This is a genomic window from Reyranella sp. CPCC 100927 (assembly GCF_007859315.1).
Classification (GTDB): Bacteria; Pseudomonadota; Alphaproteobacteria; order Reyranellales; family Reyranellaceae; genus Vineibacter.
Map to the genome: position 1 here is coordinate 286,992 of NZ_VOHA01000008.1, position 50,942 is coordinate 337,933.

The following is a 50,942-nucleotide window of genomic DNA, read 5'->3' on the forward strand; positions in this document are numbered from 1 at the left end:
GCTTTTACTATCTCGCCAAGTACGAGACCACCGACCTGCAGATGAAGGCGCTGGCCGGCAACTGCGTGGCGGCCGATCGCGCCGGCCTGCGGCCGGCCACCGGCACCACCTGGTTCGATGCCGTGCAGGCCGCCCAGCTCTACACCGAATGGCTGCTGAAGAACGCCAAGGACAAGCTGCCGGTCGAGGACGGGCTGCCCGGCTTCCTGCGCCTGCCGACCGAGGCCGAATGGGAATACGCGGCGCGTGGCGGCGTTGCCGTATCAGCCTCGGTGTTCGAGGAAAAGGCGTTCCCGATGCCGGACGGCATGGAGAAGTACGTCTGGTATCGCAGCCAGCGGTCGTCGAACGGCGAACTGCAGGCCGTCGGCGCGCTGAAACCCAATCCGCTGGGCCTGCACGACATGCTGGGCAATGTCGACGAGATCGTGCTGGATCCTTTCCGCCTCAACAAGCTGGCACGCCTGCATGGCCAGGCCGGCGGCTTCGTGATCAAGGGCGGCAACTATCAGACCTCGGAGGCCGACATCCGCTCGGCCTATCGCAACGAACTGTTGCCGTTCGACGCCAACGGCCCACGCCGCGTGCCCACGGTCGGTTTCCGCCTGGCGCTGGTGGCGCCAGTGATTCCGTCACCGGCGCGCCTGGAAGCCGCCAAGAAGGCGTGGGAGGCGCTGCCCAAGGCGGAAGCGCTGCGCAGCGGTGACGTGGCGCAGAACGATCCGCTGGCCGAGTTGCAGACGATCATCATGGCGACCACGGATGCCGATATCCGCTCGCGTCTGACCGCGCTGCAGCGGGAATATGCCAAGCGCATCGACGAGGAAGGCACCTTGCGCGGCCGTGCCGCCCGCAGCCTGCTGCGCCTGGCCGCGTTCCTGGGCGACAAGCTGCGCGTCGACCAGCGTTTTCTCGACCAGGTGCAGAAAAGCCGCGATACCCAAAAGCAGGCCGGCCGCGACGTGACGGCACTCGACGCGCGGCTGAAGGAACTCCATGTAACGCTGCAGGGCAACCTGCGTTACTACGCCGACACCATCGTGCAGATCGCGCAGGACTACAACGATTCGACCGTCAATCAGCAGCTGGGGACCTTGAAGCTGGAATTCGAGAAAGGCGGTACGGCGCACCTGGATCCGCTGGCCAGGCAGGTTGCGGCGCACGTCTCGGCCTACCGCAAATCGTCCGGCGTGAAGCCGGATGCCTGGTTCAAAGACATTCTTGCCTTGCCTTGAAGGAGGCCCGCCATGTACGCCCTCTTCCGCCCTCGCGCCGTACGCTCGGCGATCGCCGCCGCGTTGTGCGCCGCCACGCTGGGCGGCTGTGTGACCGGCGGCTCGTACGCCAATGATCCCTATCTGACGCCGGAACAGCGTCGCCTGCGCGCGCAGGACCAGGAGTTCAACCGCACCGTCGGCGAGGGCGCCGTGGTCGGCGCGCTGGGTGGCGCGCTGATCGGCGCATTGGCCGGCGGCAAGCGCAATCGGGCTGCCGGTGCGCTGATCGGCGCCGGTGCCGGCGCGTTGCTGGGCGGTGCGACGGGCTACTACGTGGCCAAGAAGAAGCAGGGATACGTCGACGAGAACCAGCGGCTGGACTCGATGACGTCCGATGTGCGCAGCGACAATGCGCGGCTCGAGGCCTACATCGCCAACACGCGCACGGTCGTCGCCCAGAACAAGGCTGAACTCGCCCGACTGCGGGCGTCCTACAACACCAACCAGGCGACCAGGGCCGATCTCAACCGCCGCGTCGCCACCGCCGAGGAGGATGCCTCCCACATCCGGCAGACCATCTCGCGCCTGCGCGAGCGGCAGAGCGACTACATCCAGGCGCGCAACGCGAGCCGCTCCGAGAGCCCGGGCGCCAGCACGGCGTCGATGGATGCCGAGATCGCGCGGTTGAACCAGCAGATCGCGGCACTGGAAGCGCAGCTCAACGAGCTCAACAGCGCCATCTCGATCACCAAGACCAGCTGAGCCGCGTCGGGAGTGAACTCATGCGCAAGCCGATTCTCGCCATCATCGCCGTGCTCGGGCTGGCCGCGTGCACCGATGACGACCCCAGCCGTGGTGGCTTCTTCGGGGGCGTCAGCGGACTGAGCAGCGGCAAGTACGAGCGCCAGACACAGGCCCGCCGCGATACGCTCGGTGCCGAGCAGCAACGCAATCAGCAACTGCAGTCCGATGCGGCGCGCGCCAATGCCCAACGCCAGCAGGTGGCGTCCGAACGTGCCGCCCTGCAGCGCCAGAACGCGGCACTCGGCAGCGAGATCACGCGCCTGCGCGGCAAGCTCTCCACGGCCGAGGCCAGCCGCGGCCAGAACGTCGCCGAGCTGCGCCGCCTGAGCGGCGATCTCGACGCCCTGCAGGCGTCAGGCAACCAGATCAACAATGACCCGACGTTGGCCGACGCCGAGAAGCGGCGGCGGATGGAAGAACTCAACCACCGCAAGCAGCTGCTGGAACGCGCCATCGATCAGGCGACCGGGACAAGGTCTTAGCGTTTTCACCTCTCCCGCAAGCGGGAGAGGTCGACGAGCGCCCAGCGCTCGGCGGGTGAGGGCTTCACACGAGGCGTCGAGTCCTTGGTCCCTCACCTTCCCATCGCTCACGCGATGGCCCCTTCCTCTCCCGCCGGCGGGAGAGGAGCGACTACTTCGTGCAGGCAGCCTCGATCCAGTCGAACCCTACGTCATTGGCGCGCAAGAATTTGGAGATGCCGGTGGCGCCAATGGCGAAGCCGCCGCCAGCCCCCGCCTCGGCCCGCGTCACGAAGGTGTTGATACCCACGACGCGACCACAGCGATCAACCAGCGGGCCGCCCGAGTTGCCGGAGGAAATGGACGCCGTGTGGGCGATCGAGGGCAGACCGCGATCGCGGTTCTGCACGGCGCTGACCTCGCCCTTGGTCAGTACCAGCTCCGGGGCCTTGCTGGGGTCGCCTTTCAACAGCTCCAGAAAATTCCGGTCGTTGCGCAGGATGGCACCCGGATAACCGGCGGCCACGACCTCTTTCAACGAGGCCGGCTCGACACCCAATCCCAGGGGCTTGATGTGCGATGGCAAGGTTCCGTTGACCCGCACCACGGCGAAGTCAGCACCGCCGGCACTGCCACCGCCAACGGCGCCGATCACCTCACCCTCCAGCACCGTGCCCAGCTTGCGGCTGGTAATGAAGACCGTGCTGTCCGACAGATCGTTCACGACGTGGTTGTTGGTCAACACGATGTCGCGGCTAACAAAAAAGCCCGTCCCCGTCCCCAGGCCCTGGGTCTTTTGCGCCAGGATCAGGACAGTCGCGTTCTCCAGTACCGGCACCAAATCGGCGATCGTGCCAGTCGGCGCCGGCGGTGTCTCCGGTTTGCCGGTGCTGGCATCCGGGTTGCCGGCCTTGATATCCGGTTTGACGGGGACCTTGGGCTCGGCCGCGGTGCTCTTGGGCGTCCCCGGCGCATTGCCGCCACCCGGCGCCGGCGTCTGCGGTCCCGGAGCGCCGCCCGGACCTGGCGGCGTAATGCCCAGCCCGCGCGGGTCGGTGATCGTGCAGACGTTGCCCTGCAAGGCATCGCGCAGCTTGGCGATCTGGTCTTCGAGCGCCTTGTTGCCGGCCTTCTGCTTTTCCAGGGCGTCTTCCAGCGCCCTCACCGCCGCCGGATCGGGCTTGGGCGCGGGCGGGGCCGGCGGCGGGGGTGGCGCCTGCACGGTGACGTTCACCTGGACGCGATAGAAGAAATACCAGCCCAGCCCCAGGCCGATCAGCAGCAACAGGATACCACCGGCGACAAAGCCGACCGCTTTCAGCCCGGTGTTGCTCTTGCGGTCGTCATTGCCACCCTGGTTGCCGCTGCTCATGTTGACCGGATCGGCCATGGCATGTCCCGTAGTAGAACCCTCGGACACTACAATAACGCGTCCGGAACGGCTGAATTATGGCCGAGTTGCGCTGCGGATGCGAGAGCCGTCAACCCGTGGTGACCCGTACCGTGGCATCAGCACGTGTCACGATGCCCGGCAACAGGTCCAGACCAAAGCCCGGTGCGTCCGACAGTGAGATCATGCCGTCCTGCACGCTCGGCAGGGCCGTCACCAGTTCACGGTACCAGCCGGTGTAGAATGCCCGCACCGACTCCTGGATCAGCGTGTTGGGTGCCGCCAGAGCCAGATGCGTCGAAGCGGTCCACACCACCGGTCCGGTGCAGTCGTGTGGTGCGATCGGCAGCTTGTAGGCCTCGGCCATGCCCGCGATCTTGCGCGCCTCGGTGAGCCCGCCGCACCAGCTCAAATCGAGCATGACGATGCCGACGGATCCCGCCTCCATCAGTTCGCGGAAAGCGAAAGCACCGTTGAGGGTCTCCGAGGCGCAGACTGGCGCCGGGCTGACCGCCGCGTAGCGTTTCAGATCGGCGAGCGCATCCATGCGCACGGGATCCTCATGCCAGTACGTCCGATACGGCGCGAGCACGCGGGCGATGGTCTCCGCCGCCGGAAACCGCCACAGCGAGTGGAACTCGACCATGATATCCATGCGATCGCCCACGGCGCGACGGATCTTCTCGAACGGTTCCAGCGCCGTGCGCAATTCGGCGGCCGAGATATGCCAGCCGTCGTTGGCCTCCGCCGGCGGGTCGAACGGCCAGATCTTCATCGCCGTGATGCCCTGCGCCAGCAGCGACTGCGCCAACTCGTCGGCGTGGTGCAGAAAGGCGTCGAGATCTTCGTAGGGCCCCTCGGCGTCGCCGATACCGCGATCGAGACCCCAGTTGTCGACCTGCTGCAGCTTGGTGTCGCGGATGTAGCGATAGCCGGCGCAGGTGTTGTAGACGCGAACACGCTCGCGGTACGGGCCGCCCAGCAGGCGATAGACCGGCTGTCCCCACGCCTTGCCCTTGAGATCCCACAGCGCCAGGTCGAGCGCCGAATTGCCCCGCGTCTCGGCGCCGGCCCCACGCCAACCGAGGTAGCCCACCAGATGCCGCGCCAGCCACTCGTTGCGCAGCGGATCCTGTCCCAGCAATCGCGGGCCGGCATATTCATGGATGTAGGCCTCGACCGCGGCGGCGCCCATGAATGTCTCGCCCAGACCATACAGCCCCTCATCGGTCCGCACCCGCACCCACAGCAGGTTGGGGAACTCGCCCAGGCGGATGGTCTCGACGGCGGTGATTTTCATGCCTCATCCTCCCGCGCCCAGGCTGTCGCCTACCCACGGCCGTCATGAGACGGCCCACCCGACCTTACTTTTCAGGCCAGTAGTGATCGGCGGCAATCCGATAGGCCGGGAAGTAGAGCCGTTTCGCCGGCACGACGGACGACGCCCATGCCTTCTGATGATCCATCACCTTTTTGAAAAACGGATTGCGCTCGGCCTCCCTGGCGGCGACGCGATCCCATGCTTTGAGGAATTCGGTGTGAATCTCGTTGGGCGTTTGCAGGACATGAACCTTGTGTTTCTCCTGCAGTTCCCTGACGGCGTCGGCATTCTGTTTCTGCCAGCCCACCCACCATTTGATCAGCACCTCCGTCGCCGCAGCCCTGATGATCTCCTGATGTTGCCGGCCGAGGTCCTTCCATACGTCGCCGTTGATCAGCACGTCGCCGATGGACACTGACTCATGCAACGACGGCGCATAGTGAAATTTCCAGATCGTCTGGAAGCCGAAACGCAGATCCTCGACACCGCCGATCCACTCGGCGCAATCGATGGTGCCGCGCTCCGCCGCGGGCATGATCTCGTCGCCGGGTATGTTGACGGTACGCATACCCATCTCGTTGAAGATCCGGCCGGCGACACCGGTCTGGCGACACTTCATGCCTTTGAAGTCGGCGAGCGTCTCGATCCGCTTCTTGAACCAGCCCAACGCCTGCGGACTCGAGATCAGCACCGGTATCGACACCACGTTCAGCTTCAGATGCTCGCGGTAGAATTCCTCCACAAGCTGCTGGCCGCCGCCCCACCACATCCAGCCGAGAAAATCCTGGTGGTCCATGCCCCACGGCCCACCCGGTCCGCCGGTGAACAGGATTGCGGCGCTGTTCTTGCCTTGCCAATAACCCGCCCAGGTATGGGCACCATCGATCACTTTCCTGTGCGTCGCTTCCAGCACCTCGAAGGCACTGATGGCCCGGCCTGCCGGCATGATCTCGATCTTGACCTGCCCATCCGTCAGCTCTTCGACGCGCCTGGCAAACATCGTGAAGTTTTCAAAGAGCGTTCGCGAGGCGGGCCAGGTCGCCTGCATCTTCAGGACTTTCTGCGCCTGGGCCGGTGCCATGGAAAAACTTAGTCCCGCGCATGCAGCAACGCACGCCGCGAACGCGGTTCCAAGGAACCGTGCTTTCATGATGCCGTCCTCCCAAACGCAGCATTGCGCCCGCTACGGAGCGTTCGTTTTTTTGCGCTGCGCACGAAGCCTAGGCCGCGCGTCGGATATGTGTCAACGTTGCGGCCTGCCAAACCGACTCGCGACTGCAACCGCCGGATCATGACGCCATGAATTTCGTCAACCCCAACGCTTTCACCACGCGGCCCGAGATCGTCGGCACGTTTGGTGTGGTGACGTCGACGCACTGGATCGCCACCGCCGTCGGCATGTCGATTCTCGAGAAGGGCGGCAACGCCTTCGATGCAGCCGTCGCCACGGCCTTCACCTTGCAGGTGGTCGAACCGCATCTGTGCGGACCGGGCGGCGATGTGCCGATCATCCTGCACGATGTACGCCGCGGCCGTCCCGAGGTGATCTGCGGTCAGGGACCAGCGCCAGCCGGCGCCACCATCGCCCACTATCGTGCCCAGGGCTTGGACATGGTGCCCGGCACCGGGCTGCTGGCAGCCTGCATCCCCGGCACGTTCGACGCCTGGATGCTGTTGCTGCGCGACTACGGGACCTTGCGCCCAGCGGACGTGCTGGCGCCGGCCATCGCCTATGCCCGCGACGGCCATCCCATCGTTGAGCGCGCCTGCGCCACGATCGCCACCGTGCGCCAGCAGTTCGAGACGCACTGGAAGACATCCGCCGCCGTCTTCCTGCCCGGCGGCGACGTGCCCAAGCCGGGTTCGCTGTTCCGCAATCCGGCGCTCGCCGATGCGTACAGCCGCATCGTGCGCGAGGCCGACAGCGCCGGCGGCAGCCGCGACGCCCAGATCGAGCGGGCGCGCCACAGCTGGTCGCAAGGCTTTGTCGCCGAGGCGATCGATCGCTTCTGCCGTACGCAGGACGTCATGGACGTCAGCGGCCGACCGCACAAGGGCGTGCTGACCGGCGACGACATGGCCCGGTGGCAGGCCACCGTCGAGGCGCCGCTGACGTATCGCTACGGCCGCTACACCGTCTGCAAGACCGGTCCGTGGGGCCAGGGTCCGGCCATGCTGCAGCAGCTGGCGCTGCTGAAAGGTTTCGATCTCGACGGCCTGGATCCCACCAGCGCCCAGTTCATCCATCTCCAGATCGAATGCGCCAAGCTCGCCTATGCCGATCGCGAAGCGTTCTACGGCGATCCGGCGTTCGTCGAGGTGCCGATGGCGACCTTGCTGTCGGACGCCTACAACGCCGAGCGGCGCACGCTGATCACGGATCAGGCCTCACGCGAGCTGCGCCCCGGCCGCATCGATGGTTTCGGCGGTGTCGTGACCTTGCGCCGCCCCGAGGGCGGACGCGCGGCGGCGGGCGCCGGCGAGCCGACGGTCGGACGGCTGGGCCAGGTCAGCGGCGATACCGTGCATTTCGACATCGTCGATCGCGACGGCAACATGGTGAGCGCGACGCCCAGCGGCGGCTGGCTGCAAAGCTCGCCGGTGATCCCGGAACTCGGCTTCCCGCTCGGCACGCGGGCGCAGATGTTCTGGCTCGAGGAAGGCCTGCCGGGCTCGCTGGCCCCCGGCAAGCGACCCCGCACGACGCTGACACCGACGCTGGCGCTGCGCGACGAACAGCCTTATCTCGCCTGGGGCTCGCCGGGCGGCGATCAGCAGGACCAATGGATCACGCAATTCTTCCTGCGCCATGTCCATTGCGGCATGAACCTGCAGGAGGCGATCGACGCGCCGGCCTGGCACAGCGAGCATTTCCCCAGTTCATTCTGGCCGCGCACGGCCCGGCCCGGCGTGCTGGTGGTCGAGAACCGCGTGCCCTCCGCGACCGTGGCGGAGTTGCGCCGTCGTGGCCACGAGGTCGAGGTCGGCGAGGACTGGTCGGAGGGCCGCCTGACGGCGGCATCGCGCGCCGATCCCTGGCGCCGCGCCGCCGCCAACCCGCGCGGCATGCAGGGCTACGCTGCCGGGCGCTGAGCGGGAGCCGCATCGTGACCTGGTCGATCATCGCGCGTGATCCGGTGGATGGGGCGATCGGCATCGCTGTCGCCACCCGGTTCTTCGCCGTCGGCGCACGCGTGCCGCACATTCTGAGTGGCATTGGCGCCGTCGCGACCCAGGCGCTGGTCAACCCGTTCTACGGCACGCGCGGCCTGCAGCTGCTGCGTGAAGGCGTGCCCGCGCCCGACGTCGTTCGGCTGCTGACCGAGGCCGATCCCGGACAGGCGCACCGCCAGGTGCATGTCCTGGACAGCGGCGGCCGGATGGCTGCGCACACAGGTGACGCCTGCATCGATTGGTGCGGTCACCGCACGGAGGATACCTTCTCCGTGGCCGGCAACATGCTGGCCGGGCCGCAGGTGATCGACGAGACGGCGGCGGCGTTCAAGGCCAACGCGACACTGCCCTTCGTGCGCCGCCTGATCGCGGCGCTGAAGGCAGGGGAGGCTGCCGGCGGCGACAAGCGCGGCAAACAATCGGCAGCGCTGCTGATCCACGGCAGGGAGACCTATTCCGACCTGGATCTGCGGGTCGACGACCATCCCGATCCGCTGGTCGAGCTGGAGCGGCTCGAGACCGTCAGCCGCGTCCACTGGGTTCACTTCCGCCAATTCCTGCCGACCGAGAGCAATCCGGCCGGCACCACCGACCGCATGACGATCGAGGCCGGCATCGCCGCCGGCCAGGCAGCCGACCCGGCATGAGCGAACCGCTGCTGGCCGTCGACGATCTGCGCGTCGCCTTTGCCGGCGACGACGGGCGCTCGACGTTGGCGGTCGACGGCGTGAGCTTCGCTCTTGGGCGCGGCCATACGCTGGGGATCGTGGGCGAATCGGGCTGCGGCAAGAGCGTGACGTCGCTGTCGATCATGGGCCTGCTGCCCAAGCACACGGCACGGGTGTCAGGCTCCGTACGCTTCGAGGGCACCGATCTGCTGCACACATCGGACCGCACCTTGCGCGACCTGCGCGGCGATCGACTGGCGATGATCTTCCAGGAGCCGATGACGTCACTCAATCCGTCCTACACGGTGGGTGACCAGATCGCAGAGGCTGTCATCCGCCACCGTGGCGTCTCACCGCGCGAAGCGCGGGCGCATGCGATCGAGATGCTGCGGCATGTGCGCATCCCGTCACCCGAGCAGCGGGTCGACGACTATCCGCACCGGCTGTCCGGCGGCATGCGCCAGCGCGCCATGATCGCCATGGCATTGGCCTGCGATCCGCAGCTGCTGATTGCCGACGAGCCGACGACGGCGCTCGACGTCACCATCCAGGCGCAGATCCTCGACCTGATGCGCCGGCTGAGGGCCGAGACCGGCACCGCGATCATCCTGATCACACACGACCTGGGCGTGGTGGCCGAGCTCTGCGATGATGTCGTGGTGATGTATGCCGGCCAGGTCGTCGAGCGGGCGCCGGTTGCGTCGTTGTTCGCTCAGCCTCAGCATCCCTACACCGTCGGCCTGCTGGGCTCGATCCCGCGGCTCGATCACCGCCGCGATCGCCTGGCCGCCATCGACGGCACGGTGCCCAACATGACGGCACCGCCGCCGGGATGCCGCTTCGCCCGGCGCTGTCCTTTCGCCGACGAGCGCTGCCGCCGCGACGCGCCGCCGCCGATCGAGGTTGCGGCCGGCCACATCTCGCGCTGCTGGAAGGCGCCGCTGGAACAGCTTGTGCAATGAACATCGCGCCATGAGCGTTGCGAACGACACCACCACACCCTTGCTGCGGGTCGAAGGCCTCACCAAGCATTTCGTCGCCCGGCGGTCGTTGCTGGGACAGCCGACGGCCACCGTCAAAGCCGTCGACGGCGTCAGCTTCGATCTGCGCGCCGGCGAGACGCTGGCGCTGGTCGGCGAATCGGGATGCGGCAAGTCGACCGTCGGACGCCTGGTGCTGCGCCTGATCGAGCCAACCGAAGGCGCCGTCTATTTCGAGGGCCGCGACATCTTCGGCGACAACGAAGCCGAGGTGCGGGCGCGTCGACGAAACGCCCAGCTGATCTTCCAGGATCCCTATGCGTCACTGAACCCGCGCATGACCGTGGGCCAGATCCTCGAGGAGCCGCTTGCCCTGCACCGTGTCGTGCCGCCGGGCCGGCGCAAGGAGCGCGTCGGCGCCCTGCTGGCGACCGTCGGCCTCGACCCGGCGCACGCACGGCGCTATCCGCACGAATTCTCCGGCGGCCAACGCCAGCGCATCGGCATCGCCCGCGCGCTGGCCGTCGAGCCGAAGCTGATCATCTGCGACGAGCCGGTGTCGGCACTGGACGTCTCGATCCGCGCCCAGGTGCTCAATCTCCTGCGCGATCTGCAGCGTCGTCTGGGGCTCAGCTACATTTTCATTTCGCACGATCTCGCCGTGGTCAAGCACATCGCCGACCGCATCGCCGTGATGTATCTGGGCCGCATCGTCGAGACAGCCGATGCCGACGCGCTGTTCACCGCGCCGCGCCACCCCTATACGCGCGCGCTGCTGTCGGCGATTCCGGTGCCCTCGCCCGGCGCCCATCGCGAGCGCCAGATCCTGCAAGGCGACGTACCCAGTCCGATCGCGCCGCCGCCGGGATGCCATCTGCATACGCGCTGCCCGCACGTCATCGACCGCTGCCGGCGCGACCGGCCCGATCTGGTGCGCGACCCGACCGGGCACGCCACGGCCTGCCACCGCTGGCAGGAACTCCCGGATGCGGGGCAGCTGGTACCGCGCGAAGCAGTTACCGGGCAGACACTTGAGAAATTGCAGGCGGCATTCGTCACCGCGGCCGATTGATGCGGCGACCGCCGGGAGTAGAGTGCCGTCCGCCAGACCGGACAACGATACGTGAGGGAGGAATCACAATGCGAACGGGAATGACAGCGACCATCGCGGCGATGATGGCCATGTCGCTGGCCGGCGCGGCGCAGGCACAGACACATCTGCGCATCGGATTGGCCGAGGATCCCGATGTGCTCGACCCCAGCCTGGCGCGCACCTATGTCGGGCGCATCGTCTTCTCGTCGATCTGCGACAAGCTGTTCGACATCGACGACAAGCTCAACATCGTGCCGCAGCTGGCGCTGTCGCATGAGACCTCGGCGGACGGCAAGATCGTCACCATCAAGCTGCGCCCGGGTGTGACGTTCCATGACGGCGAAAAGTTCGACGCCGAGGCCGCGAAGTACAGCCTGGAGCGCCACCTGACGATGACCGGCTCGTTCCGCAAGCCGGAGATTGCGCAGATCGACAAGATCGAGGTTGTCGATCCGCTGACCATCCGCCTGCTGTTGAAAGCGCCGTTCTCGCCACTGCTGGCACAGCTCACCGACCGCGCCGGCATGATGGTCTCGCCCAAGGCGGCCAAGGAGGCGGGCGACAAGTTCGGGAACAAGCCGGTGTGTGCCGGGCCCTACAAGTTCGTCGAGCGCGTGCAGCAGGATCGCATCGTGGTCGAGAAGTTCGCCGACTACTGGAACAAGGCGAACGTACACATCGATAAGATCACCTACCTGCCGATCGTCGACTCCACGGTGCGCCTGGCCAACGTGCGGTCCGGCGGACTCGAGTTGATCGAGCGCCCGCTGGCGACCGACATCAAGACCATTCGCGACACGCCCAAGCTGAAGCTGGTGAGCGCCGTTGAGATCGGCTACCAGGGCCTCACTCTCAACATCGCCAACGGCCCCAAGGCCGACACGCCGCTGGCCAAGAGCGCCAAGGTGCGCAAGGCTTTCGAGCTGGCGCTCGACCGCGATGCCCTGAACCAGGTCGTGTTCAACGGCGAGTTCGTGCCCGGTAACCAGTGGATCAGCCCGCAGCACCCGTACTACCAGCAGAGCGTGCCGATCCCGAAGCGCGACCTCGCCAAGGCCAAGGCGCTGCTGAAGGAGGCCGGCGTCAGCGGTCAGATCGCCATCGACTTCATGGTGCCCAACAACCCCGAAACGCGCCAGGTCGCCGAACTGATCCAGTCGATGGTCGCCGAGGCCGGCTTCGACATGAAGATTCGCGTGACCGAGTTCGCAACCTCGCTCAAGCAATCGGAGCTCGGCGAGTACCAGGCCTATCTGATCGGCTGGTCGGGCCGCACTGATCCCGACGGCAACATCTACTCTTTTGCAGCCTGCAAGCAGCCGCAGAACGTGAGCGGCTATTGCGATCCCGGTACTGACGAGGCCCTGAACCAGGCGCGCACCCTGTCCGAGCCCGAGGCTCGCAAGCACGCTTACGAAAAGGTGGCCAAGCGGATGATCGGCGAGAACGAAGGCCACATCGTCTACCTCTACCATCGCCGCGTGCTGATGGCGCACACCGAGCGCCTTGAAGGTTTCAAGCCGATGCCCGACGGACTGATCCGCGTCGTCGGGCTGAAGCTGAAGTAGGCGGCCACGCCATGATGCGGGACGCGATCACACATCTCTCACCTCTCTGCTCCCCTCTCCGCCCACGGAGCGGGGGGAGAGGGAGGGGCCCATCGCGTCAGCGATGGGAGGGTGAGGTGGGCGTTGAAGACGAACGTGATCTCGTTGGCAAAACCACGTGTGTCCTGACCACCCACCTCACCCTCCCACGCTGCGCGTGGGCCCCTCCCTCTCCCCCCGCTCCGCGGGCGGAGAGGGGCTTCGGTCGGTAGAGCCATGCTCCCCTTCCTTGGCCGCCGGCTGCTGCAGCTCATCCCGACGCTGTTCTTCGTGTCGGTGATCATCTTCGGGCTGCAGCAGCTTCTGCCCGGCGATCCGGCACTGATCATGGCAGGCGAGGATCGCGACCCCGAGGTCATCGCGCAGATCCGTGCGCAGTACCGTCTCGATCAGCCGATTCCCGTGCAGTACTTCTATTGGATGAAAGGCGTGCTGTCGGGCGATCTCGGCGAGTCGATGCGCATCAAGAAGCCGGTGCTCGATCTCGTGCTCGAAAAGCTGCCGGTCACGGCGCAGCTCGCCGCCATGGCGATCGTGATCGCGCTGGTGATCGGCGTCGGCGCCGGCATCGTGTCGGCGGTCTACAAGGACACCTGGCTCGACTACGGCGCCAACATTTTCGCGCTGTGGGGCATCAGCACGCCCAACTTCTGGCTCGGCATCCTGCTGATCTTCCTGTTCTCGGTGCAGCTCGGCTGGCTGCCGGCATCGGGCTATGTACGTCCCAGCGAAGATCTCAAAGCCAGCCTGGCCAGCACCATCATGCCGGCCTTCGTGCTGGGCAACGCCATCGCCGCCATCCTGATGCGCCACACGCGTGGCGCCATGCTGCAGGTACTATCCAGCGACTACGTGCGCACGGCGCGCGCCAAGGGCCTGCTGGAACGGTCCGTGGTGCTCAAGCACGCCATGCGCAACGCGCTCACGCCGGTGATCACGCTGGGCGCACTGGAGCTGGGTACGCTGCTCTCGGGTGCCGTGCTGACCGAGCAGATCTTCACCATCCCGGGCTTCGGCAAGTTGATCGTCGATGCCGTCTTCAACCGCGACTATGCCGTCGTGCAAGGCGTCGTGCTGGTGACGGCCACCGCCTACATCATGCTGAACCTCCTGGCCGACATCGCCTACGTGCTGGCCAACCCGCGGCTGCGGAGCTGATCATGGCGAGCATCACCGCGACCGATACCGTTGCCGCAGCCGATGCATTGCATGTCGAAAGCCCGGCCCGGCGCGCCTGGCGGCGCTTGCGGCGGCGCAAGGGTGCGATGGTCGGGCTCACCATCATCGTCGTCTTCATCGTGCTGGCGTTGCTGGCGCCCTGGATCACACCCCATGATCCCCTGAAGCAGAGCTGGTCGCTGGTACGCAAGGCGCCGTCGGCAATCCACTGGTTCGGCACCGACGAGGTTGGCCGCGACCTGTTCAGCCGGGTGATCTATGGCGCACGCGCCTCGCTCAGTGCCGGTACCATCTCGGTGGGTATTGCGCTCTGTATCGGTGTGCCGCTGGGGATCATCGCGGGCTATATCGGCGGCTGGGTCGACGCGCTGATCAGCCGCATCACGGATGCGATGCTGGCGACCCCGTTCCTGATCCTCGCCATCGCGTTGGCCGCCTTCCTCGGTCCCAGCCTGGGCAATGCGATGATCGCCATCGGCATCACCGCCACGCCCATCTTCATCCGCCTCACCCGCGGCCAGGTCATGACGGTGAAGGTCGAGGACTATATCGAGGCGGCGCGCGCCGTGGGCAATCCCAAGTGGCGGATCGCACTGTTCCACATCCTGCCCAACATCCTGCCGCCCCTGCTGGTGCAGGCGACCCTGGCGCTGGCAACCGCCATCATCGCCGAGGCCGCGCTTTCCTTCCTCGGCCTGGGTCAGCAACCGCCGGCGCCGTCCTGGGGCAGCATGCTGAACTCGGCACAGCGCTTCCTGACCAACGCTCCCTGGCTGGCGATCTGGCCGGGCGTGGCGATCTTCCTGGCTGTCCTGTCCTTCAACCTTTTGGGAGACGGACTGCGCGATGCGCTGGATCCCAAGGAACGATGAGCGTAGCCGGGCCCATTGCCCGGACACTCAGGCCGCCGTGGCGCGATGCTCCGCATGTGCCAACAGCCACGGCGCGGCGCGGTCAAGATCGGGCTCAACGCCGAGGCCGGGCGCGCCAGGCAGCGGAAAGACACCATCGCTCACCCGCGGGAAAGGCTGAGCCAGGGCTTCCCGCAGCGGGTTCTCCATCATGTCGTGCTCCAGCAAACCGGGCCCGCCCACGGCGGCGAGAACCTGAGCCGCCGCCAGCAGGCCAAGACCGCCGCCGAGCCAGTGTGGGCAGTATGAGCGGCCGGCCGCGACGGCGCGCCGTCCCACGGCAAAAGCGCCCGTCACGCCGCCCCATTTCAGCATGTCGGGCTGCACCACGCCGTGGTGGCCGTTGGCGATGAGCGCTGCGAAAGCCTCGTAACCCATGACGTTCTCGCCGCCGGCGAGCGGCACCGGCGACAGCATCGCGAGTTCCGCCCATTCCGTGGCGGGCCGGTCGGCCGGGATGGGCTCCTCGATCCAGTCGAGTCCATAGGCCCCAAGATTGCGTACGGCTCGCCGCGCCGCTGCGAGGTCCCAGCCCTGGTTGGCGTCCACCATCAGGCGTTCGCCCAGGCGGCGGTGGCGCGCGAGATCGGAGACCACCGCATTGTCCATGTCGGGCCCAAAGGCGACCTTGACCTTGAAGGCCCGGAAGCCCGCCTCGCGACACCGCTCCACCGTTGGCAATGCGGTGTCCGGGTTCAGGCCGCTGGCGTAGGCGGGCACTGCGTCGCGGACCGCATCACCTGCCAGCAGCGCACGCAGAGGCTTGCCTATCCGACGCGCGGCCATGTCCCATAACGCAAGATCGAGTCCCGCGATGCAGGCGGCGAAAGGGCCGGGCTCGCCACCCTGAATGGCCCAGCGGGCCGTTCGTTCCGTTATCGCCTGCCACGCCTCGGGTGGATCGGCAAAGCTGCCGGCCATCGCCGCCGGCGCAATCACGGTCTCCAGCAACCGCACCTTGTTGTCGGCACCGTAGGGCGGGAAGTTGCACCAGACTTCGCCCCAGCCATGCGCGCCATCGCGATCCTCCACGCGCAGCAGCAGCGCACTGCGGCGCGGCATGGTACCGAAGGACATCTTCACGGGCTCCTTGACGTCGGCCCGGTAGAGAAAGGTTTCGATTCGTGCGATGCGCACCGTCATGGTGGTCGTCCTTGTGTGCGAACGGTGTCGCAATCTTCGCCGAGCCTCCCGCTATCGGGCAACGAGCAACCAGCCGCCTTGCACCAAATAGACGGTCGCGATCGCGGTAATCAGGCGACCTGACCAGAGGCGAAACTGCCTGTCGCTCATCGCCTCGAGGATACGCCGGGACAACGTCGTGCCCAGCATCGATGCCGCGACCGCCACCGCGACCAGGATCGGATCGAGCCCGGCGGCGCCCGCCATCAAGCCGCCGAAATAGAGGAGCTTCAGCGCATGCCCCAGAACCTGCGCGACGGCTTTGGTGGCAACGACGCCGCGCCGATCGGTGCCCTTCGCCCCCAGAAAGAAGGTGTCCAGGAGCGGACCTGTCACACCGGTCAGCAGCATCAGCGACATGCAGATGACGCCATGGGCAAATCCGTGCGAGGCGCGGGCGGGATCGGGCTGCAGACCTGATGGCATCATCCGCGCCGCAAACGGCGTCAGACCAAGGCAGATCAAGGCCAGCGCTTTCTCCGGAACGAAGAAGACAGCCGACCACAGCATGACGGCGGCCAGGCATCCGAGCGCATAGAAGCCAAGAAGCCGCCAGACGACGTGCCGCCGCCACAGGATCGCTCGCCAACCGTTGGCAGACATCTGCGTGATGGCGTGCAACGCCATGGCGGCGGGAAGCGGCATCAGCGCCAACAGTGCGCCGATCAGGATCAGTCCGCCGGCCATGCCAAAGATGCCGGAGAGAAAGGCCGTCGCCGTCATCAGAACGACCAGGCCTGAAATTACTAGGGCTGACATCGCCGTCGACTACGGCTGAATAACAGTTGCTGCAAACAGAGAAACCTGGGAGTTAGCCTCAGGTTTTCTGGGTCTTTGGGAGTGCCGTATGCCCGTGATGCGACGATCCCTTCCCTCTCTCAATGCGCTGCGGGCCTTCGAGGCCGCCGCCCGGCACGTGAGCTTCACCGCGGCCGCCGAGGAACTGCACGTCTCGCAGGCGGCCGTCAGTCGATTTGTGCGCCTGCTGGAGGAAAGCCTGGGCATCGCTTTGTTTCAACGTCGGCCGAACGGCCTGACCTTGACCGATGCCGGGCAGTTTCTGGCCACCGGCACCAGCCATGCGCTGGACCGTATCGAGGAACTGGTGCGCAATACGCAGGAGCGGGGACAGTCCAGTCAGGTCCTGACGGTGGGCGTCGGGCCGACACTGGCGACGCGTTGGCTGATCCCGCGGCTCGGGCGCTTCACCCTGGCCCATCCGAGCATCGAGATCCGGGTGGCGACGGGCGGCGCCGTCGCACCCTTCAACGAGGAGTGGACCTGCGCCATCAGGCTCGGGCAAGAGCCGTGGCCAGGCTTTACCGCCGAACGGCTCTTCACGGCCGATCTGGTGCTGGTCTGTGCGCCCCGCGTCGCCAGGCGTCTGCACAGCCCGTCAGACCTTGCCGGCGTTCCACTCCTGCGCGTGCGTCACGCCCTGACCGACTGGCCGCGATGGTCGGCCGCGGCGGACCTGCAAGATCCGCTGCCGGCGCAACGACAGGGCGGACCCCTGTTCGATACCTACGGCCTGGCGCTCCAGGCGGCGGCCGACGGCCTCGGCGCGGCGCTTGCCATGAAGGCCTATGTCGAGGCCGACATGGCGGTGGGCCGTCTGGTCGCGCCGTTCCCGATCACGGTTCCGAAAGGCGATGCCTGGTATCTCATTCACAGGCCCGGCAAGGCGGGCGACTCGAGCCTTCAGGCCTTCGGCTCCTGGTTGAAGGACGAGATTGCCGTCGCGGCGGCGCCCTCGGACCGATGAATATCGTGCATATGCACTATTCCACAGGACGAGGGCTGCGGCATCGACGGCACCGGTCGGCTGGCCTACATTTGTTGCAGCGCACACCTTCCTCCAGGAGGCATTCATGACCGCATGTATCGTCGGCTGGTCCCATTCTAAATTCGGCAAACTGGACGGCGAGACCAGCGAGTCGCTGGTCGTGAAGGTGGCGTCCGAGGCCATCGCCCATGCCGGCATCGAGCCGCGCGATGTCGACGTCATCTACGTCGGCAACATGAACGGCGGCTTCGTGAAGCAGGAGTTCCACTCCTCGCTACCCCTGCAGGCGCATCCCGACCTGCGCTTCAAGCCCTCGACCCGCGTCGAGAACGCCTGCGCCACCGGGTCGGCCGCCATCCACATGGGCCTGAACAGCCTGGCCGCCAAGAAAGCGCGTTTCGTGCTGGTGGTCGGCGTCGAGAAGATGACCGAGCTCAACAGCGCCCAGGCCGGCGACGTGCTGATCAAGGCGTCCTACGTTGCCGAGGAAGCCGAGATCGAAGCGGGTTTCGCTGGCATCTTCGGCAAGATCACGGCGGCCTACTTCCAGCGCTATGGCGACAAGTCCGACGCGTTGGCGCGCATCGCGGTCAAGGCGCACAAGAACGGCGCCAAGAATCCCTACGCCCATTTCCAGAAGGAATTCGAGTACGGCTTTTGCCGCAACCCGTCCGACAAGAATCCGTTCGTGGCCGGCCCGCTGAAGCGCACCGACTGCTCGCCGGTCACCGACGGCGCCGCCGCCGTGATCCTGGCCGACACCGACACGGCATTGGGCATGAAACAGGCGATCGCCTTTCGCGCCGCCGAACACGTCAACGACTTCCTGCCGATGTCCAAGCGCGACATCATCCAGTTCGACGGCCCGACCTTGGCCTGGAAGCGCGCACTGGAGCAGGCGCGGCTGGATCTGCTCGACCTCAGCTTCGTGGAAACCCACGACTGCTTCACCTCGGCCGAGCTGATCGAATATGAAGCCATGGGCCTGGCGCCACGCGGCCAGGGCGAGCGCGCCATCCTCGACGGCTGGGTCGAGCGCGACGGCAAGCTGCCGGTCAACGTCTCGGGGGGCCTGAAGGCCAAGGGCCATCCCGTCGGCGCCACCGGTGTCTCGATGCACGTGATGGGCTGTCTGCAGCTTTCGGGCACCGCCGGCACCATGCAGCTGGCGTGGCCGAAACTGGCCGGCATCTTCAACATGGGCGGCGCCGCCGTCGCCAACTACGTCAGCATCCTCGAACCGGTGAAGTAACGGTCTCGCTGTCGTTGAGCCGAAAAGGCCTTTTCGTGACAAGTAGTCGCTAGCTCGATGAAACTGGGGTGAGGCGCCCAAATGACACCTCACCCCAGTGAGCTACGCGGCTCTCATTTCAGAATTTTGATCCAGTTTTTCCGTCAAAAATTTTCGGATGATGTTGATCATCATTTTCTTGGCCGTGCCGGGAAAAATCTGATCTCTTCCAGCAGCTATTTCGTCCCACGCTTCTGCGAACTTGAAGTCATCCATACTCCGCAGCAGTGCTTCCCCGGAATCTCTCCATGTTGGAGCTTCGTGAAGAACTTCGCATAATGCTTCAATGATCGTCGATCTTGCGAATCCAGCATTACCATCGGCCGTTTGAGTAATGCACTGAAGTGCCGTGATCAGCGTGTCACGCCCGTACTTGATCAAACACCGAGAAAGAGCACCAACCGCCTGGGTTTGGCCGGGCTTTAGTTGTGATTGAACTAGGTTGTGGCGAATGACCTCAATTCCAGCGATCGCACAAACCTCAGATAACTGTACTGCTTGGAGATCCCCAGCTGCAACTTTTGCATGATAAAGCTGCTGAGCAGTCGTCTTTGTGACGTTTCCATTCACAGCTGCATACGCCGCAGCTTGTTTTGAACGATCCGCCTGGACTACCTGACAAGGCACTTGCTCGAGCCCCCGTAACATCGCGGCCGTGGTTCTGTGCTGGCCATCAACAATAGCGAACTGTCCGCCCTCCAAGGGAGCGACGATGACAGGAGCAAACTTCGACCAATCAAAATTTTCGGCAATTTGATTGATATTCTCAGCGCCGCGCTTGCTAATTTGGCGTTGATACGTCGTATCAACAACGAGTCTGTTTATCTCGATCCAGTCTAGGAATGGAGCAGGGCCCGGCGAGAAGTCGGATTGAGGGTTAGCAAAGCGCTTCGTAGTGAGCGAGGTGTACATAGTTTTCCTCCTTTAGGCGTGCAGTAATCTGCACAACCACCAAGGAAGGCTCGCAGTGTGACAGTTCCGTTGGGCATAGCCTACACAAGGGTGTCGGCTCTTCATCGAAGGTGGAATAACACCAGTTAGTTGACGGCCTACTGCGCTCGCAGGTCGTAGCGCATGATCGGGCGCGCCGGGATATGGCGCGCCACGACCTTGAAACCGGCACGGGCGAACGTCGAGGCGTAGCCGGTGCCCGACGCACTGGGCGACTTGTCGGCATCGAACGGGTAGGCCTCCAGCGCCGCCGCCCTGGCGCGCCGTGCTGCCTTCAGTGCCGCCGCGATCAATGCCGTCGTGACACCGCGTCGACGATAGCCGATGCGGATGTAGAAACAGGACAGCGACCACACCGGCACGTCGTCGACGCGCCGGAGCCGCCATTCGCGGTCAAGCCAGGGCAGGGCATCGCGCGGCGTCAGCTGGCACCAGCCCACGACCACATCACCCGCGAACGCCAACAGGCCCGGCGGCGGTCCTGTCCTGACGACATCGCGGAATGCCGCCTTGTTTCTGTCGCGCGGCGTTCGGCGGTAGGCGCTGCCGATGCGCCAGTACATGCACCAGCATCCGTTGCAGGCACCTTTCTCGCCGAACAGATCCTCCAGCGCCGGCCACAGGTCGGGCGTGAGCGGGCGGACCGTGATTTTCGTGGTACTTTTACGAGCGCCGATGGACGGCCGCGACGGTGAACGCATGCGCATCTTGGCCACGCTTGTCCTGCTGATCGCAACCGGGCTCATAACCCCCTCACGCGCTGCACCGGACGAGGAAGGATACGGCAAATCGCAAGGCTATTCTCCCGGGACGACCACCACCTGGTGGCGTCAGCCTCATCTCGTCGGTGCCTTGAGCCGAATGGACACGCTGTTCGACTTTCATCGCGTTGCCCCGGCATCGACGCCACGGCCCCTCGGTCGAGCAACCCAAGCGCCCGACATCCGCTACAGCTTCAACAACGAGCAGCGTGACCTGCAACGCTACCTCGGTACGAATCCGACGACCGGCCTGCTGATCCTCAAGGACGACCGGATCGTGTTCGAAGCCTACCAGTACGACCGAACCGAACGCGACCGCCTGACGTCGTTCTCGATGGCCAAGACGATCACATCAATGCTGATGGGCATTGCCGTGCGCGACGGCGCGATCCGCTCGATCGACGATCGTGCCGAAACCTACGTGCCCGGGCTCAAGGGCACCGCCTATGGCGAGACGCCGATCCGGCACCTGCTCACGATGTCCTCGGGCGTTGCCTTTAGCGAAGACTATAGCGGGCAGGACGACATCACGCGCCTATGGGTCGCCACGCTGATGAAGTCCGGTCCCGGCGGCCCCGGCGCTGTCAGCCAGTTCAACACCCGGGCCCGGCCGCCCGGCGAGAAATTCTATTACGCCTCGGCCGAGACGCAGGTGCTGGGGCTGGTGCTGCGCGCCGCCACGCGCACACCGGTCGCCGATTATCTCGCCGCCAAGCTCTGGCAGCCGATGGGCGCCGAGGCCGAGGCGACCTGGAACATCGACGCATCGGGCCAGGAGGCGACCTATTGCTGCTTCAACGCGCGGCTGCGCGACTACGGCCGGCTGGGGTTGCTGCTGGCGCACGATGGCCTGCGCGATGGCCGGGAGATCATTCCACGCGACTGGTTGCTGGCGGCCACCACCGTCAACGACAGTGCGCCCCACCTCAAGCCGGGCACGGCGACGCGGTTCTATGGCTACGGCTACCAGACCTGGCTGCTGCCCGATGCCGACCGCCAGTTCGCACTGCTGGGCGTGCGCGGCCAGACCATCTTCGTGCACCCCCGGTCCAAGCTGGTGCTGGTGCACACGGCGGTGCGGCGCCAATCGCGTGATCCCGGCGGCGCCGAAACCGTGGCGTTGTGGCGGGCGCTGGTGCAGACACTGGGAAACTGACTACGCCCGATAGAACGGCCGATCACCGCACACCGTCACGCGGTGACCATAGCGGCGGTGCGGATAGTAATCGAACAGCGCATGGTGCTGAGCGCAGCGATTGTCCCAGAAGGCGATGGACTTCGCCCGCCAGTGGAAACGGCAATGGAACTCCGGCGTCTCGACATGCCGATACAGATACTCCAGCAGGGCAGCGCTTTCCGGTCGCGGCAGGCCGACGATGCGGGTCGTGAAACCGCGGTTGACGAACAGCGCCTTGCGGCCGGTGACTGGATGCGTGCGGATCACCGGATGCTCGTTGCGCGGCAGCACCTTGTCGGTGCGGTCGCCATAGGCACCGCCGAACACATGGAAGCTGTCGTGGATCGCCGTCAGTCCTTCGAGGTGCGCTTTCATGCGATCCGATAGCGAGTCGTAGGCGGCGTACATGTTGGAGAACAGGGTGTCGCCGCCGCCGGTCGGCGGCACTTCCGTCAGGTAAAGGATGCTGCCCATCGGCGGCTCGGCCTCGAACGACACGTCCGAGTGCCACTCCTCGCCGGCCACGCGCTTTGATTTCTCGTCGGCCGCGATCACCAGGATCTCGGGATGGCCTTCGACCGTGCGACCCGACGCGGGATGGACGTGGAGCTTGCCGAATCGACGGCCGAAATCCTTGTGCTGATCCGGCGTGATCTCCTGGTCGCGGAAGAAGATCACCAGGTTCTCCGCCAGCGCGTCGTGGATCTCCTGGAACTGCTGATTGCCCAACGGCCGCGACAGATCGACCCCGCCGATCTCGGCGCCGATGACCGGGTTGAGCTTGCGTACCTCTATCGTCTGGTAGGCCATGTGCGTTCCTCCCGCATCCGTTTGTCGCCCGTACTGTCGCACCGGCAAGGGTGACAGCGGAGGGGATTCTTGCCAGATTCCGTGACACGGAATCCGGAGGCGAGATGCGCCCTACCCGCGACGACGACGCGATCGGACCCGTCACGCGCGCCCTGACGGTGCTCGAGGCGTTGAACCGACGCCCCTGCACGTCGTTGCAGGTTCTCAACAACGAGACCGGCCTGCCGAAGGCGACACTGGTGCGCCTGCTCAACGCCCTGCGCGCCGCCGGCTACGCCGAGCAGATATCGTCGTCGCTGGGCTATCGCGTCACGGCGCGGGTCGCCGAACTCGCGGCCGGGTTTCGCTTTCGCGATCGCGTCGTTGATGCGGCCATGCTGCCCATGCAACGATTCACGCGCCAGCACCGTTGGCCGCTCTATCTCGCGACCCTCGAAGGCGGCACCATCCAGGTTCGCTACAGCACGATCGCCGACAGTCCCTTGTCGACCGAGCCGGCGGCGTTCAACAGATCGTTCCCCATCCTCCCCAGCGCCATGGGCCGCGTCTACCTCGCCTTCTGCCCCGACGTGGAACGATCGATGATCCTGCGCGCGCTCGCCACATCGCGCCGCGCCGAGAACCGGCCGGCCCGCGATCGCAAGCGGCTGCTGGTGGCCCTGCGCGACATCCGCCAGCAGGGCTACGCCATCACGCCGCCCAACCGCAGCCGGTATCTCGGGCTTGCCGTACCGGTCATGCGTGACGACGACGTCCTGGCCTGCCTGTCGCTGCGCTTCCTGCGCCGGGCACTCTCCCTGCCGGAGGCGGTGGATCGCTATCTGGGCGACCTCCGCCGCACGGCGCTTGGCATCGGCCAGGCGATCGACGCGCCGCCGCCCCTCACCCGAACGGCGGCAGTTCGGGATGGCGCGGCAGGCCGTCCGCGAACTGCATCCACGGCAGGCGCCGCGACTCCCAGTAATGCAGTGCCGGCGGCATCGTCTCGGGTTGATCGAGACTCCCGATGGTGATGTCGATCAGGCCGGGGATGAAGGAAGCCGTGAAGCAGATCTGGGTGCCGCAGACCGGGCAGAAACCACGCTTGGCGTCCGGTGACGACGCGTAGTGCGCCAGCCGATCGGTCATGAAGCTGACCTGCCCCTCCTGGAACATCGCCCAGGCGACGGTCGGCGCCGCGTGCGCGCGGCGACACATCGAACAATGGCACAAGGCGGCCATCATCGGCTCGCCGGTGATCCGGTACCGGACGGCACCGCACTGGCAACCGCCCTCGCGTTGCTGGTCAGCCATGACTGCCTCCTGTAGGATACCGCATAATAGATACAGGCTGTATGTATGGCAAGGACGAAAATTGAGCAGCATGCGTTGACGCGCGCCGAGTTGCTGCGCCAAGGCCGCCGGATCTTCAGCACGGCGGGCTACGCGGATGCAGCGACCGAGGACATCGTACGGCAGGCCGGCCTGACTCGCGGTGCGTTGTACTATCACTTCCGCGACAAGCGGGCGCTCTTCGAAGCCGTGGTCGAGGACGTGGCGCGCGAGATGGCCGACAAGATCGATGCCGCCGCCCTGCCGGCCAAGAGCGCCTTCGACGGACTGATGCTGGGCACGCATGCCTTCCTTGATGCCTGCCTCGATCCGGCGACGCGGCGCATCTATCTGGTCGACGCACCCTCCGTGCTGGGCTGGCATCGCTGGCGCGAAATCGACGGACGGCACGGCATGCGCACCCTGCGCATCGGCGTCGAGGCCGTCTTGGCGGAGCGCCCCGATCGGGCGTTGTCGACCGAACCCCTGGCCTACCTGCTGTCGGGCGCCCTCAACGAGGCCGCCATGTGGCTGCACGAGGCGACGGACGAGTCGGTCGCACGCCGCGAGATCGACCGCATGCTGTTGTTGCTGTTCGAGCGCCTATTCGACGGACGCAAGGCTCGCTGAACGCACCGTCTGCACCGCCACCAGGATGCGCTCCGGTGTCGCCGGCGCATCGAGGGTCACCGGCACGCTGTGTTCGGCAACGCTGGCGATGGCGTCCTTCAGGGCTGTCCACACGGCGGTCGCCAGCATCAGCGGCGGCTCGCCGATCGCCTTGGAGCGAAAGATGGTGGCCTCGCGTGCCGGCGCGTTCTCCAGGATGTGCACGTTGAACACCGGCGGCACGTCGCGGCTGCCGGGAATCTTGTAAGTGGACGGGCCTGCCGTGCGCAGGCGGCCGTCCTTGTCCCACCACAGCTCCTCGCAGGTGAGCCAGCCCATGCCCTGCGCGAAGGCGCCCTCGATCTGACCGAGATCGACGGCCGGGTTGAGGGAGCGGCCGCAATCCTGCACCAGATCGGCCCGCAGCACCCGCGACTCGCCGGTGAGCGTATCGATCGCCACCTCGGCGACGGCGGCGCCGTAGGAGAAGTAGAAGAAGGGCCGGCCCTTCATCGCCTGCGGATCCCAATGGATCTTGGGCGTGCGGTAGAAGCCGGTCGACGACAGCGACACGCGGCCCTGATGGCACAGCCGCGCCAGCTCATTGAAGGCCACGACGCGATTGTCACCCGGCCGCGCCACATGCACGTGATTGTCGCGGAACGCGATCGCATCCTCGGGCACATCGAAATGGCCGGCGGCGAAGGTGGCCATGCGCTGGCGGATGGTGTCGGCGGCCGTGAACGCGGCCCAGCCGTTGAGGTCGGAGCCCGTCGATGCCGCCGTCGGCGAGGTGTTGGGCACCTCGCCGGTCGAGGTGGCCGTGACCCGGATACGGTCGAGATCGACCTGGAACACCTCGGCGACCACCTGCGCCACCTTGACGAACAGCCCTTGCCCCATCTCCGTGCCGCCGTGGTTCAGCCGGATCGAGCCGTCGCTGTAGACGTGCACCAGGGCGCCGGCCTGGTTCATGCTCGGGATGTTGAAGGAGATGCCGAATTTCAGCGGGAACATGCCAAGGCCGCGCTTGATGACCGGGTTGTCGCGGTTGAAGGCATCGATCTCGGCACGCCGCTGAGCCCAGGACGACTCGCGCGCCACCTGCGCCACGCAGCGGCGGATCAGGTTGTCTTCGACCTTCTGGCCGTAGGGCGTTTCATCGTTGATGCCCTCGCCGTAGAAATTGACGGCGCGCACGGCTTCCGGCGTCTTGCCCAGCACGTGCGCAATGCGGCCGATCGCGTCCTCCATCACCACCACGCCCTGCGGCCCGCCAAAACCGCGGAACGCGGTGTTGGACACGGTGTTGGTCTTGCAGGCGAGGCCCGTGCAGCGGATGTCGGGCACCCAGTAGGTGTTGTCGACATGCGTCAGCGCGCGCCCCAGCACGCCCGGCGTGAGATCGACACTGTGGCCGCCGTTGGCCGCCAGGGTGACATCGAGCGCCAGCACCCGCCCTTCGTCGTCGAAGCCGACGTCATAGCGATACAGGAAACCATGGCGCTTGCCCGTGGCCACCATGTCGTGGCTGCGCGGCAGGCGCAGCTTGACCGGCCGGCCGGTCTGGCGCGCCAGCAGCGCCGCCACCGCGGCAACCCACGATGCGTTGCTCTCCTTGCCGCCGAAGGCGCCGCCCATGCGGCGCACCATCACGGTGATCTGATTGTAGTCGAGGCCCAGAACGCGCGCGGCGATGTGCTGCACTTCGGTGGGATGCTGGGTCGAGGAATGAATCGTGATGTCGCCATCCTCGCCCGGCAGTGCCAGCGCAACCTGGCCCTCGAGATAGAAATGCTCCTGGCCACCCACCCGGAAGCTGTGCGACAGCCGCAGCGGCGCCTGCTGCAGGGCCGCGACGGCATCGCCGCGCGACAAGACCGACGGCGGATAGAGCAGCGAGCCCTGCTCCAAGGCCGCGTCGATAGTAAGGATGGCCGGCAGCGTCTCGATGTCGAGCACCGCCTTCTTCGCCGCCGCGCGGGCGGCATCCAGCGACACCGCAGCGATGGCCGCGACCGGCTGGCCGACATGCTCGACGACGGTCTCGGCGAACAGCGGCTCGTTGCTGTTGCCCGGCGCGATGTCGTTGCGCCCGGGAATATCGGCCGCCGCGATCACGGCCACGACACCCGGTGCGGCACGCGCCGCCGCCAGGTCGATCGCGCGCAGCCTGCCGTGCGCAACCGGTGACAGCACCAGTGCCGCATGCAACAGGCCGGACGGCTCCGCCATGTCGTCGATGTAGGTGGCCTCGCCCGTCGTGTGCTTCAGCGCACTGTCGTGGCGCTGCGGGCTATGCACGCCGCCCTGCGCCGTGCCGCGCGCCTGATCGGGATCGGCACTCATAGCTGGTCGACCTCGAGAACGGCGTCCGGCCGTGTCGTGCGCCAGTACAACCGACGCAACAGATTACCGGCAACCGCAAGCCGATAGGCGGCGCTGCCGCGCCAATCATCCAGCGGCTGGAAATCACGCGCCAACGCTGCCGCCGCCCGATCGATGGCACCATCGCCCCAGGGCTGGCCGATCAATGCCGCCTCGGCCTGGCGGGCACGCGCCGGTGTCGCGGCCATGCCGCCGAACGCCAGGCGCGCCGAGCGAACGACGCCATCCTCGATCCGCAGCCGGTAGGCACCGAGCACGGCCGAGATATCCTGGTCGCGCCGTTTGGAAACCTTGTCGACGTGGAAGACCTCGCCGGGCTGCGGCACCTTGATGTCGATCGCTTCGATGATGTCGTCGGCAGCCAGTGCCGTGCGACGATAACCCAGGAAGAACGCATCACTCGCCACCGCGCGTGGCCCGCGCGCGGCTGATCGCACGTGGATGGTGGCGTCGAGTGCCAGCAGCACCGGCAGCGTATCGCCGATCGGCGAGGCGGTGCCGAGATTGCCGCCGATGGTACCCAGGGCGCGGATCTGGCGCGATCCCAGCCGCCGCACCATGGCGCCGAACGGTGCCAGCGAGTCAGCCAGATACGGCAGCAGGCCAGCATAGGTCAGCGCCGCACCGATGCGCAACCGCTCGCGCGCAACAGACGCCATCTGCAGCTCGGGCACCCGCGCGACGTGCACGACGTGCGCCGGCACGTCGCGGTCATGGCTGACGCGCAGGCCGAGATCAGTGCCACCGGCCAGCAACCAGGCGTCGGGAAAGTCGCGGCGCAGGGCCAGGAGCGCGTCCAGGGTCGTCGGCGAGTCGAATCGCGTGGCACCGTCCTGCCATGCTGCGGCGCCGGCCGGCGGCCGCTCGACCATCGACGCCAATGGCGCATCGGGCTGCTGGGCCACCCTCGCCATCGCCTCGACGATCGGACGATAGCCCGTACAGCGGCAGAGATTGCCGGCGAGAGCGTCATGGATCAGCGCCGCCTCGGGCGGTTCGCCGCCGGCGGCAAAGGCGTACATGCTCATGATGATGCCGGGCGTGCAGTAACCGCACTGGGTTCCATCGCCGTCGGCCAGCGCGCGCTGCACCGGATGCGGCGTGCCGCCGGCGTCGCGCAGCCCTTCAACCGTGCGCACGGCACGGCCATGCACTTGCCCCATCATCAGCAGACAGGCGTTGGCCGGCTCGCACGAGCGCCCGCCGGCGGCCGGCGGCTGCTCCAGCGCCACGGTACAGGCACCGCAATCACCTTCGGCACACCCCTCCTTCGTGCCTGTCAGGCGTGCCGGCCCGCGCAACCAATCGAGCAGGGTCATCGCCGGCGATACGCCGGCTGCCGTGACCGGCTGGCCGTTGAGGACGAAGGCGATGGTATCAGGCATGGCGTGCTCTTGCCGGAGCATAGTGCGAAATCGACCGCATTTGACAGCGAGTCCCCGACCCGCTGCAATGGCGGGCTTTGCCACCGCGCTAACCGCCGATCCGCGTCAGGGAGTTCCGATTGCCGAGACAGCCCAAACGGGCCCGGACCGCCCTCACCGCTGCCAATCTCGGGCAGCTGGGCGCGCCACGGTTGGCGGAACTGCTGATCGACCGGGCCCGTCATGACCGGCTGTTGCGCGAAGCGCTCTTACGCCTGCTGGCCCAGGCGGCCGGCGAGGACGAGCTGCACGACTATATCGACCGTCGCCTGCTGGCGCTGGCCCGCGGCCGGGAGGTGGGACGCGACGAGGCCACAGCGCTCGCGCACGAGCTGGACGGCCTGCGCCGCGATGCGATGGAGAGCATTGCGCCGGTACACCCTCTGGCCGCCGCCGGACTGGTGCGTCACATGGTCGAACTGGGCCCTGCGATCATCCGGCGTGCGCCGCCGCCGCGCGACCAGGTGGGCGCCTGGTTGGCCGCGGCGCTCGCCGATCTTGCACGGTTGTGGACCCAGGTACCGCCCGAACCGCAGGAGATCGCGGCCTTCGCGATCGACTGCGCCCTGCAGGAGGATGACGCATTCCCCGGCGCCATGACGGTCCTGGCGCCGGCGCTGGGTACGGGCGGCCTGCAGGCAGTGCGCGCCACATTGAAGATGAAACTGAAGGAGCTGCCGGCGGAACCGGCAGGCGGCCGCTGGGGTTCGGCCGGTAAACCAGCCGTACACGCCGGCACACGTGCCTCGCGCCTGCGCCGGCACCTGGGCGAGATCGCCGATCTGCTTGATGATGTGGATGGCTATATCGCGCTGGAAAAGGCGCAGCCGCGAGCGCATGTCAACATCAGGGCCATCGTCGAACGGCTGCTGAAGGCGGGGCGTGGCGAGGACGCGCTGAGCTGGTTGGACGACGGGCGGTATCACAATCGGCTGATCTCGACCCTGGACCAGCGACTGGCGGTGCTGGAGTCGCTGGGCCGCCGCGATGATGCCCAGGCTCTGCGCTGGCAACAGTTCGAACGGCAGCTCGACCGCACCATGCTGAAGGACTATCTGAAGCACCTGCCCGACTTCGCCGACTTCGAGGCCGAGCGCCGCGCCATGGACCATGCGCTGGCCTTCAAGTCGGCGACCGAGGCGCTAGCGTTCCTGACGGCCTGGCCCGATCTCGACAGCGTGGCGCGGCTGGTGCGCGAGCGCAGCAACGAGTTTGCTGTCACACCGCCGGACATGTTGTTGGCCACGGGCGAGGCACTGCGCGACCGGCATCCGCGCGAGGCGGTCACCGCCATGCGCCTTGCCGTGACCGGCGTCATGCGGCGAGGCCTGTCACATTTGTTCGAGAAGGCCGCCCAGGCCCTGGTCGACAGCGCGACCCTGGCCCGCGCCGGGCCTGACCCTGAGCACGAAACGCATACCGCCTTTGTCGATCGGCTGCGCGAAACGCATCCGCGACCCTGGAGCTTCTGGCAGATTTACGACTCCATCTCCTACCCGAGTGCATCATGATCGACTTCAGCCTGACGCCGCGCGAACAAGACCTGCAAGACCGTACACGGACGTTCATCCAGACCGCCGTACTGCCGTTCGAGAAGGATCCGCGGCAAAGCCCACACGGCCCCAGCGATGCCTTGCGCTGCGAACTCAATGCGCTGGCGAAGCGGGCCGGGCTGCTGTCGCCGCAATGCGATCCACACTGGGGCGGCCTGGGGCTCTCTCACCGCGAGCGCGCCATCGTCTTCGAGGAAGCCGGCTACTCCCTGCTCGGCCCAATCGCGCTTCACTGCATGGCGCCCGACGAGGGCAACATGCACATGCTGGAGGCGGTGGCCAGCGATGCCCACAAGCAGCGCTGGCTGAAGCCGCTGGCCGCGGGCGATATCCGCTCCTGCTTTGCCATGACGGAACAGCCGCCCGGCGCCGGTTCCGATCCGTCGGCCATGCTCACCACTGCCGTGGCCGACGGCGACCACTTCGTCATCAACGGCGAGAAGTGGCTGATCACCGGCGCCAACGGTGCCGGTGTCATGATCATCATGGCCCGCACCCTGGTCGACGGCCAGGACCGCGGCGCCACCATCTTCATGAGCGACATGCCGGCCGACGGCATCGTCGTGGAGCGCACCATCGACACCATCGAGGAGTCCATGACCGGCGGCCACTGCGTGGTGCGGTTCAAGGATCTGCGTATCCACCGCGACGACGTCCTGGGCGAGGTCGGCCGCGGCTTCCGCTACGCCCAGGTGCGCCTGGCGCCGGCCCGGCTGACGCACTGCATGCGCTGGCTGGGCGCGGCACGGCGCGCGCACGATATCGCCGTCGACTATGCCAACCGGCGCAAGGCGTTCGGCAAGACGCTGATCGAGCACGAAGGCGTCGGCTTCCAGCTGGCCGACAACCTGATCGACCTGCATCTGTCGCGGCTCGCCATCTGGCACTGCGCCTGGGTACTGGATCAGGGCCGCGATGCCCGGGTCGAATCCAGCATCGCCAAGGTTGCCGTGTCGGAAGCGCTGTTCCGCATCGCCGATCGCTGCGTTCAGGTGCTGGGCGGGCTGGGCGTCACCGGCGACACGCTGGTCGAGCGCATCTTCCGCGAGATCCGCGCCTTTCGCATCTACGACGGCCCCTCCGAGGTGCATCGCTGGAGCCTGGCGCGCGGCCTGGCGACGAAGGCTTGAGGCGTCGCGATGCATCGACCTCAGGCCGACACGTTCGAGGCACTGCGCGCGCAGTTCCGCTGGGAGATCCCGGCGACGTTCAATTTCGCGACCGACGTCGTCGACCGCTGGGCCGGGGATCCATCGCGGACAGCCCTGCTGTGGTCCAACGCCGCCGGCGACGAGCGGCGATACACGTTCGCCGAGATCGCCGACCGGTCGCGCCGGCTCGCCAACGTGTTGCGCGCGGCGGGCATCAAGAAGGGCGACCGCGTCGTTGTCATGCTGCCGCGCCTGCCGGCGTGGCACATCGCGATGGTCGCCTGCCTGCGCATCGGCGCCGTGCCCATCCCCTCGATCGAGATGCTGACCGCCGATGACATCGCCTACCGCGCCCGGGCGGCGGAGGCCGTGGGCGCCGTGACGACGCGGGCAAACATCGGCAAGTTCGCCGCGCTGCCCGGCATCACGGCCCGGATCGCGGTCGGTGGCGGCGAGGGCTGGCTCGACTTCGACACCGCGATCGCGGCGGCCGCGACCGACAGTGCGGCCGCCACGGTTGGCGCCGAGGATCCGGCGCTGCTGTTCTTCACATCCGGCTCCACCGGCAAGCCCAAGGGTGTCCTGCACGCCGCCCGTGCCCTCTTCGCGTGGCGCAATGCCATGTGGTTCTGGCCCGATCTCACGGAACGCGACGTCATGTGGTGCACGGCCGATACCGGCTGGGCCAAGGCCGGCACCAGCGTGCTGATCGGTCCGTGGTCATGCGGCACGGCCGTCGTCTTCCACGATGGGCCGTTCGATGCCCGCCGCCGCCTGGAATTGATCGCGCGCCATCGGGTCAGCGTGTTCTGCGCCCCCAACACCGAACTGCGGCGGTTGGTGCTGGAGAACGCGGCCGGCATCGACCTCTCGTCGCTGCGCGTATCGCTGTCAGGCGGCGAGAGCGTGAACCCGGAGATCATCGCGCGCTGGGAAGCGATGACCGGCTGCCGCCTGCTCGAAGCCTACGGTCAGACCGAGGGGCTGATGCTGATCACCAACCACGCGCTGCTGCCGCCGCGCACCGCGTCGATGGGCAAACCCTATCCCGGCCTCGATGCCGCCGTGATGTCGGTCGATCGCACGCAACTGCTCGGCCCCGGCGAGGTCGGCATCCTGGCCATTCGCCAGCCGCAACCGATGCAGATGCTGGGGTATTGGCGCGATCCGGCACGCACGGCAGCCGACCGCGTGATGCTGGATGGCGTCGACTGGCATCTCACGGGCGATCTCGTCACCATGGATGGCGACGGCTATGTGTTCTACCAGGGGCGCGACGACGACATCATCGGCTCGGCCGGTTACCGGATCGGGCCGGCCGAAGTCGAGAATGCGTTGATGCAACACGACGCCATCGCCGAGTGCGCCGTGGTGGCGAGCCCCGACGACGAACGCGGCGAGGTCGTCAAGGCGTTCATCGTGCTGAAACCCGATATCGCGCCGTCGGATGCGTTGGCGCGCGCGATCCAGGATCATACCAAGCAGGTGACAGCACCCTACAAATACCCGCGCTTGATCGAGTTCGTCGCCGATCTGCCCAAGACGCCCACCGGCAAGACTCGCCGCCGCGAACTGCGTGACCTGGAGTATCGACGCGCCGGCAAGTTGTGAGCGCACAGCGCGGGTGCCATAGTCCCGGCAACACAACGGGAGGATGGCATGAACAGACGAGCGATCGCAGCGCTGTTCGCCACGATGACGCTGATCGCGCCGGCACTGGCGACAGCCCAGAGCGACTGGCCGGCCCGATCGGTGCGTGTGATCGTGCCCTACCCTCCCGGTGGCCCCAGCGACTCCAGCACGCGCATCGTGATGGAGCGTGTCGCCGCCCTGCTGCGCCAACCGATCGTGATCGAGAACAAGGGCGGCGCCGGCGGCATGATCGGCGCCGAAGCCGCGAAATCGGCAGCGCCTGACGGCTATACGTTCCTGATGGTGACGACGGCGATGGTGTGCATCACGCACCATCTGCAGCCGATCCCGTTCGACCCCGAGAAGGATTTCGTGACGGTCGGGCGTATGGCCACGTCGTGGGGCGCCATGGCCGTCCATCCCTCGCTGCCCACCAAGACGATGGGCGAGTTCGTCGCCTATGCGAAGGCCAATCCCGGCAAGATCAATTTCGGCTCGGCGGGCCAGGCCACCATCACGCACCTGATCGGCGAGATGCTGAAGCTGGAAGCCGGCATCGACATGGTACACGTGCCCTACAAGGGCAGCGCACCGGCAACCCAGGGCCTGCTCGCCAACCAGGTGCAGGTGCAATTCGACTCGACGGTCCTGCCGCATATCAAGGCCGGAACCCTGCGCGCGCTCGCCATGCTGGGCGACACGCGCTGGCCGCAGCTGCCCGACTTGGCCACAACGAAGGAGCAGGGCTACGAAAAAAGCGGCGCGCAGAGCTGGTTCGGCATCGTGGCGCCGGCCGGCACGCCGCAGGCGGCCATCGACCGCATGGCCAAGGTCATGGCCCAGGCGATCGCCGAGCCCGACACCCAGACCAAACTCGACAACGCCGGACTGCGCCCGACTTGGCTCGACGCGGCCGCGTTTCGCGCCACGATCACGGCCGAGACAAAGACCTACGGCGACATCATCCGCAGAGGCAACATCAAGGCGCAGTAGGGGCACTTCCAGGTGAAGAGTGAGGAGTTCAGCGATATGGCAGACGTGGTCACCGTGACGAAGGATGGTCCGGTCTCGATCTTCACGATCAACCGACCGGAGAAGGGCAACGCCATCAGCCGACAGGTCGCGCTCGATTTGCAGGCGCAATTTGCCGCCTTCGATGCCGACGACAGCCAACGCGTCGCGGTGATCACCGGCGCCGGCGAAAAGGCCTTCTCCGTCGGCGCCGACGTCACCGATCTGCCCGAACTATGGCGCTGCGTGCCGACCTTGGGCATCCAGACCGAGAAGCCGGTGATCGCCGCCACCTCGGGCTGGTGCGTGGGCGGTGCCATGGTCATCGTCATGATGGCCGATCTCGCCATCGCCAGCGAGACGACGCGGTTCTCCTATCCGGAGGCCAAGCTCGGCTTCACGGGCGGTATCATCTCCGGCCTGCCGGCGCGCATCCCGCACAAGATCGCCATGGAGATCATCATGATGTGCCGGCCGATGGAGGCGCAACGCGCCTACGAGGTCGGCATGGTCAACAAGATCGTGCCCGCCGGCAAACATGTCGAGGAAGCGGTGGCCTGGGGTCATGAGCTCGCCGGCTTCGCGCCGCTGGTGCTGAAGACCATCAAGCGCTTCGTCACCCAGCAGGTGCTGCCCAAGGGTCCTTCGGAGCTGATGGCACGCGCCATGGTCGATCTGCAGATGGTGCGGGAGAGCGAAGACGGCCAGGAAGGCGCCCGCGCTTTCAAGGAAAAGCGTCCGCCCAAGTTCAAGGGACGGTAGGTGCGTTTCGGACCGCGGGCGTCCACGCCCGCACTCGCTCGCAGCGAAGCGAAGCGCGAATGATCGTCGGGCGCTAACGCGCCGATGCGCGCGTGGACGCGCGCGGTCCAAAGCAAGCCAGTTTCGCCACCGCCTCGGCGACGATGGCGTCGGGCGGCTGATCGATCGACACGGTGATGGCTTCGTCCGACCCCGGCGGCTCGAGCGCGGCGAACTGGCTGTCGAGCAGTGCGGCCGGCATGAAGTGATCGGTGCGGGCTGCCAGGCGGGCGGCAATCAGTGTCTTGTCGCCCGCCAGGTACACGAAGCGCAGCTCGGGCGAGCCGGTGCGCAGGATGTCGCGATACGCACGCTTCAACGCCGAGCAGGCGAGCACTGTCGGCCGCGCCTGTCGCGACCAGCGCCCGATCGCCGCCGCCATCGCCTCCAGCCACGGCTGGCGATCGGTATCGTCCAGCGGCTGGCCGCTTTTCATCTTCGCGACATTGGCCGGCGGATGGAAGGCATCGCCCTCGGCATAATCGCCGTCGAGCGCAGCCGCGAGCTTCGAGCCAATCGTGCTTTTGCCGCAGCCCGACACCCCCATCGCGACCACGACCAGCATGTCTAGGACCCGGCGGCCGGCGACGACAGATCAAGCGGCGCCCAATCGGCATGATGCCGGCCGGGCGCATCGAAGCGGGCAAAGCCGTGCTGGCCGAAGATGTCGCGCTGGGCGGCGATCATGTCGGCCCACAGCCGTCCGGTACGCAGGCCGTCGACATAGCTGAGCGCCGACGAAAACGCCGGCACCGGCACACCGTGCGCAACCGCCGTCACCACCACCTGCCGCCACTCCGCATCGCCGGCCGCGACGCGGCGCCATAGCGTGCGATCGAGCAGCAGGTTCTCGATATCCGGCGTCGCCGTGTACGCCTCGGCGATCGGCTCCAGCAGGGTCGAGCGGATGATGCAGCCACCGCGCCAGATGCGCGCCACTGTCGCCGGCGACACGCCCCAGCCATGCTCGGCATCGGCGGCGCGGATCAGTGCGAACCCCTGCGCCAGCACCGCGATGTTGGCCGACAGCAGGGCTCGCTCCAGCGCCGCGATCAAGGCACGCCGATCACCGCTGAAGTCCATGGTCGGCGATCCCAGCGACGCGACCGCGGTCTGGCGCATCTCGCGCAATGCCGAGAGGCAACGCGCATGGACCGCCTCGGCCAGCGTCGGCGCGGCGACGCCGTATTCCAGTGCGGCGTTGGCGGTCCACTGGCCGGTGCCCTTCTGCTCGGCAGTATCGACGATGTGCTCGATCAGCGGCGTGCCGTCCTTGTCGAGCGTATCGAGCGCGCGTACGGCACATTCCATCAGGAACGACGACAGCGCACCGCGCGTCCAGCGCGCGAACAGATCGCGGATCTCCTCATGCGGCACGTCCAGCAGACGCCGCAGCAGATGCCAGGCCTCGGCGATCAACTGCATGTGGGCATATTCGATGCCGTTGTGCACCGTCTTCACGAAGTGCCCGGCAGCGCCGTTGCCGACGCGGGCGAAACACGGCGTACCATCCGGCGCCTTGGCCGCGATGGCGGTGAAGACCGGCGCCAACCGAGCCAGCGCATCGCCATCGCCGCCGGCCATGATCGCCGGGCCGTGCCGGGCGCCCTCGGCGCCGCCTGACACGCCGAATCCCAGGAAGTGGACGCCGGCCTCGGCACAACGCGCCTGGCGACGTGCCGTATCACGATAGAAGGCATTGCCGCCGTCGATGACCACATCGCCCGCAGCCAGATGCGGGCGCAGCGATTCGATCGCAGCATCGGTCGGCGCGCCGGCCGGCACCAGCAGGAAGATCGTACGCGGTGCCGGCAGCGCCGCCACCAGTGCCGCCGGCGTGGCGCATGCCGTGCCCTTGTCACCGAGATCGGCTGCCAGACGATCGGCGACACCGGCCGCAGGATCGTAGAGCGCCAGACGCACGCCGTGATCGGCCATGTTGCGCGCCAGATTGGCGCCCATGACGCCCAGTCCCATCAATCCGATCGCCGTCATGTCACACCCACGCCCGTTGACGCCATGTCATCCGTCCTTCTGCCTTCGTCCTCCCCACGAAGTGGGGAGGTGCCCCGAAGGGGCGGAGGGGACCTGACGTGGTCCCTGCTATTGAGACTCCGTCGGGTCCCCCTCCGGCTCAGGTGCTTCGACGCAAAGCGTCGAAGCACCGAAACGGCCACCTCCCCCACCTTTGGTGGGGGAGGGAAATTCTAATCCATCTTGGCGCCGCTGGCCTTCACCACAGGGGCCCACTTTTCGCGCTCCAGCCGCACGAAATCCGCGTACTCGGCCGGCGTCATCGGCCGGATCACGCCGCCCTGCTCCAGGATCGGGTCGGCGGCTTCCTTGGTCTTGAGCACCGCCACGGCCGCCGCATGGATCCGGGTCAGGATATCCCGGGGGACACCAGCTGGTGCCGCCAGCCCGTACCAATTGTCCGATTGCACCGTCGGCAGGCCGACTTCCGTCGTTGTCGGCACGTCGGGCAGCAAGGCCGAGCGAGTCTTGCTGGTGACGGCCAGGGCCCGCAGGTTGCCGGCGCGGATATGCGGCAACAGCGGCGAGACATCGAGCACGGTCATCTGGACCTGTCCCGCCAGGAGGTCCTGTATCGCCGGCGCCGCGCCGCGATAGGGCACGTGCACGATGTCGATGCCGGCCGCGGTCTTGAACAGCTCGCCGGCCAGATGGGTGATGCTGCCGGTGCCTGACGAGCCGTAGTTCACCTTGCCCGGATTGGCCTTGGCGTGTGCGATCAGGTCCTGGATCGTCTTCACCGGCAGGCGCGACGATGCCGCGATGATCTCCTGCACCAGGACGATCGGCGTCAGCAGAAACAGGTCCTTATCCTCGAAGGGCATCTTGGGCAGGATGAACGGCGCAATCGAGGATGGGCCGGCGCTGTTCATACCGATGGCGTAGCCATCCGGCGCCGCCTTGGCGATGGCATCGACGCCGGTGACGCCGCCCAGGCCGGTCTTGTTCTCGACCACCACCTGCTGCCCCAGCTGCACCGACAGGCCGCGGGCCAGGATGCGGCCGAACATGTCAGCCGGACCGCCGGCTGCGAACGGCACATAAAGCGTGATCGGCTTGTTCGGCCACGCCTGAGCGCGCACCGCCGGTGCCGCCATGACAGCGGCACCGGCAGATGCCAGAAGTGTTCTACGTTTCATGATCCCTCCCAACCCCCATCGTTATGCTGTCAACTCTATTGACGACTCCATCGATGTAAACCGCTTGCCGCAAGAACCAGGCTCACAGCCCCGCGATGTCATAGGCATAGAGGCCGGCGTTGCGGGCCCGCTGGCGGACCAGGCCGAGCACGGCCTTGGAGTACGGCATGGCGATGCCCAGCCGGTCGCCGATCTCGATCGGCGCGGCGAGAATGGCATCGATCTCCAGGCCGCGACCGGCCTCGAGATCCTGCAACATCGAGGTCTTGAACGCCCCCAGTTCACGGGTGACGGCGAAGCGCTGGTCGATCGTCATCGTCATCGCAATGCCCAAGGCCTGACCGACCACCGCCGCTTCTTCCATCATGCGGCGCACCAGATCCGCCGTCAGCGGATCGTCCATGATCAGGTCAGCCGTCGAGCCGGTCAACGCGCTGATGGGATTCATGTTCATGTTGCCCCACAGCTTCAACCACACCTCGCGCTGAATCCCTGACGTCGGCTGCACCTCGAAGCCGGCACCGCTCAGCAACCCAACGATGCGCTGCAGGCGCGGCGTCTCGGCGCCCGACGGCTCGCCCACCAGCAACAGGTTGCCGCGCCCGCGTCGGATCACGCCGGGCGCCGCGACGGTCGACGACAGGTGCACCACCGCGCCCACGACCTGTGCCGGCGGCAGAACCCGTGCGATCACGCCGCCGGGGTCCGCGGCCTGCAGCGTCGTGCCGGCAAGGCTGCCGCCGAAGCTGCTGAAGAACCACCACGGCACGCCATTCATCATTGGCACGACGACGGTGTCGGGCCCGACCAGGGGCGCCAACGACGGCGCGGCGGTGATCAGCCCCGGTGCCTTGAGCGCCACGATCACAATGTCCTGGCGGCCCAGCGCGCCTGCATCGTCGGCCGCCGCGACGCGCAGGGCCGATCGCTGATCGCCCTCGATCAGGGTCAGGCCGTCCGCCACGATGCGCGCCAGATGCGGCCCGCGCGCCAGCACGCTGACCGTGCCACCGGCCTGCGCCAGCCTGGCCGCCACCACGCCGCCGATCGCACCGGCCCCGACGACACAGATTTTCGCTGGATCCATGGACACCCCTTGCCCCTCATTGGACGGACGCGACAGATATGACAGAAAATCCTTTTGGTCTTGGCTGCAGATCCTTAGCGGGTTCTGTTGCAGTGACAGAAAAGCGACAGAAAGCGACAGAAAATCCCTGGCGATGTTGATACCGATCGATGGTGAACGCCATCTGGGAACCGCCTGATCCAGCTGCAAGCGGAACAAAATTAAACATTCCCGGTCCTGTCATCCCGAGCGCAGCGAGGAATGACAGAGCGGTGCTCCCCTGTGTTGGTCGGAAGGCCGCCATGTGCCGGGACGCTACACCCAGCCCCGGATCGAGGCTACGGTCGTGCCGGTTGCGGGAGGAAGACGATGAAGTTCAGCCTGTTCATGTACTGCACGGTGGGCCGCAAGGCCGAGCTCGAGGCCGGCATGGCCGGCCGGCGGCCCGAGCTCTATCAGCGCATGCTGGACGAAATTGCCGCCTATGCCCGCTTCGCCGACGACGCCGGCTATTTCGGCTTCGGCCATCCCGAGCATCATCTTCAGATCGAAGGCTTCGAGATCTCCAACGACCCGCGCCTGATGGGCATGTGGCTGGGCAAGCATACCCAGAAGCTGCGCGTGATCACCTGCGGCTTCGTGTCGACCACGCACAATCCACTGCGCGTGGCCGAGGACATCGCCACCATGGACAACATGCTGGGCGGCCGCTTCGGCGTCGGCCTGGTACGCGGTTACCAGGCGCGCTGGGTCGAGAACTTCAAGATCCGCGACGATCTCAATGCCGTCGGCCCGTGGAACAAGGACTCACCCGCCGACAGCGCCAACCGCGAGTATTTCGCCGAGTTCGTCGATATCGTGGTCAAGGCGCTGTCCAACGACACGTTCAGCCATGCCGGCAAGTACTGGAATTTCCCGCCCCGCGATTTCACCAACCCCCACCCGCATCCGGTCTATGTGAACTACGGCCGGGGCGTGACGCCCGATATGAAGATCAACCAGATCGGCATCGCGCCGCGGCCATTGCAGACGCCGCATCCGCCGCTCTACGGCGGGTTCGCCAACTCCATGCGCACGGCCACCTTCTGGGCACGCTACGGCGGCAAGCCGCTGGTGCTGACCGACAACATCCCGTTCTTCGTGAAGCTGTGCGATGCCTACCAGACCGAGGCCGCCAAGCACGGCCGCATGGTCAAGCGCGGGCACGAAGCCGGCTGGGGCGGCATTTTCATCTGCGCCCCGACCGATGCCCAGGCGCGGGCATGGCTGCAGGACATGATGTGGTTTTGGAACCAGTGGTCGATTCCATTCGGCAATGGTGTTCCCGAGCTGCTGGTGGGATCGCCCGACACGATCTCGCGGCGGCTAGATGAGGTACACAAACAGATCCCGGTCGAGGAGGTCGTGCTGCTGATCCCGCAGGGCATCCACGACCGCGACCAGATCATGACCTCGCTCGATTTGATGGCCACCAAGGTGATGCCGCGATTCGCCGGCTGACCACGCCAGCAGAACAACGAGCACCGCAACGCAAGATCGCGGCTTTTCGAGGCTCCGGCATGAATCATGAATTAGGATCCATGTAAGATCGCTGCCAGGACAATCTCGGATACGGGCATGACGGCAACGGCGCCAGGCAATGGACCTCGTATCGTCATCGTTGGTGGCGGCGCTGGCGGTGTCGAGTTGGCAACGCGCCTCGGCCGTCGTCTTGGCCGGCACAAGGCTGACGTCGTGCTTGTCGACCGGAACCCTGCCCATCTGTGGAAGCCGCGCTTGCACGAGGTCGCGGTCGGATTGATCGGTTCCGGCGACGACGAGACAAGCTACCTCGCCCACGGGCACGCCCACGATTATGCGTTCAGCCTGGGCGAACTGATCGGGTTGGACACCGTGCGCCGGGTGATCCGTGTCGGCGCCATCAGGAGCACGGAAAGCGACGAACAGGTCCTGGAAGCGCGCGATATCGCGTACGACACCCTGGTCCTTGCATTGGGCAGCCGGGTGAATGATTTCGGAATCCCAGGCGTCCTCGAGCACTGCCATATGCTCGACAGTCCGGCTCAGGCGCAGCATCTGCAGCGCAGCTTCCTCGAGGCGGCCGTGCAGGTCACCATGGATCGACTCGACCGTCTTCGGATCGGAATCGTGGGAGCCGGCGCGACCGGCGTGGAGCTGGCGGCGGAACTTCACCATGCGGTGCATGCGATGGAGCGCTATGGCGGGCTGGGCGCTGCCGGCCGGCTCGATATCACCCTGATCGACCGGGCCGACCGCGTCCTGCCGGCCGTCGATCCCCAGACCTCCGAGCACGCGCTGGCCGCGCTGCAACGGCTGGGCGTCAAGGTGCTGCTGGGCCAGGGCGTCGAGCGGGTCACGCGCGACGCCTTCCATCTGACCAACGGCGAGACCGTGCCCTGCGCGATCAAGGTCTGGGCCTCGGGCGTCATCGGCCACGACGTCGTCGACGCTCTCGCAGGCCTGACGGTGTCAAAGGGCAGGCGGATCGTCGTCGACTCTCATCTCGCATGTATTGGCGTCGCGAATATTTTCGCCATCGGTGACTGCGCGGCCGCGGCGGCCGACGGTGGCGCCGGACTGCTGCCGCCGACGGCGCAGGTCGCGCACCAGCAAGCCGCCTATCTGGCGCGGGCGCTCACGCGGCGGATGGCGGGTAAATCGGTCGCACCGTTTCGCTTTCGTCCGCGTGGCACGCTGGTATCGCTGGGCGCGGATCAGGCGGCCGGCGAGATCCCCACGCGCCGCAATCAGTCGGTGGTTCCCCTTCGGGGTGCGCTCGCCAAGCTGCTTTATGTCTCGCTCTACCACATGCACAGGGTGACGCTGCATGGCTGGCTGCGCGCGACGGCCCTGTTCCTGGCCGACCGCCTGCGCCGCACGACCCTGCCGCCCGTGAAGCTGCACTGAAATCGCCGCGGCGCTACTACCATATGGGAGTGGCGACCGACAGGCCGGCTCAGGCATCTTGCTGTGCCCGGCGGACGGCTGCACCATGCCGCGGGGTGAAGGTGTGTTGTGCTTCCTCGGCTGGAGCCGGTTGCCCGTCTGCGAACGACGACACATCCCCGTCGAAAGGAGAAGAACATGCCGACTTCCGTGAAGGAAATGCTGGCGGCGGCCAATGCCGCCGTGCCGAAGATCACGCCGGACCAGGCCCGCGACATGATCGCCAAAGGCAATGTCCTGGTGATCGATGTGCGTGACGCGCCGGAAGTGCAGGCGAGCGGCAAGGTCAAGGGCGCGCTGCACATCTCGCGCGGCATGCTGGAGTTCCGCGCCGATCCCGAACTGCCCTCGCACGACAAGACGCTCGTCAAGGACAAGCCGGTGATCGTGTACTGCGCATCGGGTGGCCGCTCGGCCCTGGCCGGCAAGATGCTGCAGGACCTGGGTTACAAAGAGGTCTACAACCTCGGCGGCTTCAAGGACTGGGCCGACGCCGGCGGCGACGTGGAGAAGTAGGGACCTTTTTCCTCCTCACGCAGTGGGGAGGTGCCCCGATACGACGTTTCGACGCAACGCGTCGAAACGTCGGTGGGCGGAGGGGAGCAGACGTGGTCTCTCGACAAGAAACACCACGTCGGGTCCCCCTCCGGCCTTCGGCCACCTCCCCCAACTGCGTTGGGGGAGGGATCAATTCAATTGAGCTCCTCGGCCAGCGCGCGTGAGAGCGCAAAGAGGCGCCGTTCGATCAGGACCGGCTGCTCGCAGATCACCGGCAGGAGCCGCTCGCGGTCCTCGAAGATGCGCGTGTCCCAGGTCATCTGCGCTTCCAGCTCGACGCGCCGCTCGCGCACCTTGGGATCGGTCGAGTCCCGGTCCAACGCGTCGCGGTCATGGCGCGCCTTTTCGATCCGCTCGGTCAGCGCCGCCTGGCGTGTGCCGTACCGACGAATGCCGCGCATGATCGCGCTGCGTTCGGCGCCGAGGCTTTCGAACAGGCCGGCGAAGATCTGAGTGGCGACGGCGTTGCGATCACCCGGCGCCGCGACGAGAAAGCGGTGGATTTCACCGCTGGCCTCCTCGACCGACACGCGGCGCGGTGCCACCCGGCGCACCAACTCCGCCACCGCCGGCGTATCGCGCCATGTCGCGCTGGCCTGCGCCGGGTCGGGCCCGCTCCACATGGCGCCAACCGACAGCTCCGGTTGCAGGACCTGGATACACGGCCAGTCCGCTGCTTTCGTCTGGGCAAGCGCACCGTGCCAGGGTGAGGCGACGACACAAAAGATCAGGAAGGCAAGAGCGAGCCGAGTCCCTTTACCTTCCCCCGCTTGCGGGGGAAGGTGGCGCGCAGCGCCGGATGGGGGGCACTTCAACGGAAATGGTGCTCGCCGCAAAACACCAAGGCTGCCGCAAGAGCCCCCATCCGCCCTTCTGGCACCTTCCCCCGCAAGCGGGGGAAGGTAAAGAAAATCACGGCCGCTCAGGGTGACACGAGCCATATCCCCCCTCCCCTCATCGATCACCGTATGGCAACGCCCCACGGCAGTTCGCCGACCGTGATCGACTTGATGACCTTGCGCTTCTCGACATCGATCACCGAGATGTCGTTGGATGCACCGTTGGTCGACACCAGCCGCTTCTGGTCAGGCGTGAAGTCCAGCTGCCACACGCGCTGTCCGACCAGCAGATAGCGTTCGACCTTGTAGGTGGCGGTATCGATGACGGCGACGCGGTTGGCCGGCCCCAGCGCGACGAAGGCCGTCTTGCCGTCAGCCGTGATGCGAACGCCGACCGGCTGTATCGCTTCCTTGCGAACGCCAGGGATCTCGAAGCTGATCTTGTGCGTAACTTTGCGCGTCTGCGCGTCGATGACGCTGACCGTGCCGCCGACTTCCGCCGACACCCAGACCTGTTTGCCGTCCGGCGTGAACTCGGCAAACCGCGGCCTGTTGTCGACCAGGACGCTGCTGACCACCTTGAGCGTACCGGTATCGATGAAATGCGCCATGCTGGTGGTTTCAGACGTGTTGACCAGCCACTGGCCGTCCGGGCTCAACCCCATGCCCTCGGGTTCGACGCCAACCGGAATCTGGCTCTCGATGGCGCCGCGTTCGACGTCGAGAACCGTCACCATGTTGTTGTCTTCATTGGCGATGTAGAGGCGGCGGCCGTCCGGCGACAGAATGAACAGCTCGGGATCCGGTCCGCTGGGCAAGGTGCGAATCACCTTGAGGCTGGCCAGATCCAGCACCTCGATGTGCCCCGCGTCGCTGGTGCAGATGTAAAGCAGCTTCTTGTCCTTGCTGAGCGTGATGCCGCGCGGCCGGGCCCCGACTCGAATGGTCTGCGTCACCTCCAGCCGCTCAAGGTCGACGACGCTGATCGTGTTGCTTTTCTCATTGGAGATGTAGGCCGTGGATGCCAGCGCGACCGTGCCGAGAAGACACAGCGCCGCGACAATCACGCTTCTGACGATCATGGTCATGCCCGCCTCTTCGATCAGACGACAGACTGCGTCGACACCCCCACTCGATAGCCGGCACCGCGTGCGTCGAAAATGCGACTAAGGTTCAAGGCTGAGATCAGAAGCAGCGGAAATCGGCTTCGACCTGGGCAAGCCGAAGCGTGTCAACCTTGTCCTTCAGCACCTTGGCGTTGCGAAAGATCGCAGCCTGATCGCCCGGCGCCTGCTGCATGCGCATGACGGTTTCCGCCTGCTCATAGGCGCCATAGGGAATGATCGAGCCGATCGCGTCGATGCTGCATGAACAGCGTTGCAGCATCTCCACCGTCTGCCCGTTGCTGGCCATGCAGCCGATCACGTAGTCGACGATGACGGGCGTCGGATAGTCGTTCGAGCGCGCGCTGCTCGCTGGAATAGCCAGCATCAGAGCGGCAAGGAGGGGCGCGAAACGATGCACGATCATGTCATCACCGCCTTGTCGGACAACGCTCCGTGGCAGCAGCAGACCAGACGCGTCTTGCGGCGTCAATCGCGGACAAGATCAGAGCGACCAGTCGCTTCTGTTCGTGTGACGAGTCGGGGGGATATAGGCCCAAAGTAGAATTTAGGCCGATGGGCATAAAGCGCATCATGCGCGCAGATGACGGCTGACCGGCATACGGGAAAGACCGTGATCAATACGTGCTTGGAGCAACCCGGGCCTGAGGAGACGTCGATGAAGACATGGAAAAAGCCGAGAATCGAAGAGATCACCGTAGGCCTCGAAATCAACGCCTACGCTTGCGCACAGATGTGATCGATTCTCTGCCGTGTCGGCTGCGCGTGTCGCTATGCGATGAGCCGGTGCGAAACGATGCTTCGGTGGTTCAAACGGCCGCCGGCGAGAGATGCTCCGCCGGGGTTTGACGTATGTCTCGCGCCGACGCCGGCACCATGCGCGTACCGTCGGCACCAACCACCGCCGTGGAAAGAGGTGCAACCGCCTGACTGCGATCCAACGGGAGGAAGCAATGCCGAAACAGCCGTGCGTTTCCGTCTCAGCACTCGCACTTGCCGCCATGTTCGCTGGCTATCCAGCCATGGTTTCCGCCAACGACGATCTGGCGAAACTGTCGAAAGACCCGAACCAGTGGGTCATGCCGGCGGGCGACTATGCCAACACGCGCTACAGCGCGCTCGAGCAGATCAACAAGACCAACGTCAAGAATCTCCAGGTGGCGTGGACGTTCTCGACCGGTGTTCTGCGGGGCCACGAAGGTGGGCCGCTGGTGATCGGCGACATGATGTACGTCCATGCGCCATTCCCCAATACGGTTTTCGCCCTGGACCTGAAGGCGAACGGGCGCATCGTCTGGAAGTACGAGCCCAAGCAGGACCCCAACGTCATTCCCGTCATGTGCTGCGATACCGTCAATCGTGGCGTGGCCTATGGCGAGGGCAAGATCTTCCTGCACCAGGCCGACACGACTTTGGTGGCGCTGGATGCCAAGACCGGCAAGGTCGAGTGGTCGGTCAAGGATGGCGATCCATCCAAGGGTGAAACCGGCACGTCGGCGCCGCTGGTCGTGAAGGACAAGGTCCTGATCGGCAACAGCGGCGGCGAGTTCGGCGTGCGCGGCAAGGTGACCGCATATGACATCAAGACCGGCAAGCCCGCATGGGTCGGCTGGTCGATGGGCCCCGACTCCGACACCCTGATGGATCCGGTCAAGACCACGTCGATGGGCAAGCCCGTGGGCAAGGACTCGGGCATCGGCACCTGGCAGGGCGATCAGTGGAAGATCGGCGGCGGCACGACCTGGGGCTGGATCTCCTACGATCCGGAACTCAACCTCGTCTACTACGGGACCGGGAACCCCAGCACCTGGAACCCGATGCAGCGGCCGGGCGACAACAAGTGGTCGATGACGATCTTCGCGCGCGATGCCGATAGCGGCATGGCGAAGTGGGTCTATCAGATGACGCCGCACGACGAGTGGGACTATGACGGCGTCAACGAGATGATCCTGGTCAACCAGAAGATCGGCGGCCAGGACCGCAAGATGCTGGTGCACTTCGATCGCAACGGCTTCGGCTACACACTCGACCGGGCCACCGGCGAGCTCCTGGTCGCCGAGAAGTTCGATCCCGTCGTCAACTGGGCAACGAAGATCGACCTCAAGACCGGCCTGCCGGAACGGGTGAAAGAGTATTCGACCCGGGCCGGCGGCGAGGACAAGAACACCCAGGGCATCTGCCCGGCAGCGCTGGGCAGCAAGGACCAGCAGCCGGCCGCCTTCTCGCCCAAGACCGGGCTGTTCTACGTGCCGACCAACCAGGTCTGCATGGACTACGAGCCGTTCAAGGTCGCCTATACGGCAGGCCAGCCCTATGTCGGCGCGACGCTGAGCATGTTCCCGCCCAAGGGCAAGGACAACCTCGGCAACTTCATCGCCTGGGATGCCACGACCGGCAAGATCAAGTGGTCGCTTCCCGAGCCGTTCTCGGTATGGAGCGGTGCATTGGCGACGGCCGGCGGCGTGGTCTTCTACGGCACGCTCGAGGGCTATCTCAAGGCCGTCGACGCCGAGACCGGCAAGGAGCTGTACAAGTTCAAGACTCCGTCGGGCATCATCGGCAACGTCAACACCTATACCCATGGCGGCAGGCAATACATCGCCATCCTGTCCGGTATCGGCGGTTGGGCCGGCATCGGCATGGCCGCCGGCCTGACGGGTGAAACCGAAGGCCTCGGCGCCGTGGGCGCCTACAAGGCACTGTCGAACTATACCCAGCTTGGCGGGACGCTGACGGTCTTTGCGCTGCCGCAGTGATCTCGAGCGACGCATGCGGGGAGGCCGTCGCCTCCCCGCTTTTGTCAAAGCCTATCCGCCAGTCATCCACGAGGGTCAGGATGCACCGCGCCAATCGTTTACGCTGTCTGGCCGCGCTCTTCGGATGTCTGATTGCGATAGCTGCTCCCTCCATTCTCGATGCCCAGACATCGGGGCAGCCGGCTGCCGACGACGAGAAGCCCTATCGCATCGCCAGTGACGGCACGGTCGACTGGCCGACATTCAACGGCTATCGGCGCTATCATGCCAGCTGCCACACCTGCCACGGACCGGATGGCCTGGGCAGCAGCTTCGGGCCGGCGCTGGCGGATTCCCTGAAGACGCTGCCGCAGGAAAAATTCATGGAAGTCGTTGTGAACGGCAAACAGGACGGCGAGAAGAAGATGCCGGCGCTGGGCACCGACTTCAACGTCATGTGCTACATCAACGACATCTACGCCTACCTCAAAGCGCGTTCCGACGGTGCCATCGGGCGCGGCCGGCCGGCGAAGTACGAGAAGAAGTCGGAGGAAGCCGCCAAGGCGGAAGAGACCTGCATGGGCTCGGCACGCTGACCCGTTCTGCACTGACGGTGACACGCGTGCATCGACCGGCCTCGGTGATATCCCGAGCGGTCAACTTTTCCTTCCCCCGGAGGGGAAGGTGCCCAAAAGGGCGGACGGGGATGGTCAAACGAATGCCACCTCATCAAGCTGGCATCGAATTGGGTCGCAACATTCCCTTCTGGCGCTACGCGCCGCCTTCCTCCGGGGAAAGGATAAGTCACAAGCTCCAAGAATAGCGAGGGACCTTGGTTTTTCGCAGTATCCAATCGATAGTGATCGCGGGCGTCCTGACCCTGGGCGCGCCATCCCTTGCGATGGCACAAACACCGAGCGAACCCGACCGTTCGGCGCTGCGCATATGCGCCGATCCCAGCGGGTTGCCCTTTTCAAACGACAAGGACGAGGGATTCGAGAATCGGATCGCCGCGCTGTTCGCCAAGAAGCTCAGCGTGCCGCTGCACTATACCTGGTATCCGAATTCGGTCGGTTTCCTGCGCAACACGCTGCGGGCTCGCCGGTGTGATCTGGTGGTCGGCATCGTGACAGGTGCCGACTTGGTTCTGAACACCAACCCCTATTATCGGTCGAGCTACGTCATCGTCACGCGTCGTGCCGATGACCTCAGCGTCAATACGATCGGCGATCCCAAGCTCGCCGAGCTGCGCATCGGCGTCACCGCCGGGACGCCGCCTGCCGATCTCGTCGCCAGCGCCGGCCTCATGACCCATGCGCGGCCCTATCAGCTGTTCGTCGACACACGCGCCGACAATCCCGGCAAACAGATGATCGACGATCTGGCGGCCAAGCAGATCGATGCCGCCCTGCTGTGGGGGCCGATCGCCGGCTACTTCGCCCGCCAGCACGGCGATGCGCTGAAGATCGTGCCCTTGGTGAAGGAACCCAAGGCAGTCCGCATGGCCTTCTACATCAGCATGGGCGTGCGACCGGGCGAGACGGAGTGGAAGAACACCGTCAACCAGCTCATACGCGACAACCAGGACGCCATCACGGGAATCCTGAAGGAATACGGTGTGCCTCTCCTCGATGAGCGGGACAACCCGCTGCAGTAGCTGATGCCTTCTCCCCGCGAAGATCCGGGGCGCGAAGCGCGCCCGAAGGGAGAAGGTTGCGCGTTTCGGTACTTCGACGCTTTGCGTCGAAGTACCTGAGCCGGACGAGGGCTTTGCAACGCTGGAACAAAGATGAAGCAGCCACCGGCGTGCTCCTGTCGAACCGACGTGGCCAGGCACAACGTGCTCAGCAATTAAAGCCATGAGGCGCGACCTGTCGCTGCCTTACGCACGTTGGACAGAACCTCAACGCACTCGTCATCATTCCAAAGGATGAGTTTGAGGACGTAGGCGTCAGCGACGGGAAGTGCTAGTGTGCCGATGGTCCCCAGACCAAGGGAGTGCCAAGCCATGACCGCAAAATACTCCGGCGGGTGTTCGCATGTGCACGTCACCTCCGCCGCCGAACCCATCGATAACCACGAATGCCACTGCAATGTCTGCAAATCTGTGACCAAGCAACACACCACGCACGTGGCCTTCTTCAACTACGGCGACCTGAAGGTCGACCACGCTGAGAAGATCAAGCGTGTACCGTTCAACGCCGATAATCCAGGCGGTCCGTTGGAGATCTGCCTTTGCACCGAATGCAATTCAGTGCTGATGCTGGACGACAAGCAACGTCGCATCCGCGTTGCCGTGCCGAACGTCATGGGGTACGACACTGACAAGTTTCCAAAGGCGACGTACCATGCCTTCTGGGACGAATCAAAAGGGTACCCTAGGCCGTCCGACGGTCGACCGGTGTATGCAGGGCTGCGACCAGACTTCGCGTGGCCCGCGGGCTCGTGAAGCACCGTGTTGTGTTGCGGCGGGTGGCGAACCTACTTCGCTCACTACCCGTCGCTGCTGCGGCCTCGAGCAGAAGATGAAGGGGCCGTCCAGCGCGCCCGCTACATGACACTGGAAACCATCGCTCCCTCGGGCGACGATCCAGCCTGCCCGTCGTGGCGGATCGGCCGATGCCCTTGATGAAACCGAGCACGTGCGCGCCCTCGCCCGCCATGCCGCGCAGGCGCATGGCTTCACCCATGTAGTGCTGCACAAGGTCGATGGCGCCGGCGACGGCAGCGATTTCTACCGCATCGGCGTCGGCGTAGATGGTCCGCACGCCCGCGACCCGTACGACATGCTCGCCGGCCTTGTTGGCGAACGCACGGACGGTGGCAAGCTCGCCGCCGTCGCTCATGGCGGCCTCGACCGCCTCCCTTCTGACTCTCCTGGCGGCCGCAGGTGCGGCGCAGGATTTCCGGCACGCTCAGTCGTTGGCATTCAGGACCGAGGCATGGTGGCGGATGTGGTCGGCCATGAGGGTCGAGATGAAGTAGTAGCCGTGGTCGTACCCGTCGTGGCGGCGCAGCATGAGTGGCTGCCCTGTCGCGCGGCAGGCGGCCTCGAACAGATGCGGGTGCAGCTGCTGCTCGAGGAACTGATCGGCCTGGCCCTGGTCGATCAGCAACGGCGGACAACGGGCGCCGCCTTCCAACAAAGCCGTTGCATCCCACGCCCGCCAGGCGGTCCGATCAGACCCGAGATAGCGACTGAACGCCTTCTCACCCCACGGACAGCGCGACGGAGCCGCGATCGGCGCGAAGGCCGACACCGAGCGATAGAGGCCGGCATTGCGCAGCGCGGCGACCAGCGCACCGTGTCCGCCCATCGAGTGGCCGAAGATTCCCAACCGATCGCGGCGGCCCGGCAGATGCCTGGCGATGAGTTCCGGCAGCTCCCGCGTCACATAGGCATGCATGCGGTAGCTCTGCCGCCAGGGCATGACGGTGGCGTCGAGGTAAAAACCGGCGCCCAGGCCGAAATCCCAGCTCTCGTCGTCGCCCGGATATCGCTGGTCGCGCGGGCTGGTATCCGGCGCCACCAGCATCACGCCCAGCTCGGCTGCCGGCCCCAGGGCGGCAGCCTTGGTCGTGAAGGTTTCCTCGTTGCAGGTCAGGCCGGCGAGATAGAACAGCACCGGAACCGCCTGTTGCGCCGCCTGCGCCGGCACGAACACGGCGAAGCGCATCTCGCCGCCGATCTCCACCGACGGGTGCGCATAGAACCTGACCTCGCCACCGTGACACCGGTGGCGACTGCGCAAAGCGAGATCGGTCATCAGTACACCACGACGCTGCGGATGGATTCGCCGCGGTGCATCAGGTCGAAGCCCTCGCTGATGCGCTCCA

At 66.1% G+C, this 50,942-nt stretch carries 46 protein-coding genes and 2 pseudogenes (1 of these 48 only partly in view); 28 read left to right on the forward strand and 20 right to left on the reverse strand.

The window, feature by feature from the left end:
* The 3 genes in view from FQU96_RS22715 to FQU96_RS22725 are tightly spaced (at most 20 nt apart) and all read left to right on the forward strand, a layout consistent with a single transcriptional unit that may run on beyond the window.
* Positions 1-1,235: the 3' portion of an SUMF1/EgtB/PvdO family nonheme iron enzyme gene (locus FQU96_RS22715; RefSeq protein ID WP_178130658.1), read on the forward strand. The gene continues 400 nt to the left of window position 1, outside the view; only the last 1,235 of its 1,635 coding nucleotides appear in the window; its start codon lies off the left edge, out of view; its stop codon occupies positions 1,233-1,235.
* Positions 1,236-1,247: 12 nt separating this feature from the next.
* Positions 1,248-1,979: a glycine zipper domain-containing protein gene (locus FQU96_RS22720; protein WP_146543628.1), complete on the forward strand. Its 732-nt coding sequence runs from the start codon at positions 1,248-1,250 to the stop codon at positions 1,977-1,979.
* 20 nt (positions 1,980-1,999) lie between these two features.
* Complete coding sequence (locus FQU96_RS22725) at positions 2,000-2,503, forward strand: lipoprotein (protein WP_146543629.1); 504 nt, start codon at positions 2,000-2,002, stop codon at positions 2,501-2,503.
* Positions 2,504-2,654: 151 nt separating this feature from the next.
* Here FQU96_RS22725 and FQU96_RS22730 read toward each other — a convergent pair whose 3' ends face one another.
* The 3 genes from FQU96_RS22730 to FQU96_RS22740 form a co-directional block, all read right to left on the reverse strand.
* Positions 2,655-3,872: a serine protease gene (locus tag FQU96_RS22730; protein WP_146543630.1), complete on the reverse strand. Its 1,218-nt coding sequence runs from the start codon at positions 3,870-3,872 to the stop codon at positions 2,655-2,657.
* A gap of 91 nt (positions 3,873-3,963) precedes the next feature.
* Entirely contained in the window at positions 3,964-5,172 is a 1,209-nt protein-coding gene (locus FQU96_RS22735) for a mandelate racemase/muconate lactonizing enzyme family protein (protein ID WP_146543631.1), read from the reverse strand.
* 64 nt (positions 5,173-5,236) lie between these two features.
* Complete coding sequence (locus FQU96_RS22740) at positions 5,237-6,274, reverse strand: TRAP transporter substrate-binding protein (protein ID WP_178130659.1); 1,038 nt, start codon at positions 6,272-6,274, stop codon at positions 5,237-5,239.
* Between the two features lie 218 nt (positions 6,275-6,492).
* On the opposite strand from FQU96_RS22740, the gene FQU96_RS22745 reads away from it, so the two are divergent.
* From FQU96_RS22745 to FQU96_RS22775, 7 genes are all read left to right on the forward strand, one after another.
* Positions 6,493-8,286, forward strand: a complete 1,794-nt coding sequence (locus FQU96_RS22745; RefSeq protein WP_146543633.1) for a gamma-glutamyltransferase family protein — start codon at positions 6,493-6,495, stop codon at positions 8,284-8,286.
* A gap of 14 nt (positions 8,287-8,300) precedes the next feature.
* On the forward strand, positions 8,301-9,014 hold the full coding sequence (locus FQU96_RS22750) for a DUF1028 domain-containing protein (RefSeq protein ID WP_146543634.1): 714 nt from the start codon (positions 8,301-8,303) through the stop codon (positions 9,012-9,014).
* A complete protein-coding gene (locus tag FQU96_RS22755; protein WP_146543635.1) occupies positions 9,011-9,997 on the forward strand; it encodes an ABC transporter ATP-binding protein in 987 nt (328 codons plus the stop codon). Before FQU96_RS22750 ends, FQU96_RS22755 begins: the two co-directional genes overlap by 4 nt.
* A gap of 10 nt (positions 9,998-10,007) precedes the next feature.
* Positions 10,008-11,087: an ABC transporter ATP-binding protein gene (locus tag FQU96_RS22760; RefSeq protein ID WP_146543636.1), complete on the forward strand. Its 1,080-nt coding sequence runs from the start codon at positions 10,008-10,010 to the stop codon at positions 11,085-11,087.
* 80 nt (positions 11,088-11,167) lie between these two features.
* Complete coding sequence (locus FQU96_RS22765; RefSeq protein ID WP_255468438.1) at positions 11,168-12,676, forward strand: ABC transporter substrate-binding protein; 1,509 nt, start codon at positions 11,168-11,170, stop codon at positions 12,674-12,676.
* A gap of 255 nt (positions 12,677-12,931) precedes the next feature.
* Entirely contained in the window at positions 12,932-13,873 is a 942-nt protein-coding gene (locus tag FQU96_RS22770; RefSeq protein ID WP_146543638.1) for an ABC transporter permease, read from the forward strand.
* A gap of 2 nt (positions 13,874-13,875) precedes the next feature.
* Positions 13,876-14,766, forward strand: a complete 891-nt coding sequence (locus tag FQU96_RS22775; protein WP_146543639.1) for an ABC transporter permease — start codon at positions 13,876-13,878, stop codon at positions 14,764-14,766.
* 27 nt (positions 14,767-14,793) lie between these two features.
* Here the strand turns inward: FQU96_RS22775 and FQU96_RS22780 are convergent, their stop codons facing one another.
* Positions 14,794-15,948, reverse strand: a complete 1,155-nt coding sequence (locus FQU96_RS22780) for a mandelate racemase/muconate lactonizing enzyme family protein (RefSeq protein WP_146543640.1) — start codon at positions 15,946-15,948, stop codon at positions 14,794-14,796.
* Between the two features lie 51 nt (positions 15,949-15,999).
* A complete protein-coding gene (locus tag FQU96_RS22785; protein ID WP_146543641.1) occupies positions 16,000-16,746 on the reverse strand; it encodes a TSUP family transporter in 747 nt (248 codons plus the stop codon).
* Positions 16,747-16,834: 88 nt separating this feature from the next.
* Here FQU96_RS22785 and FQU96_RS22790 point away from each other — a divergent pair, with 88 nt between their 5' ends.
* Positions 16,835-17,752, forward strand: a complete 918-nt coding sequence (locus FQU96_RS22790) for a LysR substrate-binding domain-containing protein (RefSeq protein WP_146543642.1) — start codon at positions 16,835-16,837, stop codon at positions 17,750-17,752.
* A gap of 106 nt (positions 17,753-17,858) precedes the next feature.
* A complete protein-coding gene (locus FQU96_RS22795; protein WP_146543643.1) occupies positions 17,859-19,025 on the forward strand; it encodes an acetyl-CoA acetyltransferase in 1,167 nt (388 codons plus the stop codon).
* A 102-nt stretch (positions 19,026-19,127) separates the two neighbouring features.
* Here the strand turns inward: FQU96_RS22795 and FQU96_RS22800 are convergent, their stop codons facing one another.
* Both FQU96_RS22800 and FQU96_RS22805 read right to left on the reverse strand, forming a co-directional pair.
* Positions 19,128-19,976, reverse strand: a complete 849-nt coding sequence (locus FQU96_RS22800) for a ParB/RepB/Spo0J family partition protein (protein WP_146543644.1) — start codon at positions 19,974-19,976, stop codon at positions 19,128-19,130.
* A 137-nt stretch (positions 19,977-20,113) separates the two neighbouring features.
* Positions 20,114-20,722: a GNAT family N-acetyltransferase gene (locus FQU96_RS22805; RefSeq protein WP_255468442.1), complete on the reverse strand. Its 609-nt coding sequence runs from the start codon at positions 20,720-20,722 to the stop codon at positions 20,114-20,116.
* Here FQU96_RS22805 and FQU96_RS22810 point away from each other — a divergent pair.
* Positions 20,715-21,932, forward strand: coding sequence for a serine hydrolase (locus FQU96_RS22810; RefSeq protein ID WP_178130660.1), 1,218 nt, complete (start codon positions 20,715-20,717; stop codon positions 21,930-21,932). The two genes, FQU96_RS22805 and FQU96_RS22810, sit on opposite strands and share 8 nt — an antisense overlap.
* On the opposite strand, the gene FQU96_RS22815 is transcribed toward FQU96_RS22810, so the two are convergent.
* Entirely contained in the window at positions 21,933-22,763 is an 831-nt protein-coding gene (locus tag FQU96_RS22815) for a TauD/TfdA family dioxygenase (protein ID WP_146543647.1), read from the reverse strand.
* A gap of 104 nt (positions 22,764-22,867) precedes the next feature.
* Here FQU96_RS22815 and FQU96_RS22820 point away from each other — a divergent pair.
* Positions 22,868-23,605, forward strand: a pseudogene (locus FQU96_RS22820) (helix-turn-helix domain-containing protein); the annotation flags it as partial.
* 40 nt (positions 23,606-23,645) lie between these two features.
* Here FQU96_RS22820 and FQU96_RS42740 read toward each other — a convergent pair.
* A complete protein-coding gene (locus tag FQU96_RS42740; protein ID WP_146543649.1) occupies positions 23,646-24,056 on the reverse strand; it encodes a GFA family protein in 411 nt (136 codons plus the stop codon).
* A gap of 45 nt (positions 24,057-24,101) precedes the next feature.
* Here FQU96_RS42740 and FQU96_RS22830 point away from each other — a divergent pair, with 45 nt between their 5' ends.
* Positions 24,102-24,704 carry a TetR/AcrR family transcriptional regulator gene (locus tag FQU96_RS22830; protein WP_146543650.1) on the forward strand — a complete coding sequence of 201 codons (603 nt, stop codon included), beginning with the start codon at positions 24,102-24,104 and terminating at the stop codon, positions 24,702-24,704.
* Here the strand turns inward: FQU96_RS22830 and xdhB are convergent.
* Positions 24,678-27,032: a xanthine dehydrogenase molybdopterin binding subunit gene (gene xdhB / locus FQU96_RS22835; protein ID WP_146543651.1), complete on the reverse strand. Its 2,355-nt coding sequence runs from the start codon at positions 27,030-27,032 to the stop codon at positions 24,678-24,680. The genes FQU96_RS22830 and xdhB overlap by 27 nt on opposite strands.
* Positions 27,029-28,456, reverse strand: coding sequence for a xanthine dehydrogenase small subunit (xdhA, locus tag FQU96_RS22840; protein WP_146543652.1), 1,428 nt, complete (start codon positions 28,454-28,456; stop codon positions 27,029-27,031). Before xdhA ends, xdhB begins: the two co-directional genes overlap by 4 nt.
* A gap of 119 nt (positions 28,457-28,575) precedes the next feature.
* Between xdhA and FQU96_RS22845 the strand changes: the two genes are divergently transcribed.
* The 5 genes from FQU96_RS22845 to FQU96_RS22865 are packed head-to-tail and all read left to right on the forward strand — an operon-like array spanning position 28,576 to position 34,604.
* Positions 28,576-30,006, forward strand: coding sequence for a DUF6880 family protein (locus FQU96_RS22845; protein WP_146543653.1), 1,431 nt, complete (start codon positions 28,576-28,578; stop codon positions 30,004-30,006).
* Positions 30,003-31,178 (forward strand): acyl-CoA dehydrogenase family protein, encoded by a 1,176-nt coding sequence (locus FQU96_RS22850; RefSeq protein ID WP_146543654.1) that lies wholly within the window; start codon positions 30,003-30,005, stop codon positions 31,176-31,178. The genes FQU96_RS22845 and FQU96_RS22850 overlap by 4 nt, the downstream gene beginning before the upstream one ends.
* 9 nt (positions 31,179-31,187) lie before the next feature.
* Positions 31,188-32,810: an acyl-CoA synthetase gene (locus tag FQU96_RS22855; protein WP_146543655.1), complete on the forward strand. Its 1,623-nt coding sequence runs from the start codon at positions 31,188-31,190 to the stop codon at positions 32,808-32,810.
* Positions 32,811-32,858: 48 nt separating this feature from the next.
* Positions 32,859-33,824 (forward strand): tripartite tricarboxylate transporter substrate binding protein, encoded by a 966-nt coding sequence (locus FQU96_RS22860; protein WP_146543656.1) that lies wholly within the window; start codon positions 32,859-32,861, stop codon positions 33,822-33,824.
* A 36-nt stretch (positions 33,825-33,860) separates the two neighbouring features.
* Positions 33,861-34,604, forward strand: coding sequence for an enoyl-CoA hydratase/isomerase family protein (locus tag FQU96_RS22865; protein WP_146543657.1), 744 nt, complete (start codon positions 33,861-33,863; stop codon positions 34,602-34,604).
* A gap of 73 nt (positions 34,605-34,677) precedes the next feature.
* Here the strand turns inward: FQU96_RS22865 and FQU96_RS22870 are convergent, their stop codons facing one another.
* From FQU96_RS22870 to FQU96_RS22885, 4 genes are all read right to left on the reverse strand, one after another.
* Positions 34,678-35,208, reverse strand: a complete 531-nt coding sequence (locus FQU96_RS22870; RefSeq protein WP_146543658.1) for a gluconokinase — start codon at positions 35,206-35,208, stop codon at positions 34,678-34,680.
* 2 nt (positions 35,209-35,210) lie between these two features.
* Entirely contained in the window at positions 35,211-36,638 is a 1,428-nt protein-coding gene (gene gndA / locus FQU96_RS22875) for an NADP-dependent phosphogluconate dehydrogenase (RefSeq protein WP_146543659.1), read from the reverse strand.
* Positions 36,639-36,850: 212 nt separating this feature from the next.
* A complete protein-coding gene (locus FQU96_RS22880) occupies positions 36,851-37,816 on the reverse strand; it encodes a tripartite tricarboxylate transporter substrate binding protein (RefSeq protein ID WP_146543660.1) in 966 nt (321 codons plus the stop codon).
* An 82-nt stretch (positions 37,817-37,898) separates the two neighbouring features.
* On the reverse strand, positions 37,899-38,903 hold the full coding sequence (locus FQU96_RS22885) for a ketopantoate reductase family protein (protein WP_146543661.1): 1,005 nt from the start codon (positions 38,901-38,903) through the stop codon (positions 37,899-37,901).
* 348 nt (positions 38,904-39,251) lie between these two features.
* Here FQU96_RS22885 and FQU96_RS22890 point away from each other — a divergent pair, with 348 nt between their 5' ends.
* The 3 genes from FQU96_RS22890 to FQU96_RS22900 all read left to right on the forward strand — a co-directional run bounded on the left by FQU96_RS22890 (position 39,252) and on the right by FQU96_RS22900 (position 42,365).
* The gene (locus FQU96_RS22890; RefSeq protein ID WP_178130661.1) at positions 39,252-40,382 is read left to right on the forward strand and encodes an LLM class flavin-dependent oxidoreductase; all 1,131 of its coding nucleotides are present in this window, start codon (positions 39,252-39,254) and stop codon (positions 40,380-40,382) included.
* Between the two features lie 117 nt (positions 40,383-40,499).
* Entirely contained in the window at positions 40,500-41,810 is a 1,311-nt protein-coding gene (locus tag FQU96_RS22895) for an NAD(P)/FAD-dependent oxidoreductase (protein ID WP_146543663.1), read from the forward strand.
* A gap of 177 nt (positions 41,811-41,987) precedes the next feature.
* Entirely contained in the window at positions 41,988-42,365 is a 378-nt protein-coding gene (locus tag FQU96_RS22900) for a rhodanese-like domain-containing protein (RefSeq protein WP_146543664.1), read from the forward strand.
* 176 nt (positions 42,366-42,541) lie between these two features.
* On the opposite strand, the gene FQU96_RS22905 is transcribed toward FQU96_RS22900, so the two are convergent.
* The 3 genes from FQU96_RS22905 to FQU96_RS22915 all read right to left on the reverse strand — a co-directional run bounded on the left by FQU96_RS22905 (position 42,542) and on the right by FQU96_RS22915 (position 44,776).
* Positions 42,542-43,030: a hypothetical protein gene (locus tag FQU96_RS22905; protein WP_146543665.1), complete on the reverse strand. Its 489-nt coding sequence runs from the start codon at positions 43,028-43,030 to the stop codon at positions 42,542-42,544.
* Positions 43,031-43,368: 338 nt separating this feature from the next.
* Positions 43,369-44,334, reverse strand: a complete 966-nt coding sequence (locus FQU96_RS22910) for a YVTN family beta-propeller repeat protein (protein WP_146543666.1) — start codon at positions 44,332-44,334, stop codon at positions 43,369-43,371.
* A gap of 97 nt (positions 44,335-44,431) precedes the next feature.
* Entirely contained in the window at positions 44,432-44,776 is a 345-nt protein-coding gene (locus FQU96_RS22915) for a hypothetical protein (protein ID WP_146543667.1), read from the reverse strand.
* 252 nt (positions 44,777-45,028) lie between these two features.
* Here FQU96_RS22915 and pqqA point away from each other — a divergent pair, with 252 nt between their 5' ends.
* The 5 genes from pqqA (at position 45,029) to FQU96_RS22945 (ending at position 49,554) form a co-directional block, all read left to right on the forward strand.
* Positions 45,029-45,109: a pyrroloquinoline quinone precursor peptide PqqA gene (gene pqqA / locus FQU96_RS22920; protein WP_146543685.1), complete on the forward strand. Its 81-nt coding sequence runs from the start codon at positions 45,029-45,031 to the stop codon at positions 45,107-45,109.
* A 283-nt stretch (positions 45,110-45,392) separates the two neighbouring features.
* Entirely contained in the window at positions 45,393-47,126 is a 1,734-nt protein-coding gene (gene xoxF5, locus FQU96_RS22925; protein ID WP_370461385.1) for a lanthanide-dependent methanol dehydrogenase XoxF5, read from the forward strand.
* Between the two features lie 80 nt (positions 47,127-47,206).
* Positions 47,207-47,701, forward strand: a complete 495-nt coding sequence (locus FQU96_RS22930; protein ID WP_146543668.1) for a c-type cytochrome, methanol metabolism-related — start codon at positions 47,207-47,209, stop codon at positions 47,699-47,701.
* 305 nt (positions 47,702-48,006) lie between these two features.
* Complete coding sequence (locus FQU96_RS22935) at positions 48,007-48,762, forward strand: substrate-binding domain-containing protein (RefSeq protein ID WP_146543669.1); 756 nt, start codon at positions 48,007-48,009, stop codon at positions 48,760-48,762.
* A gap of 351 nt (positions 48,763-49,113) precedes the next feature.
* Positions 49,114-49,554, forward strand: a complete 441-nt coding sequence (locus FQU96_RS22945) for a GFA family protein (RefSeq protein ID WP_146543671.1) — start codon at positions 49,114-49,116, stop codon at positions 49,552-49,554.
* Between the two features lie 226 nt (positions 49,555-49,780).
* Here the strand turns inward: FQU96_RS22945 and FQU96_RS22950 are convergent.
* Both FQU96_RS22950 and fghA read right to left on the reverse strand, forming a co-directional pair.
* Positions 49,781-49,960: pseudogene (locus FQU96_RS22950) on the reverse strand (DUF3987 domain-containing protein); the annotation flags it as partial.
* 60 nt (positions 49,961-50,020) lie between these two features.
* Complete coding sequence (fghA, locus tag FQU96_RS22955) at positions 50,021-50,872, reverse strand: S-formylglutathione hydrolase (RefSeq protein ID WP_146543672.1); 852 nt, start codon at positions 50,870-50,872, stop codon at positions 50,021-50,023.
* Between the last annotated feature and the right edge of the window lie 70 nt (positions 50,873-50,942).

Excerpts from the sequence above, each read along its gene's own strand:
- FQU96_RS22720 (WP_146543628.1), top strand. The coding sequence starts at position 1,248 with ATGTACGCCCTCTTCCGCCCTCGCGCCGTACGCTCGGCGATCGCCGCC.
- FQU96_RS22725 (WP_146543629.1), top strand. The coding sequence starts at position 2,000 with ATGCGCAAGCCGATTCTCGCCATCATCGCCGTGCTCGGGCTGGCCGCG.
- FQU96_RS22730 (WP_146543630.1), bottom strand. The coding sequence starts at position 3,872 with ATGGCCGATCCGGTCAACATGAGCAGCGGCAACCAGGGTGGCAATGAC.
- FQU96_RS22735 (WP_146543631.1), bottom strand. The coding sequence starts at position 5,172 with ATGAAAATCACCGCCGTCGAGACCATCCGCCTGGGCGAGTTCCCCAAC.
- FQU96_RS22740 (WP_178130659.1), bottom strand. The coding sequence starts at position 6,274 with ATGGCACCGGCCCAGGCGCAGAAAGTCCTGAAGATGCAGGCGACCTGG.
- FQU96_RS22745 (WP_146543633.1), top strand. The coding sequence starts at position 6,493 with ATGAATTTCGTCAACCCCAACGCTTTCACCACGCGGCCCGAGATCGTC.
- FQU96_RS22755 (WP_146543635.1), top strand. The coding sequence starts at position 9,011 with ATGAGCGAACCGCTGCTGGCCGTCGACGATCTGCGCGTCGCCTTTGCC.
- FQU96_RS22760 (WP_146543636.1), top strand. The coding sequence starts at position 10,008 with ATGAGCGTTGCGAACGACACCACCACACCCTTGCTGCGGGTCGAAGGC.
- FQU96_RS22765 (WP_255468438.1), top strand. The coding sequence starts at position 11,168 with ATGACAGCGACCATCGCGGCGATGATGGCCATGTCGCTGGCCGGCGCG.
- FQU96_RS22770 (WP_146543638.1), top strand. The coding sequence starts at position 12,932 with ATGCTCCCCTTCCTTGGCCGCCGGCTGCTGCAGCTCATCCCGACGCTG.
- FQU96_RS22775 (WP_146543639.1), top strand. The coding sequence starts at position 13,876 with ATGGCGAGCATCACCGCGACCGATACCGTTGCCGCAGCCGATGCATTG.
- FQU96_RS22780 (WP_146543640.1), bottom strand. The coding sequence starts at position 15,948 with ATGACGGTGCGCATCGCACGAATCGAAACCTTTCTCTACCGGGCCGAC.
- FQU96_RS22785 (WP_146543641.1), bottom strand. The coding sequence starts at position 16,746 with ATGTCAGCCCTAGTAATTTCAGGCCTGGTCGTTCTGATGACGGCGACG.
- FQU96_RS22790 (WP_146543642.1), top strand. The coding sequence starts at position 16,835 with ATGCCCGTGATGCGACGATCCCTTCCCTCTCTCAATGCGCTGCGGGCC.
- FQU96_RS22795 (WP_146543643.1), top strand. The coding sequence starts at position 17,859 with ATGACCGCATGTATCGTCGGCTGGTCCCATTCTAAATTCGGCAAACTG.
- FQU96_RS22800 (WP_146543644.1), bottom strand. The coding sequence starts at position 19,976 with ATGTACACCTCGCTCACTACGAAGCGCTTTGCTAACCCTCAATCCGAC.
- FQU96_RS22810 (WP_178130660.1), top strand. The coding sequence starts at position 20,715 with ATGCGCATCTTGGCCACGCTTGTCCTGCTGATCGCAACCGGGCTCATA.
- FQU96_RS22805 (WP_255468442.1), bottom strand. The coding sequence starts at position 20,722 with ATGCGCATGCGTTCACCGTCGCGGCCGTCCATCGGCGCTCGTAAAAGT.
- FQU96_RS22815 (WP_146543647.1), bottom strand. The coding sequence starts at position 22,763 with ATGGCCTACCAGACGATAGAGGTACGCAAGCTCAACCCGGTCATCGGC.
- FQU96_RS42740 (WP_146543649.1), bottom strand. The coding sequence starts at position 24,056 with ATGGCTGACCAGCAACGCGAGGGCGGTTGCCAGTGCGGTGCCGTCCGG.
- FQU96_RS22830 (WP_146543650.1), top strand. The coding sequence starts at position 24,102 with ATGGCAAGGACGAAAATTGAGCAGCATGCGTTGACGCGCGCCGAGTTG.
- xdhB (WP_146543651.1), bottom strand. The coding sequence starts at position 27,032 with ATGAGTGCCGATCCCGATCAGGCGCGCGGCACGGCGCAGGGCGGCGTG.
- xdhA (WP_146543652.1), bottom strand. The coding sequence starts at position 28,456 with ATGCCTGATACCATCGCCTTCGTCCTCAACGGCCAGCCGGTCACGGCA.
- FQU96_RS22850 (WP_146543654.1), top strand. The coding sequence starts at position 30,003 with ATGATCGACTTCAGCCTGACGCCGCGCGAACAAGACCTGCAAGACCGT.
- FQU96_RS22855 (WP_146543655.1), top strand. The coding sequence starts at position 31,188 with ATGCATCGACCTCAGGCCGACACGTTCGAGGCACTGCGCGCGCAGTTC.
- FQU96_RS22860 (WP_146543656.1), top strand. The coding sequence starts at position 32,859 with ATGAACAGACGAGCGATCGCAGCGCTGTTCGCCACGATGACGCTGATC.
- FQU96_RS22865 (WP_146543657.1), top strand. The coding sequence starts at position 33,861 with ATGGCAGACGTGGTCACCGTGACGAAGGATGGTCCGGTCTCGATCTTC.
- FQU96_RS22870 (WP_146543658.1), bottom strand. The coding sequence starts at position 35,208 with ATGCTGGTCGTGGTCGCGATGGGGGTGTCGGGCTGCGGCAAAAGCACG.
- gndA (WP_146543659.1), bottom strand. The coding sequence starts at position 36,638 with ATGACGGCGATCGGATTGATGGGACTGGGCGTCATGGGCGCCAATCTG.
- FQU96_RS22880 (WP_146543660.1), bottom strand. The coding sequence starts at position 37,816 with ATGAAACGTAGAACACTTCTGGCATCTGCCGGTGCCGCTGTCATGGCG.
- FQU96_RS22885 (WP_146543661.1), bottom strand. The coding sequence starts at position 38,903 with ATGGATCCAGCGAAAATCTGTGTCGTCGGGGCCGGTGCGATCGGCGGC.
- FQU96_RS22890 (WP_178130661.1), top strand. The coding sequence starts at position 39,252 with ATGAAGTTCAGCCTGTTCATGTACTGCACGGTGGGCCGCAAGGCCGAG.
- FQU96_RS22895 (WP_146543663.1), top strand. The coding sequence starts at position 40,500 with ATGACGGCAACGGCGCCAGGCAATGGACCTCGTATCGTCATCGTTGGT.
- FQU96_RS22900 (WP_146543664.1), top strand. The coding sequence starts at position 41,988 with ATGCCGACTTCCGTGAAGGAAATGCTGGCGGCGGCCAATGCCGCCGTG.
- FQU96_RS22905 (WP_146543665.1), bottom strand. The coding sequence starts at position 43,030 with ATGTGGAGCGGGCCCGACCCGGCGCAGGCCAGCGCGACATGGCGCGAT.
- FQU96_RS22910 (WP_146543666.1), bottom strand. The coding sequence starts at position 44,334 with ATGACCATGATCGTCAGAAGCGTGATTGTCGCGGCGCTGTGTCTTCTC.
- FQU96_RS22915 (WP_146543667.1), bottom strand. The coding sequence starts at position 44,776 with ATGATCGTGCATCGTTTCGCGCCCCTCCTTGCCGCTCTGATGCTGGCT.
- pqqA (WP_146543685.1), top strand. The coding sequence starts at position 45,029 with ATGAAGACATGGAAAAAGCCGAGAATCGAAGAGATCACCGTAGGCCTC.
- xoxF5 (WP_370461385.1), top strand. The coding sequence starts at position 45,393 with ATGGTTTCCGCCAACGACGATCTGGCGAAACTGTCGAAAGACCCGAAC.
- FQU96_RS22930 (WP_146543668.1), top strand. The coding sequence starts at position 47,207 with ATGCACCGCGCCAATCGTTTACGCTGTCTGGCCGCGCTCTTCGGATGT.
- FQU96_RS22935 (WP_146543669.1), top strand. The coding sequence starts at position 48,007 with ATGGCACAAACACCGAGCGAACCCGACCGTTCGGCGCTGCGCATATGC.
- FQU96_RS22945 (WP_146543671.1), top strand. The coding sequence starts at position 49,114 with ATGACCGCAAAATACTCCGGCGGGTGTTCGCATGTGCACGTCACCTCC.
- fghA (WP_146543672.1), bottom strand. The coding sequence starts at position 50,872 with ATGACCGATCTCGCTTTGCGCAGTCGCCACCGGTGTCACGGTGGCGAG.